Raw genomic sequence first — 57,671 nt, forward strand, 5'->3', positions numbered from 1 at the left:
GGGGCTCGTTTAGCTTTTCCGGCTCCCAGTTGGTGTGCGCTGGGGAGCCCCAAAGGGGCCTGTAGCTCAGTTGGTTAGAGCGCACGCCTGATAAGCGTGAGGTCGGAAGTTCAAATCTTCCCAGGCCCACTTCGAAAGCCCGCTTGGTCGTTCTGACCTGGCGGGCTTTCTTCGTCAGTACGGTCTAGGATTTGAACTGCCGACCTCACGACGGGCACCAAGCTGAAGCCGGAAGTTCACTCGGAGGCGCGGTCAGCGCCGGAGAGGAGCGCAGGTCAAATCTTCCCAGGCCCACTGAAGGAACCCTCTGCCCCGCTTGGCCTCTTGGCCGTGCGGGGTTTCGGATTCTACGCTCTACTTCAACCCGGGTGCGGCCGGTCACCGGCGCTTTTCGCTGCCGGTGACCGTAGGACGCCTGATCGTGCAACTGGAGGGCCTCCTCCAGGCCGAGACCGTCGAGCTGGAGACCGCGGACTGGACAGCCTTCAGCTGATTAGGTTCTCCCTTCTCAGCACCGTCACCGGCCCGAGATCAAATCGCTCGAGGAGGGCGTTAAGCGCCGGCACCACCTCCAGAATCACGCGATCGAGTTCCACCAGGCTTTCCGTAAATTCGGACTCCGTGCGGAGTAGGCGCCTCACCTGATCGTCCGTCGGCCCGGTCATCGTTCCCTGCGTCGACGGACCGCCGTCGAACTCACCGATCAAGCCACGCCACCAGCCACGCAGCGAGCCATTGTCGCTCATGACTTCATCTGCCGCGGCCTCGATCACGTTGCGAAGCGAGTCAGCCATCTCCAGGTCGCTCTCCTCGACGTCCATCGCTTCGAGAGAATCGAGCGCCTCGCCTGCGCTCCGCGCGACCGTGTTCCCCTGGACCGCCGCGTAGTACTCGCGGCTCTGCAAGTCGTATAGCGAGAGCGTGAAGTTGTAACGACGCTGCTGCTCTTCTTCGCTCAGATCGAGGAGCGGGTCTGCTCGAACCTCAACGTCAGTGACCTGTCGGGCCCCGCCAGCCTCGACTTCGATCTGGTAGGTGCCTGCCAGAACGAACGGACCGCGTGGTCCCACGTCGAGGCTCGGGGCCGGATAGATCGTCGTATCCATCGGGAGCGGCTGCATGCGAAGATCCCACGACACTCGATTGAATCCTGCCGCGGCGGGGCCGGCAAAGCTGCGAACCGTCGCACCACGCGCGTCTCTCACCCTGATCCGGACGCCATCGTCGAGGGCCGAGGGCAGGTAGTAGTTGAGCAGCGCGCCGTACTCCGCGTTCGGCCCGCGGAAAGCCCCGTGCCCGAGCCTGGGCACGTCGTACTTGGGCTGGAAGATCGTCGCTGAATTCACAGGCGAGACATACAGGCCCCGCTCCAGCGCCGATTGGTCGAGACCGAGAAGCACCCCGACGTTGTCGAGAATCCAGATGCTCCGGCCATGGGTACCGGCGATGAGATCGTTGTCTCGCGGGTGGATCTCGAGGTCATGGATCGGCACGCGGGGCATGTTGTTGTTCAGGCGGGTCCAACTCGACCCACGATCGAGCGAGAAGAACACACCCTCGTCGGTTCCCGCGAAGAGAGCGTCCTCGTTATCGGGATGCTCGCGGATCACGCGCACTGATCCCTCGAGTCCGTTCGTTACCCGCTTCCACGATTCACCGAGGTCATCCGTCACGAACAGATGCGGGTCGTAGTCGTCATCCCAGTGTCCGTCGAAGGCGACGTAAGCTCGGTCAGCCGCTGCTGAGGACGCCTCCACGTGACCCACGAACATCGGAGCGTCGAGGTCCGGAACGTTCTCTCCCACCTCAGTCCAGTTCCGGCCACCGTCCAGGCTGACCTGAACCAGGCCGTCATCGGTCCCGACCCAAAGCACATCCGGTACGACGGGGGACTCCGAGATCTTCGTGATGTGCCCGTAGCCGGAGACACCATCGTTGCGGGACAGCGTGGTCGAATCGGACAGCACGCCCATGATCGGGATCGAATCCGGATCTAGCTGCCGGGTGAGGTCGGGAGAGGCGGTCCAACTCATGCCCCTGTTCCGAGTGGTGAAGAGGCGATTCCCACCGAGGTGGATCGTAGCGGGATCGTGTGGTGACAGCGTGAAGGGCGCCGTCCAGTAGTAGCGATACGTCTCGGCGGTGTCGGTCGGGAACGGCTTGATGACCTTGCGGTCGCCGGTACGCGGATCGTGGCGGATGATCGCGCCGCCCTGAGAGCTCGTGTACACGTATCGGGCATCTTCAGGGTCGGCTGCCTGGACCATGCCGTCCCCGAAATCGGAGACGACCCAGTGCTGATTGAGGATGCCTTTGATGCTGCGCGTGGTGGAGGGCCCATACACCGACTGATTGTCCTGCAACCCGCCATAGACGTTGTACGGCTCTGCCATGTCGAACGCGATGTCGTAGAACTGACCGATGGGCAGGTTGTTCGCCATCGTCCATCGATCGCCTCCGTCAAAGCTGAAGTAGACGCCGCCGTCGTTCCCGAGCATGACGTGATCGGAATCCGCGGGATCGATCCAGAGCGAGTGGTTGTCGACGTGCACGCCGATTCCATAGGAGCCGGGCTCGTCAAATTCGACCTGTTCAAACGTCTGGCCACCGTCACGAGAGCGGTGCATGTACGTCCCGAGCACATAAATGTGCTCGTCGTCATTCGGGTCCATATACATCGCCGAGTAGTACATCGGACGAGGATTCAGGGCGTTCACCTTGGTCCAGCTCTCACCCCGATCCTCCGACCGGAAGATTCCTCCGTCCTCGGCTTCGACGATCGCCATGACGATGTTCGGATTTTCCTGCGAGACATCGATGCCGATTCGTCCCTTGTTCCCTTCCGGTAGACCGTTGGTCAGCTCCGTCCAGCTCTCTCCGCCGTCGCTCGACTTGTAGAGCCCTCCGCCGGGTCCGCCCCCGTTGAAGCCGTACGCTCGGCGTTGCCGCTGGTAGGCGGCGGCGTAGATCGTGGCCGGATCGGAGGGGTCCATCTCCATGTCGACGACCCCCGTGTTCTCATCGATTTCAAACACCTTGTCCCACGAGGCACCGCCGTCTTCCGTCTTGTAGATGCCGCGCTCACGGTTCGGCCCGAAGAGGTGCCCGAGTGCCCCGACCCAAACCACGTTCGGATTGGTGGGGTGGATCAGGACCTTGCCGATGTGGCGCGTCTCCTCGAGCCCCATGAGCTGCCACGTCACGCCGCCGTCGGTCGATCGATAAACGCCCTCCCCCCAGGGAGAGCTGTTGCGGTTGTTGGCTTCGCCGGTGCCCACCCACACATGATCGGGATGGGAGCGCGAGACCGCGATGTCGCCAATCGAAAGCGTCGCCTGCTCGTCGAAAACCGACGCCCATGTCGTCCCATGATTGACCGACTTGAAGACGCCTCCAGAGGCGGTACCGACGTAGATCGTGGATGGCCGGCTCGGGAGCGCCTCAATGTCCGTTACGCGTCCTCCTTGGCTGGCCGGTCCAATCTGTCGCCACTCGAGGGCCGCGAGCTGTTCCGGCTCAAAGCGGACGGCCTGGGCGGCGATCGGCACGGACGGGGCCACGGCGAACAAGCCACCGACGACCGCGCCGACCATCAAACTCGGAAACGCCGCACGGACTGCGGGTCGAGTCGCGCTCACTTCGTAGTCACACATCTCAATTTCCTCCCCGAAGAGCTTCGAGTGCCTGCTGCTCACGAACCCAGTGTGGAATGGGGAACGGCCGCGCGCTGGGCCAGACACGATCGAGCGTGTCTCCCTCGTAGAGTTCGCCGTTCTTCATCACATAGCGGATGTCTGTCGAGTTACGAATGTCGTCGAGCGGGTTGCTGTTCAGCACGATGAGGTCCGCGAGCTTGCCCACCTCGATCGAGCCGAGGTCCGTCTCATACCCGATCGATAGCGCTCCCTGAATCGTGGCGATCTGGAGCGCTTCCATGTTGGTCATGTCACCGCTCTGGAGCATCCAGAGCTCCCAGTGGGCAGCGATGCCGTCCTGCTGCCCGTGCGACCCTAGGCCTCCAATCCCACCGGCCCGGACGATGTCTCTGAGGCCCCGAGCGATATCCGGGAAGTTGTAGTCCTCTTCGACGATGATCGGACGTCGTCGGGTCCGTACGAGCAACTCGCTCGGAGTGAAGAGCGCCGACTTGGGGTCCTTGTCCAAGTCGACCCGCGCCCGCCAATAACCATCGCCCGCGGGGCCCCCGTATGCGACGCCGAGGGTCGGCGTATAGGCGATCTTCGCTTCGGCGAAGAGCGTGATCACGTCTTTGTAGAGCGGCACCTGGCCGAGCGAGTGCTCGATGCCCGTGAAGCCGTCTATGGCCATCGATATATCCATCTTCAGGTCGGCGGCGCCTTCGTTGGTGGTGTTGATTCCCTCTGCGTGCGCCGCCTTAAGAATCCACTGCCGCTGAATCCGGCGGGGCTGCAAGTACTGTTTGAGCGAATTCACGCCTTGGGCTTTGTAGCGGCGCACGGCGCGCAGCGCGTCATTGTAATTCCGTACCTGAATGTTGTTACTCGTGAGCGGAGGACCGGTCGCGTAGATCCGCGATCCGACCATCTCGCCTGCGTCGATAAGCTCACCCCAGGCGACGTTCCATCGGGTCCCAGACGGATTGCGCGTCGTGGTGACCCCGTGTGCGAGATTCGCGGCAATGGACCACTCCTGATCGGGTGCGAGTTCCGAACCGGTCTTGGGATGTGCGTGTGTATCGACGATGCCCGGCATGATGGTTGTGCCCGAAACGTCGATGACCTCCGCCCCGGGAGGTGCCGGGACGTTCACCCCGACCTCGACGATCCTGTTGTTGCGCACGAGAAGGTCACCGCGTTCGATAATCTCATCGCCGTTCATCGTGATGATGCGCGCACCGCGGAGAAGCACCTCACCCTGAGGGACTGAGCGCGGCACCGTGAGCGTGACCACCTCGTGGCTAATGCCCCAGCTGTTCGATTCCGGGTCACTCATGACCGCCTCAAGCGGCGCCCGGTAGTAGTGGTTGGCGAAGCTCCACGCGACGGTGCTTCCACCGTCCGCCCATGCGGCGTAGTTCGCTCCCTCAGTCGTGATTCGACGCAGGGGAACGGAGGGCGATTGGAAGTTCACCGCGATACCATCTCCTCCCGCCGCAGGAAGTGGCAGCACGTAGACGTCGTCACGATCCATGACCAACAGAGAACGCTCGTCCGGTGAGACGCGCACTTCCACGCCTGCTTTAGTACTGATCTTGGCGTGTGTGCGCTTGTCCGCTCCATCCAAGCGAACCGAGACGACCGCCGTGGTCGTGTTCGCGTTGAAGCCAGGCTCGCTGTTCGGGACATCTTCCGTGAAGTAGACGCGTCCCCCGTGGTCACCACCCTCGGTTACCGCCGCGGAGCGGGCGTCGCCTTGGACGATGGTCGTAGGCTCGCCACCCTCGGCGGAAACCCAGCGAAGCTCTCCGAGCGTTGCAACCGGACCCGCGCCGAGCCCTACCCGCCTCGGCGACGACGAATAGACGACCCGATCGCCTTCTGGACTCCACTCCGGGAAGCGTACGTACGCAGGATCCGCGGTCAGGCGCTGCGGCCTGCCACTACCATCCGCGCGAGCCTTCCAGACGTGCCCGCCCTCGGAATCCGACCAGGTGATGTATGCGACCCACGCACCGTCAGGAGAGAACGCCGGATAGTATGCGCGCTCCTCCTGGTCGGTCAGTCGCTCCGGCGTCCCAATGCCCGCACCACCCCGGTCGGCCGTCCACAACTTCCCGACTGCCGAAAAGGCGATCTGGCTGCCATCCGGCGATTCAGCTACGGACACCAACTGGGTGACGGGCAGGCGCCCGTCGGGGATTTCGAGTGGAATGAAGAGGCGCTCTCCCATTTCGATCTCGACGTCGACCGAGAATGGAATGACACTGACTTCGCGGGTGTCGAGTTCGACGCGCTTGATCTTCCCACCGCCGTAGAACACGACCGCGCGCGAATCCGGGGTAAACGAGTAACCCGGAAAGACGTCGTTCGGAGCGTAGCCCTCCTGATCGTCGCGCTGCGTCTCTTCGACGAGCCAACTGTCTTCGTGCGTGCTCAGGTCGCGGATCCTCAGCGCCGTTCGAACGCCGGCTCTGGTTGCGTACACCAGCCACTTGCCGTCGGGCGACGCGATCGGACGGAGTCCACCCCCGGAGCCGGCGGTGAGTCGCGTCTCTTCACCGGTCTCGAGGTCGAACGCGAGCACTTGGTAGCTGCCCAGGGTCTCGCCCGCGTAGCCGCCACCGTGCGACGACGTGTAGAGGGTCCCACCGTCGGGGGAGAACGCGGCCCCCGTATTGGTCGACTTCCTCGTGGGGCTCTGGGGAAACACCTGAATCCCTGAGCCGCCGTCCACGTGATACATCCAGAGAGGGACGTTGGTGAGGTAGTTCTCGGCCGAAGGGTAGGGGCCGAACCGACGGGTCACGAGGTACTGACCGTCCGGGGTCCATTCAGGAGACCCGAGCGCGCTGTCGATTTCCTTCGTCAGCTTGCGAAGGCCCGACCCGTTCGGGGAAACGACCCAGAGATTGTCTCCGCCGTCACGATCCGAAATGAATGCGATCCTCGAACCGTCGGGCGACCAGCGTGGCGTCGCATCGAATTCCATACCCTGTGTGAGGCGTGTCGCCTGGCCACCCGCAATCGGGATCGTGTAGAGATCTCCGAGGAGATCGAAGGCGATCCGCTCACCGTCCGGCGAAACGTCAAGTGAAACCCACGTGCCTTCGTCCGTCGTGAAACGAAGCGTGCGCTCCGGTTCGATCACGAGCGCGGACGCAGTGTCGGATGGCAGGGGGGTCGACTGCTGCACCGCGGCCGCGAGCGGCACATATGCGAACGCAGACAGCATCAGCGCGCTGAGCGCGGTCCAGACGGACTTCGGCTTCGAGATATCGAGGCGCATCGGTTCTCCAGTGACTCGCGAATACGGAGTGGTCGATCGTGGCGTGACGTGCATGGCAGAGGGGATCGGAGCTTGCGCGCCGTGGCCACGAACCGCAACGGCGCTCCTCGACGACGCCGTCTACCGGAGAGGTGGCAACGATGCTCTCGTCTGGGCATCCTGCGGCTCCACTTGGCATCTACGAGATGGCACGTGAGAGACCAAGAGACTTTCCGAGCCGAATCTCCGCCCCCCAGTCGGCGCATCGATCTGAATGCGTGCTCTCTCGGGGTGCTCTCTCACCGGTCCGCAACCTGCCTCTCGGAGTTCACCGAGCGCTAGAACCCTACCGGTCCTTTTCTTGCTCAAAGCACCGCTGTCATCTAGGGTGCTTTCGGCGCCACCCCAAGGGCCCTCGACCCCTCCCACCATTGTGTTCCGCAATGCAAAGCCACGCCGCTGCCTTCCGGTCCCTCCCACCGTTCGTGTTGGCGCTCTTCGTTCTGGTCGGCCTGCCCGGGGCGGCCGCCGCGCAGGACCACAACGACCGATTGGCGGACCATGTGGTCCTCATCTCCGTAGACGGACTCCGTCCCGAGTTCTACCTAGAGGAACGCTGGCCGGCACCCATGATGCAGCGCATAGCCAGCGAGGGAACCCACGCGACCAAGGTGCGCGGGGTTACGCCTACGGTGACGTACCCTTCCCACACCACGCTGGTCACCGGAGCGCTTCCGGCCCGCCATGGCGTCACCAACAACCGGCCCTTCGAGCCAGGTGGAGAGTCGGGCTTGTGGTTCATGGAGAGCAGCCAGATCCTGGTGCCCACCCTCTGGGACGCGGTGAAGGCCGCGGGTGGTACCTCTGCTGGGATCTCCTGGCCGGTGAGCGCCGGGAGTGTCATCGACTTCAATATCCCTGAATTTTGGTCGGTGCCGGGGCGGGAGGGGGACCTGACCGGCCCGGCCGCCAACACTGCGGCGCTGCGGAGTCGCGTCACGCCCCCGGGGCTGCTGGAAGAGATCGAGAACGAGTCCTTGGGCCCGTTCTCGGACCGGTACTGGGGCCGGAGCCGATCTCGGGAAGACATGGTGGGCGACATGGCGGCGCACATCATCGAAGCAAAGCGACCCAATCTGTTGGTGGTCCACCTGAACCAGACCGACTACCACCAGCATGCCGAAGGACGTGAGCATCCCGAAGTCCGGCTGGCGGTGGCGGCTGTGGACCGTGCCATCGCACGGATGGTGGAGGCCGCGGACCGGGCCGGCATCCTGGAGCGGACGGCCTTCATCGTCACCGGGGATCACGGCTTCGTCGATGTTGATACACGGGTCGCGCCCAACGTGTGGCTTGTGGCCGCCGGTCTCCACGAGGACCGACCGGATCGAGGTGACTGGCGGGCGGCCTTCCACCCCGCAGGGGGGAGCGCCTTCCTCCGTGTCCGCGACCCATCCGACCATGAGGCCGTCAATGAGGTGCGGATCATGCTGGAGGCCCTACAGCCAGGCGTCCGGTCACTCTTTCGCGTGGTGGGACGGGAGGAACTGGCGGCCTGGGGCGCCGATCCCGAGAGCCCTCTCGCCCTGGCTGCGGCCCCAGGGGTCTCTATCATAGGCGATACCCACGGCCTGGCGGTGCGATCTGGATCAGGGGGTGCCCACGGCTATTTCCCCGAGATGGACGACATCCACACAGGCTTCGCGGCTTGGGGAGCCGGAATCGCTCCTGGTCGGACGGTCCCTCTGATGGGACTCGTGGACGTGGCTCCGGTCGTCGCGGCCCTTCTGGGTTTGGACTTCCATGCTCCCGACGGGGTTCTGCGACCGGGGATACTCGCCGGCGGCGGATAGGAGATTCAACCGGGGTGAAGCGTGAGAGAGCACGGTAGGGGTGAGACGTAGGGCGGCAACGTGGCGGAGCCGCTGGAGTGACTGAGGCAGTGAGGAGCCTTGGTGGATGGCTCGGAGCGGAGGACAGATCCCCTCCTCCCCGGAGCCGGGAGCACGCCACTCGGTAGCTGCCGAGTATCCCGAGACAGCTCATCCGATTGAGGGCCTTGCTTGCCAGCGGGACCTCGACCCGTTGTCAGCCGAAGGTTCAACTCCCGCTATCAAGGCATAATCCACGTCCACATCACAGCAAGGTACAGGCAGACGAATACCGGCCGCGCGATATCTGCACAGAGCGGCTGATCATGCCTCCGTCCTTCGCCTCAGGTGCCGACGAAGCTCCACCAAGCCGTGGCCCCGCCTGTTCCAAGACTCGGCCGATCGACACGTCCATACGCTGCAGTGAGTTCGGTGACTCGCTGCAAAGGCTAGGGAGCGCCCTCTGAAGCGTACTGGCGGCCAAAATTAAGGACGCGCATCTTAGCGCCGTTGTTCGCGCTTGGGGCCCGGGACTCTCCCCCTAGCTCGCCCTGCCTGCCTGCTTCCAGAGAAGGTCGTATGCCCTCGACTCCCACCTCCCGCCGTGATTTCCTTCGCTCCACCGGCCTCCTCGCTGTTGGAGGTGGTCTTGCGCTCTCCCTCACGGGATGCATGGAGGCCGCAGACTCAGCGTCCGAAGCCTTTGAAAACGGCGAGGGTCCCCGGGTCCTCACCGAAGAAGAGCGCCGTACTTTGGAGGCTTTCTCCGACCGGATCCTGCCGCCCGACGGCGACGCTCCAGGAGCGTCGGCTCTGGGCGCGGTTGTGTTCATGGATCACTACGCCGCCCAGAAGCCCGACGTTCTAGAGGTGATCCGTCATGGTCTCGAAGTCCTGGACGCCCGGGTGAGTGAGGCCCACCCTGACCCGGGCGGCTTCGCAGAGTTGGACGGCGACGCCATGGACGCCATCGTGGGTGGACTGGAGATGGATGCACCCGACGCGTTTTGGCCGCTGCAGAACATGGTGGTTTTCGGCGCGTTTTCGGCGCCGGCTAGAGGGGGGAACCGAGACAAGGCGGGCTGGGCTATGCTCGGGTATGACGACCGGATGGCGTGGCAGCCGCCCTTTGGATTCTACGATGCCCAAGCCGCCCAGGGAGGCGATCAATGAGCCCCCGCATGCCTGGCCAGCCCATGAGCCGACGGGCGTTCCTCGCGCCGTCGGCCGTCACTTATCAGACCCGAGAGCAGGTGGACTTCGTGGTAATCGGGTCCGGCGCCGCCGGGGGCGTCATGGCTCGGGAGTTGTCTCAAGCGGGCTTCTCGGTGGTGGTACTGGAGCAGGGTCCCTATCGGCGCGCGACTGACGTGAGCCACGATGAGGTCGACATCACCTTCGACAAGGCGATTGCCGTCGACGACCCTCAGACGTTTCGCCCCACGGCTTCCGACCCCGCCGAAACGCAGAAGGCACCGTTCCCTCCGGCCTTCTACGCCAAGACGGTGGGAGGGAGCAGCGCCCATTTCACCGGCAACTACTGGCGCTTCCGTCCCATCGATTTTCAGGAGCGCAGCGTCCTTGGGGCCATCCCTGGCACCGGCCTGGCGGACTGGCCCATCAGCTACGAGGACCTCGAACCCTACTACACCAAGGTGGACTGGGATGTGGGTGTGTCCGGTGCTCCTGGACCCAACGACCCGCCCCGCTCCCGAGGGTATCCCCATCCGCCCCTTCCCGTGAAGTCGTCCGGTGTGCTCTTCGAACGGGGAGCGCGGGCGCTGGGCTTCAATCCGTATCCGGCGCCCATGGCCATCCTCTCGGAGCCCCGTCCGGGACGCGGCTCCTGCGTCCATTGCGGTTCGTGCATGGGATTCATGTGCGAGATGAACGCTAAGTCGTCGACCTTGGCCAGTCTGATCCCCGAGGCCGAGGCCACCGGGAAGTGCGAGATCCGAGCGGAGAGCACGGTGCACCGCATCGAACTGAACGACGACGGCCGGGTGCGCGAAGTGGTGTACTACGACCGGGACGGGGTCGTCCAGGCTCAGGCAGCCAAGGCCGTGGTGCTGTGCGCCAACGGCGCTGAGACCCCACGAATCCTGTTCATGTCGGAGTCGTCGGGCTTTCCGCAGGGGTTGGCCAACGGCAGCGGCATGGTGGGCACGCATCTCATGTTCAATGGGAACGGGTTGGCCCACGGCCAGTTCGAGGAACCGTTGAACGAGTTCAAGAGCGTCCAGGTGACGCGGATCTGCACCGACTGGTACGACTCGGATCCCAAGCGGGGCTTCTACGGCGGGGGCGGGATGGATGGGCGGATGATGTTCTCGCAGCCCATTCTCTTTGCGTTGACCGGACTTCCCCCCGACTCGCCGGCGTGGGGGCCAGAGTTCCGGCGCACCCTGGCCCGTCAGTTCAATCGCACGATGCAGATCGCGACGCACTCCACCTCGCTTCCCCTGGCGACCAACACGGTGACGTTGGACGACGAGGTCACGGATCAATACGGCCGTCCAGGGCTCCGGGTCACGTATAAGGACCACCCGGACGACCTGGCCATGGTGACATTCCTCCGGGATCGAGCCGGGGAGATCCTAGAGGCGGCGGGTGCCACGAAGGTCTGGAAGGATCCCGTGGGGGAGCAGAACGTGGGCTTCCACCTGTTGGGTACCTGCCGCATGGGCGACGACCCCGCCACTTCCGTGGTGGACAAGTATCACCGGAGCCATGAGGTGCGGAACCTGTTCATCTGCGACGGGAGCAGTCTTGTTACGTCGGGGAGAGGACAGCCCACCATGACGATCCAGGCGCTGGCCTTCCGGGCGGCGGAGCACATCGCGGAGGCGGCCAGGAAAGGCGACATCTGATGGATATGGATGCGACCCTCGCTCGACGACGAAGCGCTACCCAGAAGGATAGGCGATCCAACCGTCGCCTAGCGTCAGGACGCACGGTAGGGCGGGGATAGCAGTGGGACAAGGAAGGGTGCCGGATGGCTAGGGCGCATCCCGAAGGCCGGAAAGTCAGGGCGTCGGGGGAGGTGGAGGTGGGATGGTGGAATGGGCCGGTTGGATGCTCAGATGGGCGGGCTGGGCGAAGGGCCAGTCTCCGCCAGGTGGAGCCGAAGCGGAACGGTCCGAGGGTGCCGTCGACCGCCAGGATCGGCGCCGCGCGGAAGAAGAACGCCGGGAGGGCGCAGCCTGTACCGTAGGTCGTGTCTCATTGGAAGAGCCAACGTCGCCCGATCATCCGGGGGTTCCCCAAGGCATTGGTGCATGGCTCCGAATTGAGGACGGACCCCTGGTCCCCCGGACCGGGATCTTCATCAGCGACCAGAACCCCTTCGTTGTGCCTGGATCCGGTCCCTCTGCTGGCCAGCCAGTTCCACTAGCCTGCGCAACTCCACGATGGGGTTGTCAGCGTCGTCTACCTGCAGGCGGAGGACCACGTCGTTGTTGAGCCAAACACCGCCGTCCTCTTTGACGATGAGCATGGCGGCGGACTGCATGCCCCGGATGTCCCCACCCGCGGCCTGCCCAGCCTCCAGCGCTGCCATGAGCCGATAGGACAGGTGGCCCTCGGTCTCATTGAAGGCCCGCACCATCCCCTCGACCACCTCCGGGCCTGCCAGAATGTTGCCTTGAGCAGAGACGTACCGCTCGATCTTGTGCCCCGCCCAGGTAGACGCCTGTGGACCGGTGTGGGTGGCCACGTTTCCTTGGAAGTCCATCACGGAGAACTGGCGCCCTTCTATGGTCCATCGCTCCGGGTCCGGGTTGGGGTCGGCATCCAGGATGGTACGGACCACCACGTCGGGGGAATATCCCAGGGCCAAGAGTTCCAGCGCCTGAGGGCCGTAGCTCACGTCCACGATGGCCTGGGTGGCTGCGACGCCGACACCGGCCTTCGCCCAGAGGACTCCATTCCCCACGGAGAAGACCCGGGACTGGACGGCAGCCCCGATCTCTCCCGTCTCGGGGTCGAAGCCGAGGATGGAGAAGGTTGCCACAGGTGGCCAGGGTAGGTCAGCCTTGACCGAGGCCTGCTGCTGCCCTGCGAGAGATGACCCCTCCATAGCCGAGTAGAGGGTGAGGCTGGCGATGAGGATGAGGAGGGGCGAGCGTGTTGACATCTTCATGCGGAGGACCTGGATAAAGGCGGGGTCGCGGCGTTCGGTGGAGTAGATGCTTCACGTGACGGCGGGCAGGCGCAAGGTCTTAGCTTGACTGGGTAGCGACCTGCCTCAGGCACGGTAGATGAAGAAGGGCCTTGCCGTAATCGAGCCCTTGTGTGAGTATGATGGCGACCTCGGCCTCGGTCGATAACGACGCGTCCAGTTCGTGAAGCGTTCGCGCTGTGTAAGATTGCCCGGGGTGTCGTCGCAGTAATGAGCGAGTTTCGTAACCTACAGCAGGAAATACAAACCGTGTTAAGACAAGTCGTCAGCCACTCCGGCCTAGCGAGGATGTTGGCTGTCCTCGTTGTAGTCGGCGCATTAATTCCGGTGAGCGCCCAGGCGCAGACCGGAAACGTCACAGGTAGTGTCGTAGCTGCTACAACTGGGCAGCCCATCAACGGGGTGCAGGTGAGCATCGTCGGCACGACACAGGGAGCCCTGAGCAACGCCAATGGTCGCTTCCTGGTTACTAATGTGATTGCAGGCACCGTAACGGTAAGGGTGAACTATGTAGGTTATGGAACGCAGACCCAGGAAGTCACCGTCACCAGCGGCGGGACGGCGTTGGCCGAGTTCCGTCTCGAGATCTCCGCGGTTTCCCTCGACGAGATCGTGGTCACCGGGACCGCTGGCGCTGTGGAGCGTCGCAAGATCGGCGTGTCCCTGGCATCCTTGGACATTGGGGCTATCAGCGAGGCCCAGCCCATCACAAGCTTCGGCCAGGCCATGGAGGGCCGCGTTCCTGGCCTTCGGTCCATCGGGACTGTGGGCGGCGTGGGCGCCACCCGTGAACTCCGTATCCGAGGTACCGACAGCTTCAGCCTCGGCCAGCGCCCCGTCGTCTACATCGACGGCGTGCGCGTGGATAGCCGGGGTGGCGAGTGGACGAGAGGTGGCTTGGGGAGCTCCAGCATGACCTGCTGCTCCTTCTCCGGCGGTGCCGGTGAAGACCGCCTGTCCGACCTCAACCCTGACGAAATCGATCGCATCGAGATCATCAAGGGTCCGGCAGCGGCAACGCTGTACGGCTCGGAGGCTTCCGGCGGTGTGATCCAGGTCTTCACGAAGCGTGGCCGCGCCAATAGCCCGGCTAACTTCAGTCTCACCACCAACGTGGGCTTCAACCAGCATCGGAAGAACTTCCCCACAGCCCTGCGGAGTCAGCGCGACTTCGGTAAGGACGGATTCGCCGCTTGGGACCCGAACGAGACGCTCATCCAAAAGGGTCTCATCAACAGTTACAACCTCAACGTGGACGGCGGTGGGGAGAACATCACCTACTTCGTCTCCGGTGGTTTCAACTATGAAGAGGGCTCTGTCCAGCCCAACGACCAGAAGAAGGGGAACCTGCGGGTGAACCTGAACTGGACCGTGGGTGACAATTTCACGGTGGGTGTGACCTCCGGGTACGTCCGGAATCGGATCATGTCTCTCCAGTCCGGGAACAACTGGTTGGGCATCTACACCAACGCCCTTCTGTCCAATCCCCGGAACGCCACGCCAGAGTTGCCCTACGGTGGCGGTCTCGACGTGAACGTGGCTGATGCCCAGGCCATCTCCACGTATGCAGATGCCGACCGCTGGACTGGTGCTTTGACCCTGAACTACAATCAGAGCAGCAATCTCACACACAAGGCCACCTTTGGTCTGGACGCGCTCACCGACCAGAAGACGCGCATCCTGCCCTTCGGCAACCACTACACCTACATCGGCGAGAGTGGCGAGCGGAACATCGGGTACAGGAACGCCCGCAAGTTCACCGGCGACTACCTGGGGAATCTGAACTACGATCTCCCCTGGTTCTCAGGCGCCCTCGCCTTCGGTGGACAGGCGTACTGGGACGTGACTTCCACGTCTGTGGCGACCGGTAAGGACTATGCCGGCCCCGGTGTGACTATGGTGGGTGGCGCTGCCCGGACCTTCGGCGGTGAGACCTTCAGTGAGTCGGTCAACATTGGAGCCTTCGTCCAGAATCGCTTCGACCTGGGCGACCTTTTCGTCACCCTGGCGGCTCGCGTCGACGGGAACAGCGCCTTTGGTGAGAACTACGGCCTCCAGCTGTACCCCAAGGCCGACATGGCCTACAACATTCCCCTCAGCGGGTCCGGCTTCCTGAGCCAATTGAAGGTGCGGGCTGCTATTGGTACGGCGGGCAAGGCGCCTGGCCCCTTCGACCAGTTCCAGACGTACACACCGAACACGGTGTTGGACGACGAAGCTGGTGTCAGTCCCTCTAACCCGGGGAACTCCGCGCTTGAGCCCGAGAACAAGACCGAGTACGAGGCGGGATTCGACATGGGTCTCTTTGACAACCGTGTCGGCGTGGACTTTACATTCTACAATGCCACCACAACGAATGCCCTCCTGGGTATTGCGCTTCCTCCGAGCTCGGGCTTCTCCTCGTCCCAGAGGCGGAACGTGGGCAAGATCCTGAACCGCGGCTTCGAGGTGAGCATGAATTCCACGCTGGTGGACGCGAGTTCATTCAGGTGGTCCGCAGGCGTAAACTACGAGTGGAGCCACAACGAGATCCTGGATCTGGGTGATACGGCCATTCCCGACTCGCTTCCGGTTTACAGCTCGACCGGTGGAGACGTGCCGACCAGTTGGAATTACTTCAACAGCCTGGGCAGCTACCGCGAGGGGTACGCGGTAGGAACCAACGTCAACCGGATGATCGTGGGGTATGACGCCGCGACCACCACACACACCCGCTCCACCTACAGGGCGTTCCTGGGGAATCTCTTCCCGGACCATATGGCATCGTTGAACAACGACTTCCAGTTCGGTGAGTCGTTGCGCATGAACGTCCAGTTCAGGGGCGAGTGGGGCGCGGTCATGGGCAACAGCGACCGGAGCTACGGCGTGCGGCAGTATGCGTACGACGAGTACAACCAGTTCCTGGACGCTTCGAACGAGCCCACAGCCCAGGCCGACTCGATCCTGGACTACATGAGGAAGGTGACTCCGTCGGATTCCCGGGACCACATCCGGCTCCAGGAGATCGCTCTCACGTACGACCTTCCGGAATGGCTGCTGAACCCGGTGGGACTCCAGCGCACGTCCATGACGTTGTCTGGCTACAATCTCATGTGGTGGGACGACTGCAACTGCCCCGACCCGAACCAGCAGTACCAAGGCGGGGCTGACTACAGCACGAGCCCATTCCTAGGGTTACCGCAGCCGCGAAGATTCATGATATCCTTCCGGACGAGGTTCTAAGGCTATGAACCACATGACGCCTGGAATCAATGACTCGAGGAAGACGAACATGAAACGCAGATTCACTTTCGGGATTAGCTTGGCCGTTGCAGCTGTGGTCGGTCTCTCCGCGTGCGGAGAGCTTTTGACCGTCTCCGACCCTCAACGGTACACCGCTACTGACCTCGACAACGCCCTTCCCGCTGTTGCCAACGGTGTGGAAGGCGCTGTCCACGAGGTGATCGATTCGTGGGTGATATACCAAAATCTGTTGGGTGACATATACCAGCACACCGGTACGTGGTCCGGTTATGACGAGACCGATCATGGCTGGTTCATCTACGGGGCCAACAGCATGCAGGGCGTCCAGAACAGCCTGCTCCGGGCCCGCTGGTTCGCCACGGCCGCCGAGGAACGGTTCGTGGAGGTGCTCGGTGCGGAGGCGGCGAGCAGCCCCTTGACCGCGCAGGCACGGCTTGGGGGTGCTCTGGCCGACATGGTCATAGGTATGACGTGGTGCGAGGCGCCGTTGGTTGAGGATGGCCCGGCGGTCTCCGACATGCAGGTTCTCGCGCAGGCGATTGACAAGTTTACCGCCACCATCGCGACGGCCAATTCGGCCGGCGCGTCGAACATCGCCACGGCCGCTCTGGCCGGGCGGGCGCGGGCTAAGCTGGTCATGGGAGATTACGCTGGAGCGGCCGCAGACGCGGCGCAGGTGCCTGACGGCTTCAACTACGGCGCCAAGTTCAACAACCAGTCGAACAACTCGATCGTGACGCTAACCACCGCCACTTACAACAAAGCGGCCGGATATCAGGCGAAGTGGTGGAACCTGGTGGACAGCGATGCCGCCGGTCCCACGCACATGCGTGATCCGTACACCAACGAGTACGATCCACGGAAGCCGATGTACTTCGTCGACGGCATTACGGCGACGGACAACCTCACGATGCACTACAGCCAGTGGAAGTTCCAAGTGGAGACCGACGACATTCCGATGCTACACTCGGACGCGATGCGGTTGATCCAGGCCGAGAATCTCTACCGGACCAATGACTACGCAGGTGCCATGACCATCCTCAACCAGCTCCGGGCGAACGTTGGCCTCACGGCCATCGCGGTGCCCACCGATGCCACGGTCATGCGTGACATTCTCCTCTCTGAGCGTGATGCTGAGCTGTTCATGGAGGGAATGAGGGCGGTGGACCTGTATCGCTTCGGACTCACCAAGGAGATCTTCGCGGCCATGAACGATGTCGAGCGTCCGGCCTCGGGCCGGCCCACCAAGTGGCCAATGAGCGAGACTGAGGCGTTGTACAACACCAACATCGTAGATGATCTGGCGCAGCGTTGCCTGCCCGTAACCAGCTGATTCGGCGATGATGTAGCAGTGAAGAAGTAATGTTGGACAAGGAGGGCGGTACCTATATTCAGGTGCCGCCCTCCCTTGTCATCGAGGAGTGTCGCTTGACGACGTCCAAACCGTACAGATCTCCACAACTCCGGAAGGCATGCGAGGCCGTCGCAGCATGCAGGCTTTTTCTTCTGCTTTCCCTCGTCGTCCTTGTGCTGGCACCCAAGGACCTGACCGCCAGACAGTCGAATGAAACTGCTGTGCGCGGAACGGTGGTGGATGTTGAGAGTGGCAAAGGATTAGAAGGGGCCGACGTCGTGCTCCATGGCACCTCGTTACGGGTGATCACCGATGAGCGGGGGCGCTTTCAGTTCGAGGGACCCGGACTCGCACCCGGACCGTACCTCATGGAGGTGCGTCACCTCGGGTACGCCACGCGCGCGGACACGCTGTGGGTTCCCGATGGAGCCTCCATTGAGGTGACGCTGGCCGTCTCGGTGGAGCCCATCCGTCTGCCGGACTTGAAGGTTATCACGCGCTCTTTCCTCCTGGAGCTAAACGGCTTCTACGACCGCCAGCGTCAGGGGTACAGCGGGGTCTTCGTGGACCGTCCCGCCATCGAGAGGAAGCGTCCTAACTACGTGGCAGACCTCTTTCGCAACATCCCCGGCGTGGAAGTGGTGGGTGGACGGATCATAATGAGCCAGAGCTCAACGTTCAGCGGAGGGGGGCAAGGGTGCGCACCGGCGGTCTGGCTGGACGGAATCCGTTCGGACCGTTTCAGCTACGACAACATCCACCCGGACCAACTTGAAGGGGCCGAGGTCTATACGGGCGGCGGCGCGCCGATGAAGTACAACGACCTGTGTGGCACGGTCGTCATGTGGACCCGCGTGCCGATGCGGCGGCACTGAGCCGGGAGGGCTAGGGAAGCCTTCTAGGTGCTAGAGGCTCTGCAGGAAGCGGACCAGGTCCTGGCGCATGTTTTCGGATAGGGACCGGAAGAGGGCTCGGGAGCCGGCGGCCTCCCCGCCGTGAAGCTCGACGGCATCCACAAGACGTTGCGCTCGCCCGTTGTGCAGAAAGACGCTCCGGAGGCTCAGTCCCATCAGGGGCGTGGTTCGCCACTCGGACCGACCCGCCCCCGGAGCGCAGATGTCGGCTAGGTCCGGACCCAGATCGTGAAGGAGAAAGTCGGAGTATGCCTGGAAACGCTTCTCACTGAGGGCCGGTGAAGGATTGGGTCCCGTGGTCCAGACAGGAGTGTGGCAGGTCGCGCATCCGATAGACGTGAAGATCTGGTGTCCCTCAACTACGGACGCACGTTCCTCGGGATCCTGAGGAAGTTGTCGCATAGGAGGGGCCAGGAATCGGACATAGTCCACCAGCGCCAAGAGGAAAGCCGAGTCGATCTCGGGATCTGCGGCAGGATCCACACCGTCGGGAAGGGGGAGGCCCTGGGGAAGAGACTCGGTGGGCTGGGACGGAGTGGTAAGGCCCAGCTCTCCCCGGGTGGCGTCCTCGGTGAAGGAGAGCAGACTGGGGTGGACCGCCTTCATCCCAAAGATTCCCACGCTGCCGTCTCCGGCCGTCCCCAGGCGGCCAGAGATGCCATCGCCGTCTTGGTCGTCGGGGTCGGCACCGGCCCGTATGGCCGACAGGGGTACAGCCTCCACGAGGCCAAGACCGTACAGGGGGGGCGCATGTATCTCTGAGACGTCCGTAGCTCCTTCCGGGATCTGCTCTGGAGCCAACCCTGCGGCCCGGGCCAAGGGCGTCAGCGATTTCTGCAGCAGATCGCCTCCGGCTTCGGTGAGCAGACTGCATCCGGAGTCCGCGTTGAAGCGGGTAGCCTTCATGACAGGTTCGGCACCATGGCCACCGCTCGTCGGCAGATCATGGCACGAGCTGCACTGGGTCTGGTTGAAGAGAGGCCCCAAGCCCTCCTCGGGCGTAAAGGCTCGGTTGAAGAGGGCCTTGCCTGCCGCGAACCTCGCTGCCTCCTCCGGGCTCAGGCCGGGAAGTGGATCTCCCGGCAGCCCCTCCACCATCTCCTCGGAGATCGGTCCCGCACACGCAGCGAGCACCAGAAGCCCGAGGGTGCTGCAAAGGCGCTGGAATCGCACGGGTGGAACGCCTCCTTCAATAAATGCCTGGCTTCTGCCACTGATACACGAAGCTGAGCGTCTCCTGCTCGCCGCCGTCCCCATCGGGCTTGAGTGTCCCGGATTGGTTGTACCACTCATCCCCGTCGATCTCGATCCGCATGTGGACCGTTGCCGTGACGCCGCCCGTCGGGAAGGCCTCGACCCAATACCTGAAGTCGTTGGTGAAATAGAATGTCTTCTCGCTGGGAAGCGCGACGGTGACGGTGTCTGCCGTCAGGACATTCACCGTCTCCGGGCATTGCCCGTCATTCGGGTCACAGTCCGGATCCGGGGCGAGGATCCAGTCCGTGGAGGTGACGAGCGCCACCTGGGTGGCGCCGGTGGCGTCCAGATAGACCGCCAAGGTGTTAGGCTCGCCGCTGATGCCTAGGTTGTCACAGGCTGACAGAGCCAGAACGCCCAAGACGGAGAGGAGGAGTCTAGACGACATGGTGATCCGTGTTGGATGGGACAGTCGAATCAAAGTGAGATCCAAGACACTAATGTAGAGGATTCCGTCTACGGCGGCGACCCGATGTCGGCACCGGGGTCGGAGTGCTTGTGCGCCTTCAGAGGTGGGACAGAAACCGAAGAAGAAGGGCGCGGTCATCCGGTTCCAGGTCATGAAAGGCTCGGGTCACGGCCTCGGCTTCGCCGAGGTGCGCCTCGATGGCGGCCTGGAGCGTGTACGCGCTGCCGTCGTGAAGGAAGATGCTCCGGTACCGAAGTCCCCAAAGGGGTGTCGTCCGGTACTCACCCGGTCCCGCCTGGGGTGTGCACACATCGCCAGTGGCACCGCCGATGTCGTGCACGAGGAGGTCGGAGTAGGCTTGGATTCTCTTGGCAGTGAGAGCGGATTCGGGGGCGGAGCCGGTGATGAGCGACGGCACATGGCAGCGTGCGCACCCCACCTCCTGGAATAGATCTTTCCCTCGATGGATGCTGTCTGCGGCCTCGGCGGAGGCCGGCGCCTCAGGCGCCGGGGGGGCCAGGAGACGTATGTAGTCGGTGAGGATGCCCATGGTCTCGGCGTCCATTTCCGGGTCAGCCGCGGGATCGGCTGCCTGCGGAACGGCGACCCCGTTTCGAAGCTCCTCAAGGGGATGGTCCTCCGTCGTGAACCCCAGCTCGAAGCGCAACGCGCTCTCCACGAAATCTCCCACCGTCGCGGCATCGCCCTTACGGCCGAACGGCGCCGCCCGCCCATCGGCGAATCGTGCCAGACGTCCACTGATTCCATCCCCGTCGGCATCCTCGGGGTCGGAGTGCCTCTCTAGCTCCGTCGAGGGGACCGCCTCAAGCAGCCCCAGCCCGTACAGGGGAGGAGAGGTGACGAGAGCCGTTGCCGTGGCCTCGGCGGGAACCTCTTCCGGGCCCAGTCCTTCGGCGATAAGCAGTGGGGTGGCGCGAAGCTGGATGTTGTCCCCTCCCTTGGCCTCGAGCAGCGTGCATCGCCCATTGACCATACCTGTCGCCTTCAGCACCCGGACGGCGGTCCCCGCTCCCCCTGTGGTAGGCTGGTCGTGGCACGTGGAGCACCGCTCCCCGTTGAACAGAGGTCCGAGCCCCTCGTGTGGCGTGGCCAAGCGTTCGAAGAGGGCGCGCCCCAAGAGGAAGCGGCCCCGCTCCGCGTCGGTCAGGCCGGCCACGGCCTCGCCGGGCGTATCAGTCATGGGGGCCGGGGACGGGCCGCCGCACCCTCCGAAGAGGGCAGACATCACGACAACCCAGGCGACCGACGCGCGGGAGACGCACCACCACTTCCGTGCGTTCAAGAGCCCGTCCTCCTGCTCGCCGCATTGATGAGCCTACGTGCTGACGCGGCTGCGGCGCTCTGAGCGTCGAGGTCGCGCCTCGAGGCCAGAGGATCCAGGAGCCATCGCCGGAGCAGAGGGGGGAGAGACTCGAGGGGTATCTGACGTGCCACCAGGCGCTCCATGTATCGGTCCACGGCGCGGAGCGAGAAGGGGGGCGCTCCATCGGACAGGGCGGCTCGCCAGCCCGCCACGTCCGTACGGTGCATTTCCATCAGGTCGTCCAACCGCTCCGAGTCTGCGACGATGCCTGCTCGTATGGCACCCTCGAAACGGGCCTGGCGCACCGCCAACTGCTCCAGGAAGGTGACGGCCGCTTCGTTTGAGGCATATGTGAGGCCAGCCCGCGCGTCGTCCGGGAGCGCCTGGACATAGGGGGCGACAGCGTCCACTTCCAGGTTGCCTCCCTCCCAACTCGCCAAGGGACCTCCCGTGACGGCCCCCTCCTTCTCGGAGGCGAGGGCCCGCAGCGCGGCCGCTCCGTTCTGGGTGACGTGGACCTGAAGGGAGTCTGCCACCCACCTGTTCGCCTCGCCGTCAGCCGCTTCAAGGAGGCGATCCGAGAGCAGGCGAGCGTAAAGGTCTGAGACGTCTTCAAAGCGTGGACGATGGAGGATGTGGTACCCCTGGAAGCTCTCCACCACCGATGATATCTGCCCGGGCGCCAGCCGGGTGGCCGCGTCTTGAAGATGGGGCAGAAGCTCGTTCACGCGGACCAGCCCCAGAAGCCCTGACGACGCCCGGGTATCGGCGTCCTCACTCTGGGACACGGCTGAAGCCCAGCTTCCTCCGGCGATGAGGTCATCAACGATGCTCTGGGCCGTTCTCCGCTGGAGGTCCCGCTCCGCGTCCGAGTTGAAGGTGCCGGTCCGGCGGAGCACTTGGGCCAGAAGCAGAATGGTGTCGGCCTGGAACTCGGCCCGTGCCTGCCCTGCGGAGACTTGCGCGGAGCTCCCCAAGCGGGCGCGGCGCTCAGCCTCAAGCACTGCCTCCCTCCTCTCGAGCCAAAGGGATGCGTCCGTGGCTTCCTGTCCATCCAGGTCCGCCCCCCCGCTGACGCGCTGGGCCAGGGCTGCCATGGAGACCCACTGATCCACAAGGGCTCCCACGGTGGCGGAGTCTAGGGGCAGGGGCTGAGCCAGGACCAGGAGGTCGGCCAGGCGCTCCTGAGCCAGGATCCAGTCACCTACCTGGGCCACGGGGACGGAACCCGCGCCGGGGCTGTCACACGCCACCATGGTCAGGACGGCGGTGAGCAAGACGATCCTTGTCACCGGTCGGGGAGGGCTCATGATGGGCTCAATCAGGGGGGCGAACGGGGCGGCCTGGCGTTCACGCCAGCTCGGGGTATCCGGGGATTCAGCGTGGGCGAATGTAGGACATCGGGTGGATCGCCGCGACGGAGGAGCAACGACGCAGGAACGGATGCATCGGTCCTAACCCACAACTGCGTCACACGGTACCAACAATGGTGTTGGGTGCAGGCGGGCCCATGGGTCGTCTCTCTTCCTCGCCGTAGCTATGGCCACGACTCGTTGTCGCGCCTAGCCTGAGCACGTGCAAAACCCCTGGCGCGGCCCATCAGACTTGTGCAGAGGTTCCCTAGGGAGCGGGAGACGGCCTCCTGTGGACATGTTCCCGTGCAGCCCGGAGCGTAGAACATACGCGACACTCATCGGCCCACGCCCGACGTCCGGACAACAACCGAATGGCAGGCGCGTGCGCAGGTCCACCTCGAGCGCGAGCAGCACTGGTCGCTCTCGCACAAAGACCTTCGCTCTCGTCAGGAGCCGCACCCGGTCTAGGACTTCCTCTTTCAGTACTGCATGTATTCCCTGGCGAAGCTCGAAGTGTGGCATTCTGGGCCTGCGGTTGGGGATCGGTGCGTCCGGGGAGTACGAGATCGTCGGGGCCGCCCCCCCGCCCCCGGGTGATGGTGGGAGTGCGGTTCTAACAGAGCCCGGCGTCTTCCGGTTCGCCGGATCCTCCACGATCTCTTCGGGAACCCATAAGACAGCCCCATTCGGGCGTGCCCTGCGACATCCTCCTCCGTCCGGCTTGCCGCCAAACACCGGGCGAAGCATTGTGGTGCGCAGCCAACTCCCGATACTCGGGGTTGTTCCCTTGCACACTTGGAGGTCCCTTGTCTGCCCTGCGAGCTATGACCCTTGTGACGTTGGCACTCGCGTCATCTCCGTGGGTCGCCCTTGGACAGGTGACGAGCAGCGATTACGCCCGGGCGGATCGCTTTCTTTCCTGGAATGCCGGCACCCTCGTGCGGGGAGACCAGATGGATCCCCAGTGGCTCGACGGAGACCGCTTCTGGTACCGGAATCGCGGGGAGGAGGGGCACGAGTTCATCCTCGTGGACCCCAATGTGCCCTCCCGGCGTGCCGCCTTCGATCACCATCGACTCGCCGCCGCACTCTCGCTGGCCGCAGACACCTCGTACGTGGGCACCAAGCTCCCCTTCCAGTCCTTCGAGTTCGCGGGGGGCCAGTCCATCCGATTCCACCTCGCTGACTCCGTGCGGTGGACGTGCACCATCGACGCCTACGTGTGCAGCGGCCCGGACTCGGTATCTGCCGACCCGCGCACCGAACGGAAATCCCCTGACGGCCGTTGGGTGGCGTTCTCCCGCGACGAGAATCTCTGGGTCCAGTCTGTCGAGACGGGAGAAGAAATCCAGCTCTCCAGCGACGGGGAGGAGCACTTCGGCTACGCCGTGTCGCCGGAGGGGTGCTGTAACGTGGTCACACTTGCGCGTCAGGACGTCAGGCCACCCCCGGTCTTGTACTGGTCGGCGGACTCCCGGCGCATCGTGACCCACAAGTTCGATGAGCGGGAGGTGGAGGAGCTGCACCTCCTGGAAGCACAGACCGGACGTCCGCGACTGCACAGCTACCGTGTCGCCCTTCCCGGCGACTCCGTGATTCCCACGTACGAGATCCACCTGTTCGACGTGGAAGCCCGCACGTCGGCCAAGGTAGGTCTGGATCCTATGGACGCGGTGAACACCGCATGCTGCGGCCTGGCATCCGATACCATCTGGAAGGACACCCAGTGGGGCGAAGGCTCCGACGAGGTCTTCTTCACACGGGCCGTGCGAAGCTACGACACCCTGCAGCTCTACACCGCGGCCGCTGGCTCCGGCGAGCCGCGCATGATCCTCGAGGAGCGGTCCAAGACTTACGTGGAGGCCAACGGCCGCTCCGGCGGTCCACCCAACTGGCGGGTGGTCAACGGCAACCAAGAGGTGGTGTGGTGGTCCGAGCGCGACGGATGGGGCCATCTATACCTCTACGACGCGTCGACCGGCGAGATGAAGAACCGCATCACCGAGGGTCCGTGGATGGTCCTGGACCTCCTCCATGTGGATGACCAGGGCCGCTGGGCATACTTCACCGCTGTGGGCCGAGAGACCGGTCAGGATATCTACTACAGGCAGCTCTACCGGGCCCGCCTGGACGGGACCCGTGTTGAGCTGCTTACTCCCGAGGACGCCGACCACCAAATCTGGGTCAGCCCGTCGGGCGGTTACTTCGTCGACCAGTTCGGCACACCAGACACGCCACCGACCACCGTCGTGCGTGCCACCGACGGCCAGGTGCTCACCACCCTGGAGACGGCAGACTTCTCCGAACTCCTGGCCCAGGGGTGGCGTTATCCAGAGCATTTCACCGTGGCGGCCCGCGACGGCGTGACGCCGCTCCACGGGTTTCTCTACTTCCCGTCCGACTTCGACGAGGACGCCCTCTACCCGGTGGTGGACTATATCTATCCGGGGCCGCAGATCGGCCCGATCCGCTCCCGGCAGGCCTCGGTGTCCGCGCCGGGTAACGCTGCCGCGATGGCAGAGCTGGGCTTCATTGTGTTCGTCATCGACGCCCTGGGCACCCCCATGCGGGACAAGGCCTTTCACGACGCCTATTACGGCAACATGCGGGACAACGGGATCCCCGATCACATCTCCGCCATGCGTAAGCTGGCCCAGCGCTACCCTCAGATGGATCTGGACCGGGTGGGGATCTTCGGACATTCTGGTGGCGGCTTTTCCTCCACCGACGCGCTCCTCAGCTATCCAGATTTCTTCAAGGTGGCGGTATCCAGCGCCGGGAATCACGACAACCGAAGTTACGACTTCACCTGGGGAGAAAAGTACCAAGGGCTCTTGGAAGAGAAGCCGGACGGCACCGATTCCTTCGACGGTCAGGCGAACCAGCATCTTGCGGATAAGCTTGAGGGCAAGCTCCTCCTGATGTACGGAACGTTGGATGACAACGTCCATCCCAATGCCAACCACCTCCTCATCAACGAGCTCGTCAAGGCCAACAAGGACTTCGATCTGTTGGTGCTTCCCAACAGGAACCACGGGTTTGCCAACGAACCGTATGTCATCCGGCGAACCTGGGACTACTTCGTGAGGCATCTCCTGGGGACCGACCCGCCGCGGGGATACGAGATCGTCCGCCCGATAGGGTGACGGACGCAGGGGGGCGACACGCCGCCGCACTAGAGCCATGCCAGTGCCCACACAAGGAGTACGCCATGCACCGCGCCGCACATGGCCACAGGGGCGCCCGAGCCCGCCCGTCCGGGACTGGACCTCAACCATCTGTCCAGCGTTCTCGGGAGACGGATACCCGTTTGATGACGAGGCCATTTAAACAGCCAATCTGACACGCCCTGGGGCGCTGATGAACTAGTCGCGACTACTGCCTAGATAGCTGCTAGGCTACGCCCCCAAACGCCGCCGGGCTGGGCCTCGAAGCCAGCGCCCCGGCTTCTCCCCCGTCAGCGAGCCGGCGCGGATCACCGGCACGCCGTTCACGATCAGGTGCTCGATGCCCACGCTGAACTGGTGGGGATCCGTGTACGTCGCCCGGTCCGCGATGACGTCGGGGTCGAAGACCGCCACGTCCGCCAGCATGCCCTCCGCGATCACGCCACGATCATTCTGCCCAAGCCACTGGGCGGGCATCGAGGTCATCTTCTTCACCGCTTCCTCGAGCGTGAGTACACCGAGTTCACGGACGTAGCGCGCCAGCACGCGGGGGAACGCTCCGTAGCTGCGCGGATGCGGATAATCCACACCGTATCCGACGTTGTCGCCGTCGGTCTCGATCATGGCCAGCGGATGTTGCATGATGCGGATGACGTCGGCCTCGTCCATGATGTGGTAGATCGCACTGAAGCCGCCGTTGAGTTGGAGCTCGATCGCGAGATCGATGCCCGCTTCCTGATCCATGCGGCCGAATCCCCGGTCCGCCGCGTAGTCGGCCAGCGTCTTGCCGTCGTAGGAGCGATCCGACGGAAGCACCCGAAACTGCACCAGCGACAGATCCGATCCACCCCGATCCGTGTCCCAGATCACGCGCATCTCACGTTCGATTTGCTCACGGATCGCAGGGTCGGCGATGCGCGCCGCGAAATCGCCAGGGCCGCCCGCCAGGGTCCACTGCGGAAAGAGGATGCCCGAACCCGTGCTGCTGGCGGGGTACGGATAGAGGTCGTGCACCACCGAGAGTCCGGCCGCGTTCGCCGAGTCGATCATGGCCAGGGTACGTTCGCTCCAGCCCCACTGCCCCGCGCCGGCGGCCTTGTGGTGGTTGATCTGCGCCGGGATTGCAGCTTCGTCCGCGATGCGAATCACTTCTGCCACCGACTCGATGAGACCCGCGCCCTCGCCCCGCATGTGACTCACATAGATGCCCCCAAAGCCGGCGGCCACCTTCGCCAATTCGATGACTTCTTCCGTCTCGGCATAGTTCGCCGGCACGTAGAGGAGGCCGGTCGACAACCCCATCGCGCCTTCGCGCATGCTCTGCGCGACTAACGCCCTCATCTGCTCCAACTCATTCGAGGTAGGGGCCCGGTCGTCCATGCCCATCACCTGCTTCCGCGTCCACGTATGCCCGGCGAAGTAAGCCATGTTGGGCGCCGAGCGGACGGAGGTGGCCCATGCGTCCAGCGGCGACGGCTGATCGCCCGAGTGCAGGGACGCGACCATGGTCGTGATGCCCTGGCGCAGGAAGTTCTCGGAGAGCGGATCGTCGGCGATCGACAGCTGTGTATGCGAGTGATTGTCGATGAAGCCCGGCGTCACGACCCGCCCGGTCGCGTCGATGACAGTGCGCGCGAGGGCGGCGTCGATCGGCGTCCGCGAGATGGCCACGATCCGGTCGCCGGCGATAGCGACATCGGCCTTGTATCCCGGGGCACCCGTGCCGTCGATGACCGTGCCGTTGCGGATGAGGACGTCGTAGCCCTGGGCCGTCGTCGCGCTCGGGGTGGTGAGGACGAGGGCGATTAGGGCGAAAATGGCTAGGAAGCGGGTGGGCATGGGTACCGGGCCGGTCTTGTGTGGAGCGACAAAAGGATGGGAAAGCCAACCGTAGTCTAGCGTCAGAATGCACGGTAGGGCGGGGATGACAGTGAGACAAGGAAGGGTGCCGGATGACTAGGGCGCGTCCGGAAGACCTGGGATTTGCAGAAGCTTAGGCAGCTGAATCCGGACAACCAGAACTGGGGGTGCTGGCCCGATTCTCCTCAACTCTGTCGACACCCTTGTCGATTGACGCCGGCAGAAGCCGACGTCCCGTTTCGGCAAGAAAGGCAGGTCGTGCTATCCGTCAATGATTTAGACGTCTTCGCGCCGAGTGATCCCGGACCCCTCACAGCCATCCCGCGACCGCAGCAATGTCTTGTCACATGGCGCTCCCATTGACTGTGTGGCCCGTAGGCAAAGATCCTGAGCCCTGCGCCCATCAGGGCCGCGCGCGGCGATGCAATCCTTTCATCCGGAACTATTCGACACTCGCGCTTGACCCGGTCACTCTTCACATTGGTCGGCACAGCGGAAGCACGACAGCACAACCGGAGAAGCAGCTATGAGGCTCATTCCCTCGACCATGTTCACCGTCCTCATGATCTGCCTGACGGGCGTCTCGGCGGTGGCCCAGGAGATGACGCTGGCCTTGACCGGGGACGCGATCATCACACGGCGCCTGTCGGTCTACGACGAGCCCGACTTCCTCGAGATGATCGAACTCATCCGTGGCGCAGACGCGGCATTTACCAACCTCGAGATGCTGTTTCATGACTTCGAGCCGTATCCTGCCCATCAGAGCGGCGGAACGTGGATGCGAGGCGATCCCGCGCTTCTGGAGGAACTCACTTGGGCGGGAATCGACATGGTGTCGAGGGCGAATAACCACACAGGAGACTACGGTGTCGAGGGACTGCGCCTCACCACGCGGTACGTCGATGAAGCCGGCCTCGTGCACGCGGGCGCAGGTGAGAGCCTCGCGGAAGCACGGGAGGCGCGTTTCCTGGAGACCGCTCGTGGGCGGGTGGCGATCATTTCGATGGCTTCCACGTTCCCGGAGCATTCACGAGCCGGCGAAGCCCGTGGCAGCATGAGGTCTCGCCCGGGGCTAAGCCCACTACGTTACACGACGACGCGCGCGGCATCTGCCGGGCAGATCGACCGGCTCGGGGAGGCGCTAGAGGCAGTGGGGATCCGCTTCAACCGGACCGAGTCGGGTGCACAGGCGCTCGGTACAGTGTTCGTAGAGGGCCGGGAGCCCGGTGTCATCACGACGCCGAATTCGGACGACCTGGCTGAGATCGCCGCGGTCGTGAACAACGCGAGTCGGTTGGCCGACCACGTCCTCGTCACGATCCATGCACACGAGAGCAAGGGAGCGAGGTCCGTACCGGCCGACTTCATCGTCGAATTCGCGCGGGCGATGATCGACGCCGGCGCGACAATGTTTGTCGGCCACGGCCCGCACGTCTTGCGTGGAATAGAGATCTACAAAGGGAAGCCGATCTTCTACTCGCTCGGGGACTTCGTCTTCCAAAACGAGACGCTGCTCCGACTCCCAGCCGAGAACTACGAGGCTTACGGCCTGGAGGCCGACAACCATGTGGCTGACTTCAACATGTCGCGCTACAGCAACGAGACCACGGGCTTCCCGGCCAACCCCGAGATCTGGGAGTCCGTGGTTGCACGGCCCACGTTCGCTAACGGAGAGCTCACAGAACTGGCACTCCATCCGATCACGCTTGGATTCGGAATGCCCGCTTGGGTGCGAGGCCGTCCAATGCTCGCTCGGGGTGATCTCGCGGAGAAGATCCTGAACGACCTCAGGGAGCGTTCGGCGCCGTATGGCACCGAGATCGATGTCAGAGACGGCGTGGGGTATGTGCGGGTGCGGTAGCGCAGACTGCGAACAGCTGAATGGCGTGGTGCCAGTGGCTGTAGCCCTCCACCACTCAAGCTAGGCCGGCGCCATCTGACGACTTTGGAATTCTGCTGCGCGACTACAATGCTCTCACCGAGTCACGAGGTGCAAGCCGAGTGATCCGGGACTGTCTAGTCTCCCGCGACAGCAGCAATTTCTTGTTAGACCGCTATCGCTACCGCTGCTCACGCAGGCGCAGCGTCGCTGTCCCATCTGTCACTTCGAGCCGTGTTCCGTAGGGGACCGAAAGGTCAACGAGTCGTTGAAGGATGCTATCTGCGATCTCACCCGCTGCGACCTCGGGGTAACCCCGCGTCTCGAAGAAGAGTGGGCCCTCTGAGCCTGGATCCAGAACAATGGGGGTGAACGTGACGTCCACGACTCCTCCCACCCCCACCAGGACCTCTGCGATGACACTTTCCCATACGTCCGAAGTGTAGCGTCCGAGTTCCGTCTTGGTGTGGAAGATGAAGTTGCCGAGGCCGTATAGGATCAACCCGCCCCGGTAAACCTCCACTCCAGCCAGCGTTGGCTCGCCGTGACTGACATAGATGTCGGCACCGGCGTCAACAGCAGCCCTCGCCCAAGCCTCCTGCCATCCGGGCTCAGCATCTGTCTGGAAGTGCTGGTAGACGATTACCACGTCCGAACTCGCGCTCGCCGTCCGGACGCTGGCGAGATTCCTATCCCAATCGGCTTCGTTGGCCGGGTCCAGCATGTTCACGCCGGCTCGTTCTTCGGTCGCACGGGCGCCATCGGGGGAGTTGACCGACGCGGCCGAGATCAAAGACAGCGAGAGATCATCGACAGCGAGAGAGGCTGGAGCCGTAGCGGCCGAGATGTTGGCACCCGTCCCGGAATGGGTGAATCCACGCGCCTCGGCTTCTGCGATCGTCGACAACACGCCGTCGGTTCCGTAGTCCCAGGAGTGATTGTTGGCCAGGGACAGAAGCGACACGCCGAGATCGCTCAGGTAGTCGAGGACATCGGGTTCGGCCCCATGGAAGTACACATCCGTTCGGGTTGGCTCACACGAACACGCCGGACCACCAATCGCCACTTCTAGATTTGTGAACACCGCGTCCGCGCCCCGAAGGATGGGAGCCACAGTCCAGAGTGGCGCGTCCAGATAACCCCGCGGATCGTGTTCAATGAGCGATTGGCCGACGATCACCACTTTCAGGCTGGAACGCTCGTCGACCGACGCCTCTGAACCATCACCGCAACCGAAAAGCGAGACCACGACCACCAGCCACTGCAGGTTCTTCATGCGACTCATCTGTTGAGGACTTGGGGTAGCGGTCTAACGACTTTGGAATTCTGCTGGGTGACTACAATGCTTCCCCGGGTCGCGAGGTGTAAGCCGAGTGATCCGGGACCCTCTGCGCTTTCCGGAGACAGCAGAGATTCTTTGTTAAGTATTTTGGATTCATAAAGTAAGTGCAACAAAAGGCAGCACCGGGCCCGGCACCGAAGCAGAAGGACCGGCCATCTCAGATCCAGCGCGAACGCGGCCGTTACAGGCGCACCTAGCGGAACGTCCGGAGCCTCTTTCTTCGCAGACATCACGAGCTATACGATCTTGCCGCCCCGGTACGTCATCGTTCCATCCTGGGCTGTGTGTAGCACCAAGTGAGCGTCTTCGCCGCCGTGGTCGCGCATCAGGTCGAGCATCATCGGCTCCTCCCCCATCCACGGGAATCCGTATACGACATCGAAGTCGTCGAGCGCATGCCCGAGTTCCAGGTAGCCGGAGGCCCCTTGCCCGATGGTTCCGTGGCGACCGGTTGCTCCGGAATGCTTCCATTCCCATCCCATCGGAATGAAGCTCCCAGTTGAGAACCGCGCGTTCGAATGCGATCGCGCGGCGAGGTCTCGCCCCACGTCGACGAGGGACGAGTCCAGCTCGATGCCGCAGGCATCGAAGCCGAGCAGGTCCGCCATGATCGTGATGACGCCCGTAGCCGATCCCCACTCTAGGAACCTTCGGCCCGGCTTACGGAGCGACACAAGTGCTGCTCGGACGGCGTCGTAGTCGGCGGGGACGAAGGGGTGCCAGTCGTCCTGGCGAACCTCCGCGTCGAAACGGTGCCAATACTCACGACCTTCCTCGCACAGCGCATCGATGCGTGCGTTTAGCTCCCGGTCGAGCGCTGGCTCCCCATCAGTCGCTATCGGGCGGCCCCGACTCGGGCGGGGTTTCGTCCCCAGCTGCCCCGCGTTCGGCCTCCAATGCGGCTGCCTCTTCAGCGGCTCGGCGTTCGGCCTTTTCCTTTTTCTTCTGCTGCTTCCGCGCTTCGCGTTGCTTCTTCTCGAAGCCGTAATTCGTGCGTCTAGCCACCGTCCCTCCGCATGCGTTTGACTCGCGCCCTCCCGAGTAGAGTGCGCCATGTCGGACCGAAGGTCCCACCCCCCGCTCGGGGAGCGCGTTCTCCGAATAGTCCCTCTGAATGTACCTCCTTCGCCAGTGAAGATCACGGACAGAGCAGGCCACACAGCGATCTTGGAATTCTGCTGCCGCGCCCGGGGTTCTAGAGCTTCCTTCGACTGGGCTCTTCGGCTTCAGAGATGACGAACGAAGCGAGTGCCGTCCAACGGACTGGAGACGGCGCAAGTTCTTCGAGAATCGCGTCAGCAGTCGGACCATAAAACTGGCCCACGTGCTTCGTCTTGGCTTTGCGGTAGGCCTCTACAGCACGGATAACGACGGGTTTCTCGGCTGGTGTCAGATTCATGATGAAAGGTAACAGAGACGATTCGTAGCGACGTGACTCACGCTTGTCAGCGCGCACGCCACGCGGAAGAATTGCGAGCCCCAAGTGACCGGTCTGCGGGCATGACATCTTCAAGGGCGAAGCAGAAGCCTCGTTGACCGCGGGGATCGGGGTCAAGTTCGGACTGGAGTTCGAGGCATCCGCATTCACAGGCACCAAGTTCGGTATCCAGTCCGGGGTCACTATGGGTGTCAGCGGTGAGGCCAGCACCAAGTTCACGGTGTATTCTGACAACCTCTCTCGGGTAGCCCACTCCCTGTATTTCCGTGCTTACCTGAAAATTATGAACGAGGGAATGCCGTCAAAAATCTGGGATACGTACTTCAGGAATCTTGAGGACAACGAGGCACTGTTCCTCAAGGCGGATAAACTCATCGACGAATACCTCGCCCAGTGTTTCCAGCGGCACCAGATGACCTTTCTTCAGCAGCAAAAGTTCGAACAGCTGCGCGTCCTGTCCGCCTTCAAGGCGACCGGTCAGCTTCCGCCTCGCGTCGTGGCGATCCGGACGCGTCCGCGAAGCCGGGGTGGGCCGCCACCGCGGCCGCATTAGCCGAAAAAAAGACGGCCCCCACAAGAGTGGGGGCCGTCTTTGCGTTGCCGAACTGCCTTGGCTCAGAAGCCGATGGCAAAGATCCAATAGTTGGAGTCTTCGATTTCGCTCCGGACGAACCCTGTCGAGATGTAGGGCGCTACTTCTCCGAGACTCAGGCCGCGGCTCAAGAACACTCCGAAGTGTGTTATGTCCCCGGCCGAACCTCCGTAGTAGTTCTCACTGTCCGTGAGAAGAAGTCCTGCCTCCCCATGAACGTCCGCGAAATCACCTAGGGAAAAGTCCGTGCCGACCTGGCCATAAGCTGCATTGTCTGGGTCATTGTAAGCATTCCACGCGACCATGAAGGTGAGTGGGGCTGCTGTCGGCGTGAACTCGGCACCGAGTTCCAGCATGTGGGCTCCGTCACCACCACCATTGAAGTTGCTGAAGCTGCTGAGATCGCCCTCGGCTTGCGGATAGAAGTAATCCGTCACGCTCAGGTTTAGCTCACCGAAGGGGAGCTCCTTGTAGAGCGAGACGTACAGATCGATCTCAGAACCGTCGCCGTTCAGGGCCCAGGACGACCACGCGCCGAACGTCAGGTTTCCGACGTCGAACCAAACGTCTGGTTGGGCTTGGAATGCGTCGTCGATCTCGAAGCCTCGCCATACGTAGGACGAGGTGACTTCGCCGGCGATTCCGACCTGAGCCGATGCCCCGCTTGGGGCGAACGGAATGAACGCCGCTGCGAGAACAAACATGAGCTCATTCTTACTCTTGATCCACTGGGTCACGATGAGACCTCCTGATCGTGTGGTCGCGATGGCCTGATTAGAAGAAGGACGCCAGCAAGGTCGTCCGGCAACGCATAGGGAATTTCTCTGGACGCTTGGTCAAGGGGAAGATCCCTGAAGAGCGACAGTGATCCGGCGAGCGTGTCCATGTGCTCGGACTGAAAGGAGTGAATCACGCTGTACTCGCCTTTTTGCACTAGTGAGCCGCTCCCCTGGAGAACCAGACACTGCGGCTCGTCGGTCGCCTCCCGACTGTAGATGGCGAATTGAAGTGAGTTGAAATCGAACAGGCGAGAGACGGAGCGGGACACTTCGTCCGGAGACTCGTAGCTCAACCCTCGATCGATCATCCGGTTGGCAGTCGCCGCCTCCACCGCGAGGTCCAAAGCTCGTCCTCCCGCCATCTCACCGACCCACAGGGCGACTTGGTCGCCTACCTCTCCCCAGCCATAGAAGCACCCTGGAGGTGCTTCCCCGATGTGGCTGACTTCGACCTGGATTCCCTCTGGCTGCGGTCGTTGCACCTCGCGTGAGTCGCGGTAAGCAGCTGCCGTCTGTCGATTCAAATGGAAGGGATCGCCGATCAGGAGGGCTCGTCGCCCCCGACTGAACACGTCAGAGAGAATGCTGGCCATTGTGCCCAGCGTATTTGACAGATCCTGTACTTCCGTGACACCCGAGACCTGGACATTGGACTCGTATCGACCAGCAGCGACCTGTGCGCCCACCCTCGCGAGCTCCCGGACCTGCCGTCCGACCTGCCTTGAGAGGAAAAGAGCCGCTGCTGCGCCGATGGAAGTGAGCAGAAGCACCATGGTCATTAGGCGACTCCTCAGTTCCGCAGTGAGAGATGTCAGTCGAGACGCCCCAACGACGACCAAGGCGACTCCACCACCGTCTGCCTCTCCGCCGAGGGCCTGAATCGGCGCAGCTGCCGCCAGCGATTCCGAGTAGGGCCCCCAGTCGCCGACTGCACCCAGGACCGTTTGTCCCGAGATGCCGCTCAGCTGGCGGTCCCAAAGGGGTTGCTCCATGTCAGTCGCGGTCGAGTCCCTGTGCAGCGCCAGGACTGCTCGGCCCTGCCCCCGGGAGTAGAGCACGATCGATTGGGCCAACCCGTGCCGTGCCACGCCCTGGAGTTGCGATCGCAGTCGCTCGGTCGCTTCAGCGTCGCCAGCCACTACTCGATCGAGGGTGGTCAAACCGGTCATCTCAGCGACAGTCACCGCCATCGCGACCGCCTCCTCTTCGAGTCCCCAGATGATCTCTTCTTGGACAGCCGTGTCCGCGAGGAGCCCAACCGCGAGACCCAGGATCAGGAAGATGGGTGGGATGACCAGGAGGTTCTGAATCCGAATCGTCATTCGCGGCTGCGCTCCTCCCGCCATTCGTTCAGCAGGTTGACTAGGAGCGGCGGGTATTCGTTCACCAGAGTGAGGAAGTGAGGCCGCGAAAGCAGCAGGCAGGCGGCACCCTTCTCCGCGTCCGCCAGGAGGTCGTTCTCCAGGGACTGGCCGGTGAGGAGTGACGTCGCACCGAACACGGCGGGAAGTGCTCCGCTTGCCCCGTCCAACACTCGTCCATCCGCGACGAGGTGCAAGTATCGGAGTGGTCGCCCGGCGCGACCCACAACCTCACCGGCTACGTACTGCCGGACCTTGCAGGCCAATGCGATCGATCCGAGTTCCCTGTCGTAGAGACGGGCGAAGGCCCGTGCCCGCCTGAGCAGGAAGATCCGTTCCGCAAGCGTCATCCCGATCATACCGATTCTTCCTCGATCGATAGTCGCCACGGGTGACCTCCGGTCGGGAGGTCCGCACCAAGTGAGAAATCCAGTTGTGATTGGACGGGCACTTCGATGCTCTCGCCCGGCTTCAGGCTGACAGTGGACGGCTTTCCCGACTCTGTCATCTGCCCACTGACGATGAGCGATCCGACCGACCACGCGGTTCGCGAAGTGGGTTGGATCACGAGCAGCGACGTCTCGTCCGGGGTGCAGAAGCGACTCAGCGCCTCGATCAGTACCTCGGGGTCCGGACCGTCATGGGTGATGATTCGATCACTCACGACCGCGACTTCTTCGCGCTCGGCAAGCGCTGCCAGAGCATCCGGAGAATCGGTCAGTATCGCGATCACCAGCGGGTTCTCCCGGGGGCCAGTCACCAAGATCCTAGTGGGCATGACCGCGTCCCCTTCACCGTGCTCGCGACTCGCGGCCAGGCCGGGGGGCAGGGGAGTACCCTGGCGCGCCCGGGTCGCCAATTCGTGAACCAGGTGCCGACGTCTGCGCATCGATTCCACGCGCTCCGTCTCGTCTGTCAGCTTGTCGACTGCCGAAGTGAGCTTCTGTGTCATCTCGTTGAACGAGGTGGTCAGGTCCGCCAGGTCGCGCAGCCGAGGTGCAGCCAGACGTTCCCCGCGCCGCCCGGCCGCCACGCGCGTCGCCCCTTCTTGAACGGCTGCCAGAGGCCCCGTTAGTCGGAGGGAAATCAGGATGGATCCCAGTCCTCCTAGGAAGAGCACGACGATTGTGACCAGGCCGACCTTGGCAAGCGCGATCTGCGTACGATCCTGAATGGTCGAAACTGAGATGTCGGTGCCGACCATACCCGTGATGCCGTCCCCGTCTTCGAAGATCGGAGCGTATGCCGACTTGAGCAGGCCCCAATCTTCCGAGTCCTCGATCCCCGACGAGTACACCGTGCCTTGGTCCACGACGTCCGTTAGGCCGCGGATGTCAGCGTCGGACTCGAGCGCCTCACGTGTGCCGATGGGCGAGTGGTCATCACCGAGTGGGGTGCCGTCGAGGATGTACTGGATGGAATCCCCGGGGACGAGGTTCTGCGTATACAGATAGGTCAGGTCGAGTTTCGAGCGGATCCTCTGCATGGGCTCGACATAGCCCATATAGATTGTTCCGCTTTGGTCCCGATAGCCTCGACGAAAGTCCGCGACGTCGGCCGTCAGTTCGGTCGGATCCAGTGCCAGAAGTTGGGATGCGGCACCGAACAGTTCGTCCGTGAGCGGGCTGCTCGTCATCTGCTGGATTGCCCTGATTTCTCCAGGGTCCGTGTACTCATCGAGCGGGCTGAACGAGCCGGCGTTGACCAAGGGAGCGCCGGGTGTGTCCGCCACGCTCAGGGCGCCTTCCGGACCTAGGACGAAGAGTTGCCCCGTGTGGGGTGAGATTGCCACGGAGTTCGCATCCACATCCATGGTCCAGGCTTGTCTAAGTGTCCCGTCCGCCTGGCGGGTATAACCCTGCAGACCCCACGGCCCAACCGCGGCGAGAGTGGTTCCATCCTGGGTCATCGCGATGTCGCGAGCTCCGGCCGCTATTCGGCCGGCGGGGATCCCCTCCGCAGAACCGGGCTGGAACGTCACCAGCTCTCCGGTGGCGGGGCGGTTGGCAATGAGTCGACCAGCCGGCACATCGAAGGCGAGCCCGGCCAGGTTTTCGAACGGGAGCGGCCCAGCACGGAGTGCGCTCCCACTGACCATATCGACTTCGACCAGCTCGCCCAGCCCGCTCTCGATACCCCACAGGACCGCTTCGACGGGATCGGCGGTGACGCCATTCAAGATCCTCCCGCGGCTGAGCTCTTTATGGTCAGTCCCCTGGACGAATGCGGCGACGCCCGTGCTGACGACATCCAGCTTCATCTCGAAGCCGTCATTGAGGATGACGCCGTAGAGATCGCGATACGTGATCCACCCGGACAGCGTCGCGCTGAAGAGGAGGCAGGGGATCAGGACTGCCAGCGTCAGGCTCCTTAGGCTCCGCCGACGTGGTGCTGTCATCAGGCTGCCCCCTGCAATTCTTCTCGGGTCGCGGTTAGCCGCGGTCCGTTAGAGAGAGCCGACACCGTACGCTCCTGATGCATAACGAATCAGTTCAATGCCAAGAGCTGAACTCGCCTCGGCCAGGTCCATGATCATGTCCGTCGGCACCCGGACCAACGTCATCCCCTGCGAAACGACCTCGCTGCCGTAGGTCTCCAAAATCCCGAGGGCGCCATCACCCAGGAGCGCTCCCGGCTCGATAGGCACACCGTCACACACGCCAGTCCCTTCAATCAGCACCCAGACGCTTTTCGCTGGGTCGTCACCGGAAAATAGAGTCGTACCGGCGGGCACCTCTTCGACGATCGCCCGCAAAGCGATGTTCTGCAGGTCTGCGACCGTGAGCGCCTCGAAGAACGGGGCAGCGGCCAGCGCATCCATGATGTCAACCGGGGTCATGACCTCCTGCCCGTCGGCTGCGAGCTTGACGACCGTCTCACGGAAGATCTGACCATGCAGCTCTGGCAGCCGCCCTCTAAGACGAGTGAGCATCTCGGGGTGCTCCTCCACCCACAAAGCATCGGCGGCAGCCGAAGCCTCCACGGCGAAGGGGCTGACCAACGCCGCATCGAGAACCGCGTTGGTTGAGATGAGGTCCTTCCGGTTCCGTTCTTCTGAGTTCGCAACTGCACTGCCGGCGCCCAAAAGGAGGGGCTTGAGCCGTTTGAAGAGCGAACGGGGGACCCCTTGTTCGACCGTCTCGAGTGCGTTCGCGCGCTCTTTGGGGAGCGCAGATCGAAGCGAAGATGAGAGCATCTCGTGGGATGGCAGGCGACCGGCGATGTTCAGAATCTCTAGGATGAAGTCTAGGATTCTCTCCTGTGCGTCCCGATAGAAGTGCCGCAGGACGCGGATTCCCGAGGTCGATACCGGACTCGCCCCGAGCCCTTCCCGGAATTCACGGTACCGGTACGCGCGCTCCAGTTCGACGTCGATCACGCCCGGCCATGCAACCTCTAGTTGGGGTCGTGCGGCCGTGCCAAGGAAGCGCGCCGCGATGGCCCGTGCTGCGTAGCGATGCCGGGGATCGGTGAAGACGGCGACCGAGCTAGGCACGCTTCGGAGTCCCATACGTTCCAGCACCCGCAGGACACTCCGGCGGACAGGCGGCGAAAAATCTGCTGCGAGCTCCAGTAGCCGGGTGATACAGGTGGGATCGGCAATACGACCGAGAGCCTCGAGGCCGTTGTATTCACTGCGCTCGTCCGCGCCGGGCAAGGCTCTGAGAATGTCTGGAACGAGCGCTGCAGAGTCAGGGGTGACGACGGCGCGCAGAGTAGCCATCGCTTCTCGCCGGATGTTCGGGCTCTCAGCGAACAAGTGGGAGGCGGCATAGCTGGCCAGACTCTCGTCCTCCAGCCGTCCAATCACCCTAAGGCCGGCTGCGACTTCTTCCACCGAACCGCCGAGAAGGCGGACAAGTCTCTCGGATGCCATCAGGCGATCCTGAGGATTCCATGAGTGCCACAGGACGATCACAGCGGCAGCGACCTCGCCCGGCCGATGTGAGTCGATGAGCCCTTTCACCTCAGAGGGCATGATCAGTCCATGGCCTCCCATCTCTTCCAAAAATCCCGGCCCGCGCGTGTTTCTGGCCTGCCCGACCCAGTCCAGGAAGGCTCGGGTCGTGTCGGGTCCGGCCTGTTGGAGCAAGGCTTCGATGAACGACCGGGCGGTGGCCATTTTTTCGTCGGGCGTATTCGGCAAGTATTCCAGTGTGGCTTCGAACGCGGCATCGGGATCGTTGATCGAAAGCAGGCGTAGTGCACAGTGTGCCATCTCCCCGTCACCGCCGGCCGCGATCGTTCGGAGATGAGCCTTCTCATCCGGCCCTAGCCCACCGAGTGCTTCGCTAGCGGGACGCGAAAGGTCGAGCCATCCCCGTCGCAAGTTCTCTACCAGCGAGGGTAGGTAGGCACTGCGTAACAGAATTGCGATCGCGAGGTAGCCCCCCGCCAGGAGAAAGCCGATCCCTGCCACGCGCACAAATGGGAACCCCTCGGCGAGCACGAGCAGAAGCAGGCCGGCCAGGGCCGTAGCCGCGGGCTCAGCCATCCCTTCGACCGCGGTGCGGACCTGTTGCTTGACCCCCGTTGGGACCGCGTTGAAGAGGAAATTCTGGTTGTTGAATTCGATGGAAGGAAGGATCCCCTGCACGGCCACGAAGGCGAAAATGGCGGCGGCCGCTCCCCCCTGGAATAGTAGAAAGTAGAAGGCCGCCAGATAGGCCAGCGGCTGGATCAACGCGACCGTTCCGACTCCCACTGCGAGGACGAGTCGGTTGAAGAGGAAGAGGCTGAAGAAGAGATTGAAGATGTTGACGAACACCAGAAGCCGGCCGAGCAGCGCACCCAGTTCTTCTTCGTTCAGTGGCCCGGAAAAGATTCGTAAGTACTCGTACTCAGTGATCGAGCTCAGCACGACGACGGCAAAGAGCGTGCAGACCAGAATCAGAACGAAACGGGAGCGTGACAGCGCTTTTGCGGTCTCCCGCAGTTGATCGATTAACCCCAGTTCGGGCTCATATTCGCCCTCTTCCAGTACCTCGTACCGTTTTCGGATGACTGAGACCACCGGCAGCGTTGCCAGCGCGATCAGGGACCAGATCAAGTAGAGCGCCCGCAGGCCGGTGACCTGAGAGACTACGGCGACTATCCCACCACCGACCATCGCCCCGGCGGCACTCCCTGCACTGAAGATAGGGAAGAGGCGTTTCGCATCCTGAATGTCGAAGAACGTGTCCGTGAAGTTCCAGAACAGCGTATAGAGGGCGATATACCAAAGTTCTGAATAGAGCCGGGCTGCATAGTAGATCAGGCCGATCCCTTGATCATCCTGAGCGACGTTGGGGATGGCGGCGAAGAGCCCGATCCCGCCAGCAATCAGCGCCACCAAGGTGAACAGCATCGTACGTGGCGTGCCGAACCGACTGATTAGGAAAGCGAACGCCGGCACGTATACGACCATCACGAATGGGCTCGCAATGAACACGTAGGGGATCTTCTCGAACCCGACCCGAGCCAAAAACAGTGTGTCAGCCGCAGTCAGGCCCACCATCACGCCAGCCTGAATTAGTCCCGCGAGTGCCGCGAACATCAGGACCTTACGACCTTCGCCTGGCTCGACCTTGAAGAGCCTACGAGTCAGTGAACTGGACTCGCTCAGGAACGTGCTCCGGTCTCGGACGGGGCGTGCGTGCGTGTACCCATGCCGAGGGGCCAGCCCAGGATCACGTCGTCCGCGTCCTCTGCGAAATCTCGAGTCTTGAGCCAGGAGGTGAGTCCTAACCGAGAAGACGTGGAGCCAGTGGTCAAAACAGTGCCCGGAACCTGTTCTCTTTCTAAGATCAGGCGTACCGCGAAATCGAGATCGTCGCGAAGGTACCAACTCACCATGTCGGTCAGCGGGCCGAGGGAATCGCCTCCGGGAAGAAAGCGCTCGAAGGCATCGAAATCGACCGGGCCCACGACGATTTCGATCATCCCTTGTTGATCCCAGACGCGACCGCCCATGACCGCGTCTACGCCTAGGACGCAACGTCCGTCACGCATGCCGAGCACCGTTCCTTGGTCCTCGCCAAGCTCGTGCCAGCGCCCGATGAACTCCCGGACCCTTATGCGCCCAGTAGGGCGGCCTGGATCGGGTTGAAGTGCGTGGGCGAAATAGTCCGACAGAAGTCCTTCCAAGCCGACAGCGGTGCGTCGGCTATGGGAGAGCGTGCCGGCGTAAAAGAGAAGTGAGCGATCCGCGACGTCCATTCGATCGCGCAGCGCATCGGCTCCCATTCCGATCAGGGATAGCCCCATATCGGCTACCCGACTCTTCTCCGGAGACTGGATCCTCATTCCGACTCGATGCTTCTCCTTTGCTCTGTACAGGAGGGAAACGAGCCGGTGATTGAAGATGTCTAGGAAGTCTCGTGTGGCGGTGTCTCCAGCCGCGAGCCGATCCAACAACAGCTCGGTGAAGGGCTGGGGGAGGGGCCCCTGACTCCCTGCCAATCCAAGAAAGCTGACGAGGACCTCTGCGGGCCCATCGTCTTCTCCATCTGGGAGGCTGACGTCAAGAACTTCACTCGCAGGGAAGGAGAGGGTCGGGTCTGAACGGAAGCGGATCGCCTCAAGTGAGGGGTCAGCACCGGTACCGATCGGTACAGCCTCCGGCCGCATCGTCTCCAGGAGGCGAACCGCCTGGAAAAAATCAAATGCGTAACCTGCCTGCTGTAGTTCTTCGACTACAGGAAGTCTTTGGTTCCTGCCAGAGCGGGCCATTGTTTCCAAACTTCACCAGGTCGCCGGCTGTCCTCAGCCACGGTGCGGGTAAAGGAATTTAGTGAAGCGTACAATGCTATGAAATGCCGGAGCACTGATGCAAATAGGAATGGACTGGAGCCTGGAAATGCCGAAGGATCTAACACCAGACGGACTTCAGTGCCTCGAGCGAAGCCACGCCAGGCCTCGTGGCCGAGTCGCTCGACGATCGGTCGGGTGTGCATCTCGCGAATCCCGTTGATCTGTCTATGCGCTGACTGGCTGTCGTACTGAGCGTAAAGGAGAAGGATCTCTTTGAGTGCGGCCAGCCCGTCGGGACCACCCTTTAGTGACAGGTGGTTTAGCGACAAGTGTGAGACGAGCCGCCATCGGGTTTCGCCACCTAGGGATGGGTCGAGCTGCGGCGTCGGTTTGTTCATGGCCACGATGGACTGGACAGGTGCCCCTGTCTCCGTGGTCAACTTTGCGCCGGCAGGGAGTTGCTCTGCCAGTCGGCGATTGGTGCATAGAGTGTGGGCGTAAATCGTATCGCCTGCCGGAACCCGAGCATCGAATTCCAGATCCACGAGCGAGAGCATCATCTGGGTACCCGGCATGTCCCGCCGGCCTGTTCCCGTCCTACGTACGACCCAGAAGGCCTCAGTCTTTTCGTGAGCGGCGTGATGATCGAACGAGTAATAGGGATGCAGCCGTCGGGTCTCATCTGAGTTGTCTTCAGAGGATGACACGGACACCACCGTGTGAATCTCCGTACTCCCCTCCCGATGGGCATCGGGGACGAGCCTGTACTCGGACTTCTTCTGATCGAGCCGAATGGGTTCGCTGGTGTGCGGGAACAGATTCGCCGCTGGGGTACAACCCAACGCGAACGTGTCCGTATCCACCATTAGGTCGGTTTCGGGCGCCCGACTGAGGAGAAGCAGTATGTCGAAGTGATTCCCCTTCAACGCTGGTCTGAGTCCCTTCACATCCATGAAGAGATACTTACGAGGGAAGGTGAAGTACTCCTGCAGTAGCCTGTATCCCGGGTGGGCATGGCGAGGGTAGGGCAGTACCGCTTCGTCTTCCCCGTACCCGACTTCCTGCACGTCATCCGGCCCGAGTTCGATGGGGTGTGTTGCACCCTCCGGTAACACGACTACCCCGGCCAAGTTGGCGAAGACGAGTTCGTGGAGGTCGGTGGCCGCCTTCAGGTCACGATTGAAGTGGAAGCGGAGGGAGTCGAGCTCGAGATCTTTGAGGGGGACGCCGTCCGCCTCGACTCGGATCCGGATCACCTTCACCACATCACCCCGACCATCCAGGAAATCATACTGATTGGTCGATTCCATTCCTCCGTAGCTGACCTCTACAGGCCAGAGCGTGACGGGATAACACGTGCGGAAACGGGCCGATAGGCCACCGGCTCCGTGCGCTTCGGCATACATGGAGGTGTGGCGGGCGACTTCGTACCCGGTGGTCAAGATCCCTTGTTCTGGGTCGGGCTTGAACTGCACCACCGTCATCGATGGTACCGGAGCCAGATAGTGGGGATAGAGCAGCTCTAGCAGCGCGGTTGTGATCTCAGGGAACTGCTGATCGAGGTTGCGTTGGACGCGGGCCGTTAGGAAGGCGAAAGCCTCCAAGAGCCGTTCGACATGAGGATCAGGACTTTCGTCCGGACTCAGTTCTAGGCGGTTGGCGACCTTGGGGTATTGGTCAGCAAAGTCCGCCCCTTTCTCACGCAGGTAGGTGAGTTCGGCCTGATAGTACTGTAGGAGTTCTTCCCGGGCGTCGTCTGCCATGGCCTATCGTCGTGAGGCACGAGCTTCGAGTGCCAATGGAAAGGAGACAGGTTCGAGCAGCGTGCCGATGCGAATAGTCCCTTCGATCCAGACTTGCAGTGACCGATTGTTCCCATCGGAGAGTTCAACGCTGACCTTCGGGTCTACCATACGGGGTTCGAAGGCGCGAATCGCAGCTTCGATGAGCCGGGAAAGTCGCAGGTGGGAGGGTGGTGAGCGCGTATACCACCCAGAGTAATCGGGGAGCCCCCAGTCCAACACTGTCCAGGCACGGCCTTCCAGCTCGCCAGGCTGGGTGGGGGAGCGAGTGTTGAGGAGTCGGCCGAGTTCCCTCTGGACCGACTCACGGACCCCGTTGGTGTCAAGGACCCGGAGAGGCTGCTGTTCGACCGGCTCGGTCGGATCAAAATCGACGAGTCGATCGAACAACAGCGCCCGGGCACCCTCGGTAGACTTAGAGTCGCGAGGCAAGGCCAAGAGGTTATACGGCCTTGTTCAGGCTCACGTCCCACTTGGCAACCGCGTTTCCGCCTGCTCCACCCTCTTCCTTCTGGGCGAAATAGGTCCACTCGATACGCGCGTAGTTGATCGCGATCGATTCGGTCGGCTTACCGCCGCCGCCGCCGCCCACTGCGATGCTCGAGATGATGCAGTCTTCCATCTTGTACGTGAACAGCTTCACCACAGCACCACTGTCGTTACGGGCAATGGTGATCAAAACCTCTTTGTACACTTTGGCTTCGTTACACCCCTGCAGCAGTGACGGGCTCGCCTTATCGACGTCCTTGGTCACGCTGAAGTCCTGGTGCATCGGACGGCCGGTGGTACGGTCCGTGTTCGAGACGTTGGCCGTCACGTGCTGCGCGATCCCATGGCTGTAACTAAACAGCTCCATGTGATCTTTATATCCGTTGAGTTGTGTCTGGCCCGGAACGTCCGTGACCTTCATGAGAACGATGTCCATCAACCCTCCTCAGGGTATTTCGCTTTAGTAAACGTGGCTATGCCACGGGACCCGGTGAGGAGCGGAAAGATCCCGCCCCTCACCGGACTCCGTTCATTGATCAGCCACCAGCTGGTGGCGGCAGCTCCGCGACGAGTCGCATCGAAGCCGTGAGTTCCTCAAGCTGGAAGTGCGGCTTGAGGTAGACGGTAGCCGCGTAGCTTCCCGGCTTACCTGCAATCTCGACCACATCTACACGTCCTTCACTGAGCGGGTAGGAGGCCTTCGCCGACTGCGGTGCATCATCGTTGATGAGCACATAGTCGGCGATCCAACGGTTCAGGAACGTCTCGACATTCCCACGCGTCATGAAGCTTCCAACCTTATCACGCATTATTACCTTCAGATAATGTGCGAAGCGGGAGGCTGCCATGACGTACGGAAGCTGTGCCGAGATACGCGCGTTCGCATTGGCCTGTGGCGTGTTGTACACCATTGGCTTCTGCGCCGATGCGCCACCGAAGAATGCCGCATAGTCGGTCCCCTGACAGTGACACAGTGAGATGAAGCCAAGGTCGTTCAGCTCTTTCTCACGACGATCAGTGATCGCGATTTCGGTCGGGCACTTCAGCGCGACGTCACCTTCGTCCGTCTTGAAGGTGTGCGCCGGCAGGCCTTCGACCATACCGCCACCTTCTACGCCACGGATTGCCGCTGTCCAGCCGTAAAGCGAGAAAGCGTTGGTGATCCGCTCACCGAGGGCCCATGCTGCGTTCCCCCAGAGGTACTTCTGGTGGTCCCGTCCATCGACTTCCTCGACGAAGTTGAAGCCGTCAACCGGCTTCGTGTCGGGGCCGTACGGAAGGCGCATGAGGATGTGCGGAAGCACGAGCGAGACGTATCGCGAATCCTCAGTTGCACGGAACGAGTTCCACTTGATCAACTCAGAGCTCTCGAAAACCTTCGCGAGATCGCGAGGTGCACCGAGACGGGTGTAGCTCTGGAGGTCGAACATCTTGGGGCTTGCCGCCGCAATCATCGGGGCATGGGCCGCCGCTGCTACGTTCGAGAGCTTCTCGAGTAGCGCGATGTCCTGTGGGTGACGACCGAACTCAAAGTCGGCCAAGAGGCAGCTGTACGGGTTACCACCGAAGGTGCCGTATTCCTCTTCGTAGAGGAGTTTGAACAGCCGACTTTGGTCGAACTCGACAGCCTTGTCGAGGTCGTCCTGAATTTCCTTCTGGCTGGCAGCCAAGACACGGATCTTCAGTCGTGCGCCCGTCTCGGAATTCGAGATCAAGTGCGACAGTCCGCGCCAGCTTCCTTCAAGTTCTTGGAAATCCGGACTGTGCATGATCTCGTTGAGCTGGTCGCTCAGGAGTTCATCAATTCGAGCAATGCGCTCGTTAATCATTGCTGCCGAGTCCGAAGACACGGTGATCTCTTCCGAAAGAATCTGGTTGGCGAACTCACCGACCAAATTCTTTGCATGCTCGGCCTGGGCGTCGTCCTGCGCCATGTTGCCCTCGGAAATGATCCGGTCGAGGATACTCATGTCCTCGGTCGCAGCGCCCCCTCCTTCGGAGGCCGCTTGTTCTTTTGCCATCTGACCCTCTCTAGATCTAATGTTGTGACGTTTACGTTTCTGGTCGCTTGAAGTCGGACACCGGAAATTACTCGGCGTCGTCCTCGGCCGGAGCCGTCGCTTCCTGGATCTCCTTGAGGCCATCCGTGTTCTCGACAATCTCGATCAGTAGGCGATCGAGGTCGTCGTTACCATCGAGCTTAGCGCGGAGGTCGCTCAGACGCTGACGCGCCTCGAACAGCTTCCGAAGTGGCTCGACCTGCTGAACTACGGATACCGGATCAAAGTCCTCCATCGACTCGAAATTCAGCTCGACGTTGAACTTGCTGTCTTCGTCGGTGAGCTGATTGTCGACCTGGAACGCGAGACGCGGGCCGACTGACTTCATGACATCATTGAAGTTGTCACGGTCGACCTGGACGAACTTGCGCTCTTTCATCGGAGCGGGTGCTTCGGCGGGCTTGCCTGCCAGATCAGAAATCACGCCCATGACGAAGGGGAGTTCCTTCTTCTGGATCGCGTCCCCGATCTCGACGTCGTACGTAATCTGCACCCTGGGCGGGCGCACTCGGTCCAGCGTATGCTGCGTGCTTTCTGCCATGGTTATCTCCTCACCATCGGCCAGGATTGAAAACGGGGCGGGTCGTAATCACGATCCGTGCCTCGTAAGTCCGGGAGGGCTTTCCTCACCGGTTTGTTAGCCGCTTCAGCGTTCATTCTTCTTCGACTCCTTGGTCGATTCCGAGGAACGTGAACAGCGCCTCCAGATTAAGTCCTTTCCGAACGAATTCGCGTAACAAGTCATCGAGGGTCTTGTCACCCCACGAGACTGCTTTCATCACTAAATAAGGCGTCGGGCTGTGAGGCTCGACTTGCTTCAGATACCGTGCTGCATTGAGCAGCACCTGGTAGGCCTCCTGCCGACTGCGGATCGCACCCGATTCGGCGACGGACGGTACGTTGCCAGACGAAACGGATGCTGGCTCGCTGCCTTCCTCCTCCTTCGTATCCACTGGTACCTCCACGATGTCGGGTCTGAAGCTCCCTTCTTTCATCACTACGCTGATCCAGGTCAGGATCTCTGCGAGTCCTTCCCTGAATCGAACCAAGCTCGGGGATTCGTCTCCCAGCCTGTCATCCAAAAAGCTCTCTAATGCCCGCGTCGTTTCGATCGCGTCCTCAAGTACAGCTGAGGTGTCACGGAAGAACGACTCCGGCGTCTTCCGGCAAAGCCCCCGAAACGACTCGATGCTGTGAGACTCGGCGATCTCCGCCTTGAGTTCCTCATCATCGGGGCTTCGGGCCCCTACCTTGTCGAGCCACAAGGCTCGATTCCACTCATCCCACGTCGCCTCAGAGCTCTGGTCAGTCTGTGGATCCACCACAACCAGCTGTCCGAATGAAGCGGGTACTTTCTCGTTGATCCAGACGAAAGGAGCAATCCGGAAGTCGATCCCCTGCGAAATCTCGGGGTGGACCATCTCCCAATAACTCTCCGACAACTGGAGCAGCACTTCCATCCCACGCCGTAGCCCGGGCAACCCTTCTAGATGGAGCCATGACTCCATGAGCCATGCCGCAATCTGAAGGTCCTTCGTTTCTTGAATCAGAGCATCTTCGCAGAGTTGCCTGACCTCCTTCCAATTCGCCGACTTTAGGTCCCGATCCCAAATCCCCCGGGTCGCGACCGAGTCGTCCGCTCGTCTCGCATCCTTGATGCGATCGTAAATCTCATCGTACTGCAATGAACGACCCGATGGGTCCGCCCCGGGAACGGGACGCAGGAGCGCCTCAAGGGCGACCACCTGTTGTTCGGCGATCATTTAGTCGTCAGAGCTCACTTTAGTGTCTTCCAGCAGCCGCAATTCTTCGGCGAAAAAAAACTACCCCGTTGGAGGGGGGACAACATTATCCGACAAGGGACGCTCGCGCGCAAGGAATTCCGACTACATACGTTTCTGGGTTGCGCCAAATGTTCCTGAAGTCGGGCAGGGCCTGCGGCTACTTATCGACCCGCGGGTGGGGGCGGGCGAGTCGGAAAACGAGGAAAGATGACGGTTCCGCCACCTGTTGAGGGAGTCAGTCCGAGTTGAATGAAAACGCTCGCGAGCCCATCAACCGGATCTGCTGTCTCAGACACCGCGTCCCGGGCCCTGGTGACGATTCTGGGATTGACCGTGGAACGGTCGACGATTGGATCGCCGGTCAGTGCCGCAGCGTCAGGACGGTGCTCCATGAGAAGCCTGAGCAGCGCCCACGGTCCAGCGTACCGCCACGTGACGGTTGCGTCGTCCACAGAGATTGCCTGACTCGCGGATTGACGAACAGGGCGCCGCGCAGACTCTGACGCCCACGTCAGACTCAGCGCAACAACATCGCCCACTCGCCATGTGCTCTCTCCGACTCCGCCGGCGCCTTGGTAGGTCACCGCTTGGCCGGCTAGGCTCAAGCGCCATTCGACGATCTGGTCGGCTCGAAGCTCGGAATCCCGGTTCGTCCTCATTTGGGTTCGGACGTCCAGGGCGCCGGGGACTCCTTCTTCGTTCGGCAATACCACCGGACCGAGAAGTGCTCGGATCTCCACCATTTGGCGGAAGAAGTCGACGGGCACTACATCGTCCAGGAGAGTCTGCACAACCGTGATGGGGTCTCCGTCGAGCGGGGCAGTGACCTGGTCCCATAGTTCGAGGAACTCCAACACGGACTCGACGTCGGCATCCGGCGCATCCGGCCGCGTGTCCAGGTCGGCGAACGGGAATCGGCCAGCCAACCGTTCGCCGTGGAACTGGGCGAGCTGGTTGTACCCGCCTAAGAGAGCCATCCGGGCCAAGTCACGGCACCGGTCTGCGAGCGACGTTCTCAACTGACGCTCGACCGACCCGAAGTAGCTTTGGGATGGTGCTCCGCTCTCAGTCACACCGCCCGAGCCGCACTGAGACAGTGTGGCGATCCCCATGTCCTGTCGGACGAACTGCTCCATCGCGTCCAGCTCGTTCCCCGGGGCCTTGTTCTCGTGCTCGTCTAGGGTGCGCACAATGGTGCGCCAGCGCTGAATGAGGTTGTCCGTGCCAGGTGCGATTCGCCGGCCGTCGTAGCGGAGAAGCTCTGTAACGGGCGGGAGGGCGAGATATCCCAACACGGGTGCGGCATACTCAGCTAGCATCTTCAGTGACTGTCGCTGCTGGGCCAGATAGGCTTCGAGCCCGGCCGCGTCGGGTACTCCGAAACCGACCAGAGAGGCAGGCCGGGTACCACGCCACACAGCGAGGTTTCCGTTCACCGGCTCATATAGACGGGCGCTGCTCAGAAGCATGTCGATTTCGCTGAGCAGGTCGGAAGCTTCGAGGATGATGGCCTCGGCCACGGCGGTCCCGGCAGGAGTCCCACCGACTTGCTCGTCCATCTCCAACATTCCGACGAGTCTGCGCGCGGCCTGATCGAATCCCGCCAGGCGAGCCTGGAGTTCCTCCTCCTGCCACGCCCGGCCTTCGCCTCCGACACTCACCTCGAACGTCATCGCCCGGCTTAAGGACCACCGCACGCGCTCCTCGAGGGAGCGACCCGCCACGCCTAGGGCCAATCCGCGGAGCTCCGGCGGGACTCCTGTGGAGGTATCCCCGCGAGCGGCCTGGTATTCAGCGAAGTAGCCGAGAGCTTCTTCCAGGGGACCCATGTTCCAGGTCGGCCGGCCGCCCAGCATGGGTTGCGGAGGGCCGCCCACGCCGCCTATAGGAGCCATGAAGCCACGGTTGAGTAGGCTGGCCAGCGCTATGCGGAGCGCACCGAGGCGCGGGGCCAGGTCGATGCGAGTGCCACTGCTTGGCGCTACCCGACCGGTGGAGTCCGCCTGGACTGGCAGTGATCTCGACAGGAGGGCCAGCCCGTTAGAAAGCTCTGTTAGGTGCCGCCTCCGTGTCGCATCGAAGGCCTGCGTGAAGAGGGTTTGGAAAGCGGCTCGGTCCATCAGGTCTGGATTCACCGGAATAGAATCGAGCATGACCTGGAGCACAGGGACGAGGGGAGCTTCGGTATCGAACCACATGCTGTCCGAAGACACCAGAAGGTCATGGACCTGCCCGACATCTTGCCAAAGTTGGCGTAGGTCGGACGCGGTGAATGCCGGATTGGACGCTCCAGCGAAAAAACTTTGTTTGAGCCCCTCCACCGCATTAAGGAGGCGCTGGTAAAAACGTTCCAGCAAGAAGGTCGCGGATTCGGTTGCTCTGACTTCGAAGCCCGCCCAATCAGCTGTGCCGACCGGGAGTACCGATGCACCTGCTAGGCCGGCGCGATAGAATTCGTCGTTTTCGAAGAAGTCCTGCGGTAGCTGGGTTTCGTAGTACCAGAAGAAGAGATCTGCGAAGACCTGGAGTTCTCCCGCCCCGAGGGCCGAAAGCCGATTGAAGCGGTCGGCGTTCTCCAGGAATTGCCCGATTTCGCTCAGGTATCCGACCAGCACTTCGTACTCCTGGAACCGATTGGTCATTCGGACCAACTGATCCGAATCATCCAGTGGGATCCGGCCACCCAGTGTCAATGCCCACTGTTTGTCGGTCATCGTGTCGGCCCACTCGGTGATGCCTGTTCGGAAGGTCGGCAAGATTACGTCTTGGAACCCCTCCGTCATGTTGTCCTGGATGTGCTGGTCCAGGTCGTCAAAAAACGAAGTCGGTAGGAAGACAGACCTGAATGGGCCAGCTTCCAAGCTCGACATTTGCTCAAGAAGGGAGCGCACGGCTCTCTCTTCAGCGGCCTGCGACAATCCTGCTTGATCCTCGCCGAAGTGTTCGGTGATGCTGGTCCCGACCGAGTCGAGCAACTCGATCAGTGGGCCAGCGTCGCGTCGGAGTGACGCCTGCCCGAAGAACATCCCAGGAAGGCCCACCAGCACGAGAAGAGCTGCCGCGACCTGGATCCAGCGAATGGCTCGGTTTCGGTCTAGGAATCCCTTGGCAAAGCCTCGTGCCAATCCTCGTTCTGGGAAGATCTTCTGAGTGAAGAGGCGGCTGGAGAAAACCGATTCCTCGTGATGCTCTTCCACAACTGATTTGAAGTCCTGACGATGCATGATCTCGTTGAGCTGATCGCTCAGGAGTTCATCCATTTGAGCAATGCGCTCGTTGGACATTGCTGCCGAGTCCGAAGACACGGTGGTCTCTTCCGAAAGAACTTGGTTGTCGAACTCCCCGGCCAAATTCTTTGGATGCTCGGCCTCAACCTGTTCGCCCTTCTCGACCATCCCGGAGAAGTAGACACCTCGGAGGAAGAAGCTCTCGTGGTAGGCGCTGTCCTCGAATACCTCTGCGAGGATGGTGCGCGTAGCCCAGCGGAGTTCGTCGGCGACGTCCGGAAAGCGGAAGACGGCGTCGGCGTCTGCGAGTTGGGTGCGGGAAGCGAGGACTTCAGTGGACCGGTCTCTCAGGGAATCGGCGATCCCGTCGAGCGCCTCGTCCACCCACTCCTCCCTGAACGAAGCTTCCAGCGAGTATGGACTCGACCAGCCGAAGATGTCTTGATGGAAACGGCGAGGGACGGCGTTGACGAAACTGGAGAATCCGGGGAGGCGATCGGCCTGCGTCAGGAGGACGTAGACGGGAAATCGGACCCCCAGTTCGGCCTGAGCTTCGCGCAGACGGCGGAACAGGGCTCCGCCGATCTCACGGAGTTCTTCTTTTGAACGGCCGCGCCAGGATCGAAGGTCTGCTGCGGATAGCGTCAGGACCACGCCGTCGATAGGCCGTTCGGGGCGGTGTCGTTTTAGGAGCGCCAGCAGCCGTTGCCAGCCCCTCTCGTCTGAAGTCAGGTCCTTCTTGAGGACCACGCTCCCGGTGACGTCGAGCACCACGCCGCCGTCAAAGAAGTGCCACCCTACCGTGTGGCTGGCCGCCGAAAGGTCTGCATTGCCCTGGACTCGACGCGGCAGGGGGATCTGCCGAAGGAAGGTGCTGTTCCCACTGCCGGTGGGCCCCAGCATCATGTACCAGGGGATGCGATAGCGGTAGCCGGCGCCGGAGGTGACGCCGCGAAGCGTTTTCATGCCACGTCGGAACGACAGCTCCAAGTCAGCGGCCTGCGTCATGGACGCAATCGGAGCAGGCATCTCCTCGGGAGCCTTAACTGTCTTGGATTTCTCGTCCGGCTTTTCTCGCGAGCGCCTGAGCACGATCACGATGAACACCACGACCGCGATCACCGTGATGATGAGCACGGCCAGTACGGTCCTGAAGTGCTCGGTCAGGAAGTTCAGGATCTCGGTCACCGGCCAGCCTCCGCCGTCGCGCGGGCTACATCGGCACTTACATCACGAATTCCCTGCGAGACGTCAGTCCAAACAAAATGGGAGAGGACGAGATAGCTCCCGATCATGACAAGAAGGACCGCGACCCAGCGCCGCACCGGAGGCAGCCGCAGATTTTCGGTCGAAACGAGCGTGCTTTCCGTCGGTTGCGAAAACAGCGGATCGATATCGTCTGCGAGCGTTGTTCGGCCCCGGGTGACGAAGTTGAGGAGGCGGCGGCGAAGGCTTTGCAGGCCGCCGGAGTCGCGTGTGCCTCGATACTTGCCCAAAAAGCCGAGAGAGAGCGCGGAGAGGTAGATCCAAGCCATGTCCCAGTTGGCGTCGTCGCCCTCGGCGAGGAGTGCCTCCGCTCGTTCTAACACCTGTTCGCCTGCCACGTGGGAGCCGAACATGTGCGTCTCAAGGAGCTCGCGGGACCATGCCTCGCGTCCTTCCCACTCCATGTTTACGAGGACCTCGTCAGCGAGTGAGGCCATGACGTACTGGGCCTCGTCCATCCAATCGATACCTTCTGGCCCGAGCGAACGTGTCAGCTCCCGAGCCTGTCCCTTGAGGAAGTCATGCAGGTGGGTACGCACGCGAGCCACAGCCTTGGAATGGGCGGCCGTGCGGTCTTCCGAGGCTTCACCGGCTCGTTTGGTGAAGTGCCACGGATCCGCCTCGATATCCGCCCCAATTTCAGAGAGGCTGGTGTAAAAATCCCGGAATGCGCTCGCCAGGATCCGATGCGACCACCCGTCGGTCATACGTTGACCTGATCCGGGGCATAGAAGACGATTTCGGCCGGCCGCTCACGTCCTTGTCGTTCAGCCGGATGCGAGAGCGTGAGGACTTCTTCATCTGTTACGAACTCCGGATCGAGTTCAATTCTGAAGAGGAGGACCCCGCTACTTGGTACCAAGCCCAGATCGTCGTCTGAATCGATCCGTGTGCGCTTCGCGCCTCGGATGCGCCTGTCCTCGATGGACTTAATTCGGTCAGCGGTGCCGACGCGTGCTTCCATTACCCAGGACAGCACGCTGCTCTCTGTCGCGCCAGGCGCTCCGACGGCCCCGATGACGGCGCTCGTGCCGCTCCATGCCGAGCGCAGACGCAAGCGGAAGGCATCGCGGTCGAATTGGAACGCGATCACCTCGTAAGCCTGCTCGACGCTGTTCACCATTCGGTAGCAAAACCCGAGGACTTCGTCGAAAGAGTCGCGCAGATTGTTGTGGTCGTAGCGCTTGAACCCTGTCGGCAGCAGCCCGGGCGTGAGCCCGGCCATGTGCCCCGCCAGGGCGGTTAGCGCCTGATAGATGTGGAACGGATGTGTGCCGCGGACGGCAAGCAGTGCCTCAAGGGGTGGCAGGCCTACGAATAGCTTCTCGACCATACCTTGGAGGTCGCGGATCTTGTCTCCGCGGACCATCGCTGAGGACGCCCTGACCTTATCTGAGAGAAAGCGTGACTTCTCGCGCACGGCTCGTGCCAGCTCGGAGACAGCCGTGCCCGGGTATCCGACCGCATCTGCGGCGAGAACCGGGGGGGCGAAATCAGTTGCCTCGAAGTTGCCGCGTTCGAGGATGATTTTCGCTATCGGGAAGCTCGTGTACTTCTCGGCAGGCGTCTCAGTGACGAGAAGCTGAGCCGCGGGCTGAAGGCGAGGGATGCGAACTGCGCCCTCGCCCAGGTGCTCGTCAGCTACAGGGTAACCCTCGACCGATGCGTAGCGGGGTACACTCCCTGCCACCGGCTCAGTTGGCCCACGACGTGCGGGAACGGCCAGATGGATGGTTAGCTCACCACGACCGCCTTGGTTTTCCACGAACGAGTTGAGGTCGACCTGGAGTGGCGTGTTGACGAGCACGCCGTCCGGAAGGAGGGCCTCGATCTGAGTGATTTGAAACACACCGCTGGCAAGTGCCCGGTCGTCGTATTTCAGCGTCCGGACTCCCCAATGAAACGGAGCCGCGATACCCATGTGGTAGTGGACCAGTCCTTCGCTGCGGAGGTCCGCTTGTTGGAAATGCTGGGGTGCCAGGAGCATGCCTTCGTGCCACTGGATCGCGTCGGGCAGATCTTTTCCGTCAATCATGCTTAGTGCAATCCTGAATGCTGTGAATCAGTGAGTCTAGTGATCACCGGATGCTCTCGATTTCGAATCCCTCGACCCGGAGAACAAGGCGAAACTCCTTGAGTGGGTCCACCCGAAGTCGATGTACCCCTTCCGAGAGGTAATCCGAAAACACCACCAGCGCGTAGCCCTTTCTGTCCGGGAAGGGGAGCCGGTCGAATTCGACCACCTGCCCAGGAACGAACTCCCAGCTGTGATATACGATGTCTTCCGGGTGGTCGCGCACAAGCTGTTCGCGGTTTTCGAACCACTGGCGAGCGCTCATTTCGGTGACCACGGGGACCAGAGCCTCCGTGCGTACAAGCGCCAGGTCCACGGGCACCGGACTCCTCCGATTGGCGTCCGGCGCAGCAACGACCTCGAAGCGCTGAGTCCAAACCATGGTCGCACACCCCGCTGCGCCGATTAGGCAGAGCAGTGAGAGTAGGCAGACGCCGCGGCGGATCGTCATCAGGTTCACCGCTGTCCTTCAAACGGAACCACTACGGCCGGAATCCCTTCGTGCGAGCTGAAGCTCTCTGCCGCGAGGAGGGCTGAGGCTTCGCTCTCGAACAGCTGAAGGTGAACGCGCTTGATCCACTGTCCAGAGCGATTTCGGGCAGCCACGACCAAAGGGTCGTAGCCCCGCCCTCGCAGGCTCCCAGCAAATCGGTCGGCGTTTTCTTCCACTCCGAAAGCTCCCAGCTGAACGGCGTAACCGTTCCCTGCGCCCTCAAGGGCAATGGCGCTTGGCATTTCTGTAGTCTGAATAAGGTCGGGTGCCGCCGCAGCCAGTGTTCGGCGACGCATGAGTGCGTCGTTCATTGCGACCGTGGCAGGATCCGAAAGCATGGGCTCCGCGGTGGGCGCTGCTTCGTCGGTCGGAGCATCGGCTGCGGCCAACTGAGTGTTCACCGGATCCGCCGGGAGGCAGGCCGGAGCGTCCTGAAGGTCCATAGCTATGGAGACTCCATCTGCGGCCGATCGAAGCTGCGGATCGACGTGCACTCCGTAGCCGACAACCGCTCCGGCCACGAAGCCGAGGCCAAGTAGGGCCACCATTCCAACAGAGATTTGGATTAGGCCAGTCTTATCTAGGACAACACGTGGGTCGTTCATGTTAAGGCACCATCGTAGTGAACTGGCCGGGCGCCACGACCTGAATGACGCCGCCCCAAGAACACATACACTTCGAAGAATTATTCAGGACGGGGAGGTTTCCGACCATAGCGGTCGGGCCCCCTGGAACCCAGGGTGTAGTGACCGGAATACAGGGCATGGGGGTCAGAACTCCGAGCGCTGCCGCTGTTGCTGCGGCCACCATCGGATTGGATGGTGTGCTGCACATTCCGAACGGTGGAATGTTCGCCATCGGTTTGAAGTCCATAATGTTGGCCAGAGGGGTTCCGCTCATGACGCGCGAAAGCGGTGGCACCACCATCGTACTGGGTGCCACACCGAAGCTACACTGAAGGGTTGTCCCCATGGTTACGCCGATCGCCATCTCTACTCTCCCCTGAATCGCCCGAAGAAGCCGGAGAAGGTGGCCTTTTCAGCCTTGCCATCCTCTTCTTCCACCCCTTCTGAGCCTCCCTGCAACCCGCTCTCTTCTTCCGCGAGCACTTCCGGTGCCACAACAGCAACTTGCGGGGCGATCACTTGCTGATGGATCACCTCGCCCTCGGGATCGTAAATGACAGTCTCACCTTCGATCTCACCATCCACGTATTCCGTTTTCTGTTGGACGGTGCCGTCGGAGTAGTAGTCGAATGTGACCCCGTTCAACTTCCCGCCCGTGTACAGGGCCCGGCGAGTGACTTCGCCGGCTGGCCCGTACCACAAGGACTCGCCCTCCTGGGCACCTTCCACGAATTCCATCTTCGATATCAGACGTCCTGACGTATCGAACGTCTTGATCGGTCCGTGCTGTACCCCCGACTTCATCATTACGGTCATCGACAGAGCACCGGCGTCGAAAATCTTCACTTCGCCGACCACTGCACCATTGATGTAGTTCGCCTGCTGGGCCGGGCTTCCGGTCTCGTCGAAGATCTCTGCAAGGCCATGCAGCGCCCCGTCCGCGAAATGCGAACGGCTCTCTAGCGATCCGTCCTCTCGGTAGAGTGTTACCTGGCCGTGAATCTGCTCGCCGCGAAAGTGTGAGACCTCTTTAATCTGGCCCGCTTCATAGTACTCGGTCACCTCTCGGGCAGTATCCTCAACGGGCTCCCCTCCGTCTAACGGGGGAGTGTCTCCCTCGAGCACTGTTGGTGCGGCTTCCTTGGTGCCTGGTTCAGTCGTCATCAATTGATCTTCACCATGCCACCTTTCAGGGTCAGCATGCCTCCGCCATCGACTGTCTGGGTCGCGCTTCCCTTATTGGTGACCGAAACGCCACCCTCGTTGGTTACGCCGATTGATCCCTTGTTAGTCAGAGAGGTGCCTGCCTCATTGGTCAGGGCCGTCCCTGACTTGTTGGTGAGCGCGGTGCCGGCCTGGTTCGTCAAAGCGGTACCGGCCTGGTTCGTCAAAGCGGTGCCGGCCTTGTTGGTCAACGCCTGCCCGGCCTCGGTATCTAGACCCTGGGCCGCTTTTACCTTCACGGCCTTCTCGGAATCGATCGTGATGCTGCCGCCAGCTTCAATCGTTAGGTCGCCGGTGACCTTGAGGGTGAAGTCACCCTTTACTTCATGAACGAAGTTGGCCTGGCTGGTGTGCTTCTCGTCGTCTTTGATATCGAGGGTGCGCTTACCCTTGGTGACGGTGTGGGTCTCGTCTCCCTCGGTGACCGTCACTGTCCGGTTCTTCGTGATGGTCGTCGTCGAGTCGTTGAGGACCTCGGTGGTCATGTCCTTCTGAGCGTGCATGTAGATCTCTTCGGAGTCCTTCTTGTCTTCGAAGCGGATCTCGTTGAATCCCTCGCCCCCTTTGGAGGTGTTGCTCTTCACGGTCGACTGCGTCTGGTTAGCCGGGAGAGCGTAGGGGACCGTTTGCTCAGCGTTGTAGACGGATCCCGTGACCAGAGGT

42 protein-coding genes and 1 tRNA gene (1 of these 43 running past the window's edge) are annotated in these 57,671 nt (G+C 62.2%); 12 read left to right on the top strand and 31 right to left on the bottom strand.

The annotated features are described in order from the left end of the window. Positions 1–55 precede the first annotated feature (55 nt). Both P8L30_01090 and P8L30_01095 read left to right on the top strand, forming a co-directional pair. Positions 56–129 (top strand) — tRNA-Ile (locus P8L30_01090). A 187-nt stretch (positions 130–316) separates the two neighbouring features. Next, positions 317–493, top strand: coding sequence for a hypothetical protein (locus P8L30_01095; protein MDG2238794.1), 177 nt, complete (start codon positions 317–319; stop codon positions 491–493). Here P8L30_01095 and P8L30_01100 read toward each other — a convergent pair. Together P8L30_01100 and P8L30_01105 are read right to left on the bottom strand one after the other, a co-directional pair. Further along, positions 486–3,695 (bottom strand): hypothetical protein, encoded by a 3,210-nt coding sequence (locus P8L30_01100; GenBank protein ID MDG2238795.1) that lies wholly within the window; start codon positions 3,693–3,695, stop codon positions 486–488. The two genes, P8L30_01095 and P8L30_01100, sit on opposite strands and share 8 nt — an antisense overlap. Continuing rightward, positions 3,655–6,927, bottom strand: a complete 3,273-nt coding sequence (locus P8L30_01105; protein MDG2238796.1) for an amidohydrolase family protein — start codon at positions 6,925–6,927, stop codon at positions 3,655–3,657. The genes P8L30_01100 and P8L30_01105 overlap by 41 nt, the downstream gene beginning before the upstream one ends. Positions 6,928–7,349: 422 nt before the next feature. Here P8L30_01105 and P8L30_01110 point away from each other — a divergent pair, with 422 nt between their 5' ends. The 3 genes from P8L30_01110 to P8L30_01120 all read left to right on the top strand — a co-directional run bounded on the left by P8L30_01110 (position 7,350) and on the right by P8L30_01120 (position 11,647). Continuing rightward, entirely contained in the window at positions 7,350–8,759 is a 1,410-nt protein-coding gene (locus P8L30_01110) for an ectonucleotide pyrophosphatase/phosphodiesterase (protein MDG2238797.1), read from the top strand. 597 nt (positions 8,760–9,356) lie between these two features. Beyond that, positions 9,357–9,950, top strand: coding sequence for a gluconate 2-dehydrogenase subunit 3 family protein (locus P8L30_01115; protein MDG2238798.1), 594 nt, complete (start codon positions 9,357–9,359; stop codon positions 9,948–9,950). Beyond that, the gene (locus P8L30_01120) at positions 9,947–11,647 is read left to right on the top strand and encodes a GMC family oxidoreductase (GenBank protein MDG2238799.1); all 1,701 of its coding nucleotides are present in this window, start codon (positions 9,947–9,949) and stop codon (positions 11,645–11,647) included. Before P8L30_01115 ends, P8L30_01120 begins: the two co-directional genes overlap by 4 nt. A 458-nt stretch (positions 11,648–12,105) precedes the next feature. Here P8L30_01120 and P8L30_01125 read toward each other — a convergent pair whose 3' ends face one another. Next, positions 12,106–12,918, bottom strand: coding sequence for a DUF1028 domain-containing protein (locus tag P8L30_01125; GenBank protein ID MDG2238800.1), 813 nt, complete (start codon positions 12,916–12,918; stop codon positions 12,106–12,108). 288 nt (positions 12,919–13,206) lie between these two features. Here P8L30_01125 and P8L30_01130 point away from each other — a divergent pair, with 288 nt between their 5' ends. The 3 genes from P8L30_01130 (at position 13,207) to P8L30_01140 (ending at position 18,429) form a co-directional block, all read left to right on the top strand. Beyond that, positions 13,207–16,179 (top strand): TonB-dependent receptor, encoded by a 2,973-nt coding sequence (locus P8L30_01130; GenBank protein ID MDG2238801.1) that lies wholly within the window; start codon positions 13,207–13,209, stop codon positions 16,177–16,179. 49 nt (positions 16,180–16,228) lie between these two features. Then, a complete protein-coding gene (locus P8L30_01135) occupies positions 16,229–17,533 on the top strand; it encodes a RagB/SusD family nutrient uptake outer membrane protein (GenBank protein ID MDG2238802.1) in 1,305 nt (434 codons plus the stop codon). Positions 17,534–17,628: 95 nt separating this feature from the next. Beyond that, entirely contained in the window at positions 17,629–18,429 is an 801-nt protein-coding gene (locus tag P8L30_01140; GenBank protein ID MDG2238803.1) for a carboxypeptidase regulatory-like domain-containing protein, read from the top strand. 30 nt (positions 18,430–18,459) lie between these two features. Here P8L30_01140 and P8L30_01145 read toward each other — a convergent pair whose 3' ends face one another. From P8L30_01145 to P8L30_01160, 4 genes are all read right to left on the bottom strand, one after another. Further along, positions 18,460–19,641 (bottom strand): di-heme oxidoredictase family protein, encoded by a 1,182-nt coding sequence (locus P8L30_01145; protein MDG2238804.1) that lies wholly within the window; start codon positions 19,639–19,641, stop codon positions 18,460–18,462. Between the two features lie 16 nt (positions 19,642–19,657). Next, entirely contained in the window at positions 19,658–20,113 is a 456-nt protein-coding gene (locus tag P8L30_01150; protein MDG2238805.1) for a hypothetical protein, read from the bottom strand. A 118-nt stretch (positions 20,114–20,231) separates the two neighbouring features. Then, complete coding sequence (locus tag P8L30_01155) at positions 20,232–21,335, bottom strand: di-heme oxidoredictase family protein (GenBank protein ID MDG2238806.1); 1,104 nt, start codon at positions 21,333–21,335, stop codon at positions 20,232–20,234. A 98-nt stretch (positions 21,336–21,433) separates the two neighbouring features. Continuing rightward, positions 21,434–22,768, bottom strand: a complete 1,335-nt coding sequence (locus tag P8L30_01160) for a peptidylprolyl isomerase (GenBank protein ID MDG2238807.1) — start codon at positions 22,766–22,768, stop codon at positions 21,434–21,436. An 851-nt stretch (positions 22,769–23,619) separates the two neighbouring features. Between P8L30_01160 and P8L30_01165 the strand changes: the two genes are divergently transcribed. Next, the gene (locus P8L30_01165; protein ID MDG2238808.1) at positions 23,620–25,959 is read left to right on the top strand and encodes a DPP IV N-terminal domain-containing protein; all 2,340 of its coding nucleotides are present in this window, start codon (positions 23,620–23,622) and stop codon (positions 25,957–25,959) included. Positions 25,960–26,211: 252 nt separating this feature from the next. Here the strand turns inward: P8L30_01165 and P8L30_01170 are convergent, their stop codons facing one another. Continuing rightward, a complete protein-coding gene (locus P8L30_01170; protein ID MDG2238809.1) occupies positions 26,212–27,819 on the bottom strand; it encodes a D-aminoacylase in 1,608 nt (535 codons plus the stop codon). A gap of 547 nt (positions 27,820–28,366) precedes the next feature. Here P8L30_01170 and P8L30_01175 point away from each other — a divergent pair. Then, positions 28,367–29,701, top strand: a complete 1,335-nt coding sequence (locus P8L30_01175) for a CapA family protein (GenBank protein ID MDG2238810.1) — start codon at positions 28,367–28,369, stop codon at positions 29,699–29,701. Between the two features lie 199 nt (positions 29,702–29,900). Here P8L30_01175 and P8L30_01180 read toward each other — a convergent pair whose 3' ends face one another. From P8L30_01180 to P8L30_01195, 4 genes are all read right to left on the bottom strand, one after another. After that, the gene (locus P8L30_01180) at positions 29,901–30,995 is read right to left on the bottom strand and encodes a CapA family protein (GenBank protein MDG2238811.1); all 1,095 of its coding nucleotides are present in this window, start codon (positions 30,993–30,995) and stop codon (positions 29,901–29,903) included. Between the two features lie 302 nt (positions 30,996–31,297). Continuing rightward, complete coding sequence (locus P8L30_01185; protein MDG2238812.1) at positions 31,298–31,735, bottom strand: hypothetical protein; 438 nt, start codon at positions 31,733–31,735, stop codon at positions 31,298–31,300. Between the two features lie 154 nt (positions 31,736–31,889). Next, positions 31,890–32,066, bottom strand: a complete 177-nt coding sequence (locus P8L30_01190; protein MDG2238813.1) for a hypothetical protein — start codon at positions 32,064–32,066, stop codon at positions 31,890–31,892. Between the two features lie 190 nt (positions 32,067–32,256). Beyond that, positions 32,257–32,568, bottom strand: a complete 312-nt coding sequence (locus P8L30_01195) for a hypothetical protein (GenBank protein ID MDG2238814.1) — start codon at positions 32,566–32,568, stop codon at positions 32,257–32,259. Positions 32,569–32,593: 25 nt separating this feature from the next. On the opposite strand from P8L30_01195, the gene P8L30_01200 reads away from it, so the two are divergent. Continuing rightward, a complete protein-coding gene (locus tag P8L30_01200; GenBank protein ID MDG2238815.1) occupies positions 32,594–33,052 on the top strand; it encodes a hypothetical protein in 459 nt (152 codons plus the stop codon). A 62-nt stretch (positions 33,053–33,114) separates the two neighbouring features. On the opposite strand, the gene P8L30_01205 is transcribed toward P8L30_01200, so the two are convergent. From P8L30_01205 to P8L30_01285, 17 genes are all read right to left on the bottom strand, one after another. After that, complete coding sequence (locus P8L30_01205; GenBank protein MDG2238816.1) at positions 33,115–33,828, bottom strand: hypothetical protein; 714 nt, start codon at positions 33,826–33,828, stop codon at positions 33,115–33,117. After that, a complete protein-coding gene (locus P8L30_01210) occupies positions 33,825–35,192 on the bottom strand; it encodes a hypothetical protein (GenBank protein MDG2238817.1) in 1,368 nt (455 codons plus the stop codon). Before P8L30_01210 ends, P8L30_01205 begins: the two co-directional genes overlap by 4 nt. Next, positions 35,189–35,620 carry a hypothetical protein gene (locus P8L30_01215; protein ID MDG2238818.1) on the bottom strand — a complete coding sequence of 144 codons (432 nt, stop codon included), beginning with the start codon at positions 35,618–35,620 and terminating at the stop codon, positions 35,189–35,191. The genes P8L30_01210 and P8L30_01215 overlap by 4 nt, the downstream gene beginning before the upstream one ends. After that, complete coding sequence (locus P8L30_01220) at positions 35,587–37,629, bottom strand: methyl-accepting chemotaxis protein (GenBank protein ID MDG2238819.1); 2,043 nt, start codon at positions 37,627–37,629, stop codon at positions 35,587–35,589. The genes P8L30_01215 and P8L30_01220 overlap by 34 nt, the downstream gene beginning before the upstream one ends. Positions 37,630–37,677: 48 nt before the next feature. Beyond that, a complete protein-coding gene (locus tag P8L30_01225; GenBank protein MDG2238820.1) occupies positions 37,678–40,767 on the bottom strand; it encodes an Npt1/Npt2 family nucleotide transporter in 3,090 nt (1,029 codons plus the stop codon). Between the two features lie 65 nt (positions 40,768–40,832). Continuing rightward, the gene (gene tssG / locus P8L30_01230) at positions 40,833–41,942 is read right to left on the bottom strand and encodes a type VI secretion system baseplate subunit TssG (protein MDG2238821.1); all 1,110 of its coding nucleotides are present in this window, start codon (positions 41,940–41,942) and stop codon (positions 40,833–40,835) included. After that, positions 41,906–43,726, bottom strand: coding sequence for a type VI secretion system baseplate subunit TssF (tssF, locus tag P8L30_01235; GenBank protein ID MDG2238822.1), 1,821 nt, complete (start codon positions 43,724–43,726; stop codon positions 41,906–41,908). The genes tssG and tssF overlap by 37 nt, the downstream gene beginning before the upstream one ends. A 3-nt stretch (positions 43,727–43,729) precedes the next feature. Further along, positions 43,730–44,155: a type VI secretion system baseplate subunit TssE gene (gene tssE / locus P8L30_01240; protein ID MDG2238823.1), complete on the bottom strand. Its 426-nt coding sequence runs from the start codon at positions 44,153–44,155 to the stop codon at positions 43,730–43,732. A 52-nt stretch (positions 44,156–44,207) separates the two neighbouring features. Further along, positions 44,208–44,690: a type VI secretion system tube protein Hcp gene (locus P8L30_01245; protein ID MDG2238824.1), complete on the bottom strand. Its 483-nt coding sequence runs from the start codon at positions 44,688–44,690 to the stop codon at positions 44,208–44,210. Between the two features lie 100 nt (positions 44,691–44,790). Continuing rightward, a complete protein-coding gene (tssC, locus tag P8L30_01250; protein MDG2238825.1) occupies positions 44,791–46,275 on the bottom strand; it encodes a type VI secretion system contractile sheath large subunit in 1,485 nt (494 codons plus the stop codon). A gap of 67 nt (positions 46,276–46,342) precedes the next feature. After that, positions 46,343–46,855, bottom strand: a complete 513-nt coding sequence (tssB, locus tag P8L30_01255) for a type VI secretion system contractile sheath small subunit (GenBank protein MDG2238826.1) — start codon at positions 46,853–46,855, stop codon at positions 46,343–46,345. A gap of 112 nt (positions 46,856–46,967) precedes the next feature. Then, the gene (gene tssA / locus P8L30_01260; protein ID MDG2238827.1) at positions 46,968–48,077 is read right to left on the bottom strand and encodes a type VI secretion system protein TssA; all 1,110 of its coding nucleotides are present in this window, start codon (positions 48,075–48,077) and stop codon (positions 46,968–46,970) included. A 182-nt stretch (positions 48,078–48,259) separates the two neighbouring features. Further along, positions 48,260–52,513 carry a type VI secretion system protein gene (locus P8L30_01265; GenBank protein ID MDG2238828.1) on the bottom strand — a complete coding sequence of 1,418 codons (4,254 nt, stop codon included), beginning with the start codon at positions 52,511–52,513 and terminating at the stop codon, positions 48,260–48,262. Then, positions 52,510–53,298 carry a DotU family type IV/VI secretion system protein gene (locus P8L30_01270; protein ID MDG2238829.1) on the bottom strand — a complete coding sequence of 263 codons (789 nt, stop codon included), beginning with the start codon at positions 53,296–53,298 and terminating at the stop codon, positions 52,510–52,512. Before P8L30_01270 ends, P8L30_01265 begins: the two co-directional genes overlap by 4 nt. After that, positions 53,295–54,626, bottom strand: a complete 1,332-nt coding sequence (gene tssK / locus P8L30_01275) for a type VI secretion system baseplate subunit TssK (GenBank protein MDG2238830.1) — start codon at positions 54,624–54,626, stop codon at positions 53,295–53,297. Before tssK ends, P8L30_01270 begins: the two co-directional genes overlap by 4 nt. Before the next feature lie 43 nt (positions 54,627–54,669). Next, on the bottom strand, positions 54,670–55,116 hold the full coding sequence (locus P8L30_01280) for a hypothetical protein (protein MDG2238831.1): 447 nt from the start codon (positions 55,114–55,116) through the stop codon (positions 54,670–54,672). Between the two features lie 5 nt (positions 55,117–55,121). Beyond that, positions 55,122–55,763 carry an SPOR domain-containing protein gene (locus tag P8L30_01285; protein MDG2238832.1) on the bottom strand — a complete coding sequence of 214 codons (642 nt, stop codon included), beginning with the start codon at positions 55,761–55,763 and terminating at the stop codon, positions 55,122–55,124. Between the two features lie 158 nt (positions 55,764–55,921). Between P8L30_01285 and P8L30_01290 the strand changes: the two genes are divergently transcribed. Then, a complete protein-coding gene (locus tag P8L30_01290) occupies positions 55,922–56,116 on the top strand; it encodes a hypothetical protein (protein ID MDG2238833.1) in 195 nt (64 codons plus the stop codon). Between the two features lie 34 nt (positions 56,117–56,150). Here P8L30_01290 and P8L30_01295 read toward each other — a convergent pair whose 3' ends face one another. Together P8L30_01295 and tssI are read right to left on the bottom strand one after the other, a co-directional pair. Beyond that, positions 56,151–56,948: a toxin-antitoxin system YwqK family antitoxin gene (locus tag P8L30_01295; GenBank protein MDG2238834.1), complete on the bottom strand. Its 798-nt coding sequence runs from the start codon at positions 56,946–56,948 to the stop codon at positions 56,151–56,153. Then, positions 56,948–57,671, bottom strand: partial view of a type VI secretion system tip protein TssI/VgrG gene (gene tssI, locus P8L30_01300; GenBank protein ID MDG2238835.1) — the end only. Its footprint extends 1,277 nt past the window's final position; the window shows 724 of its 2,001 coding nt (coding positions 1,278–2,001); its start codon lies off the right edge, out of view — the gene reads right to left on this strand; its stop codon occupies positions 56,948–56,950. The genes P8L30_01295 and tssI overlap by 1 nt, the downstream gene beginning before the upstream one ends.

Source organism: Longimicrobiales bacterium (assembly GCA_029245345.1).
Lineage (GTDB): Bacteria > Gemmatimonadota > Gemmatimonadetes > Longimicrobiales > Gaopeijiaceae > CALFPJ01.

Coding starts and splice junctions, on each gene's coding strand:
- P8L30_01105 (MDG2238796.1), bottom strand. CDS start 6,927: ATGCGCCTCGATATCTCGAAGCCGAAGTCCGTCTGGACCGCGCTCAGC.
- P8L30_01110 (MDG2238797.1), top strand. CDS start 7,350: ATGCAAAGCCACGCCGCTGCCTTCCGGTCCCTCCCACCGTTCGTGTTG.
- P8L30_01115 (MDG2238798.1), top strand. CDS start 9,357: ATGCCCTCGACTCCCACCTCCCGCCGTGATTTCCTTCGCTCCACCGGC.
- P8L30_01120 (MDG2238799.1), top strand. CDS start 9,947: ATGAGCCCCCGCATGCCTGGCCAGCCCATGAGCCGACGGGCGTTCCTC.
- P8L30_01125 (MDG2238800.1), bottom strand. CDS start 12,918: ATGAAGATGTCAACACGCTCGCCCCTCCTCATCCTCATCGCCAGCCTC.
- P8L30_01135 (MDG2238802.1), top strand. CDS start 16,229: ATGAAACGCAGATTCACTTTCGGGATTAGCTTGGCCGTTGCAGCTGTG.
- P8L30_01150 (MDG2238805.1), bottom strand. CDS start 20,113: ATGTCGTCTAGACTCCTCCTCTCCGTCTTGGGCGTTCTGGCTCTGTCA.
- P8L30_01155 (MDG2238806.1), bottom strand. CDS start 21,335: ATGACTGATACGCCCGGCGAGGCCGTGGCCGGCCTGACCGACGCGGAG.
- P8L30_01160 (MDG2238807.1), bottom strand. CDS start 22,768: ATGAGCCCTCCCCGACCGGTGACAAGGATCGTCTTGCTCACCGCCGTC.
- P8L30_01170 (MDG2238809.1), bottom strand. CDS start 27,819: ATGCCCACCCGCTTCCTAGCCATTTTCGCCCTAATCGCCCTCGTCCTC.
- P8L30_01175 (MDG2238810.1), top strand. CDS start 28,367: ATGAGGCTCATTCCCTCGACCATGTTCACCGTCCTCATGATCTGCCTG.
- P8L30_01180 (MDG2238811.1), bottom strand. CDS start 30,995: ATGAAGAACCTGCAGTGGCTGGTGGTCGTGGTCTCGCTTTTCGGTTGC.
- P8L30_01195 (MDG2238814.1), bottom strand. CDS start 32,568: ATGTCATGCCCGCAGACCGGTCACTTGGGGCTCGCAATTCTTCCGCGT.
- P8L30_01210 (MDG2238817.1), bottom strand. CDS start 35,192: ATGACGATTCGGATTCAGAACCTCCTGGTCATCCCACCCATCTTCCTG.
- P8L30_01220 (MDG2238819.1), bottom strand. CDS start 37,629: ATGACAGCACCACGTCGGCGGAGCCTAAGGAGCCTGACGCTGGCAGTC.
- P8L30_01225 (MDG2238820.1), bottom strand. CDS start 40,767: ATGTTCGCGGCACTCGCGGGACTAATTCAGGCTGGCGTGATGGTGGGC.
- tssG (MDG2238821.1), bottom strand. CDS start 41,942: ATGGCCCGCTCTGGCAGGAACCAAAGACTTCCTGTAGTCGAAGAACTA.
- tssF (MDG2238822.1), bottom strand. CDS start 43,726: ATGGCAGACGACGCCCGGGAAGAACTCCTACAGTACTATCAGGCCGAA.
- P8L30_01245 (MDG2238824.1), bottom strand. CDS start 44,690: ATGGACATCGTTCTCATGAAGGTCACGGACGTTCCGGGCCAGACACAA.
- tssC (MDG2238825.1), bottom strand. CDS start 46,275: ATGGCAAAAGAACAAGCGGCCTCCGAAGGAGGGGGCGCTGCGACCGAG.
- tssB (MDG2238826.1), bottom strand. CDS start 46,855: ATGGCAGAAAGCACGCAGCATACGCTGGACCGAGTGCGCCCGCCCAGG.
- tssA (MDG2238827.1), bottom strand. CDS start 48,077: ATGATCGCCGAACAACAGGTGGTCGCCCTTGAGGCGCTCCTGCGTCCC.
- P8L30_01270 (MDG2238829.1), bottom strand. CDS start 53,298: ATGACCGACGGGTGGTCGCATCGGATCCTGGCGAGCGCATTCCGGGAT.
- tssK (MDG2238830.1), bottom strand. CDS start 54,626: ATGATTGACGGAAAAGATCTGCCCGACGCGATCCAGTGGCACGAAGGC.
- P8L30_01280 (MDG2238831.1), bottom strand. CDS start 55,116: ATGACGATCCGCCGCGGCGTCTGCCTACTCTCACTGCTCTGCCTAATC.
- P8L30_01285 (MDG2238832.1), bottom strand. CDS start 55,763: ATGAACGACCCACGTGTTGTCCTAGATAAGACTGGCCTAATCCAAATC.
- P8L30_01290 (MDG2238833.1), top strand. CDS start 55,922: ATGGGGGTCAGAACTCCGAGCGCTGCCGCTGTTGCTGCGGCCACCATC.
- P8L30_01295 (MDG2238834.1), bottom strand. CDS start 56,948: ATGACGACTGAACCAGGCACCAAGGAAGCCGCACCAACAGTGCTCGAG.